The 57,671-nt window shown below is 63.1% G+C and carries 48 protein-coding genes and 3 pseudogenes (1 of these 51 running past the window's edge); 41 read left to right on the top strand and 10 right to left on the bottom strand.

Going from position 1 to position 57,671, the window contains the following annotated elements; genetic code table 11:
* The 3 genes from pflA to A9Z00_RS13775 form a co-directional block, all read right to left on the bottom strand.
* On the bottom strand, positions 1–732 hold the 5' portion of the coding sequence (gene pflA, locus A9Z00_RS13785) for a pyruvate formate-lyase-activating protein (RefSeq protein WP_296978869.1). 75 nt of this gene lie to the left of the window's left edge; only the first 732 of its 807 coding nucleotides appear in the window; it begins with the start codon at positions 730–732; its stop codon lies beyond the left edge, outside the window.
* A gap of 229 nt (positions 733–961) precedes the next feature.
* Entirely contained in the window at positions 962–3,229 is a 2,268-nt protein-coding gene (gene pflB / locus A9Z00_RS13780) for a formate C-acetyltransferase (RefSeq protein ID WP_296978591.1), read from the bottom strand.
* Positions 3,230–3,452: 223 nt separating this feature from the next.
* On the bottom strand, positions 3,453–4,220 hold the full coding sequence (locus tag A9Z00_RS13775; protein ID WP_296978589.1) for a Crp/Fnr family transcriptional regulator: 768 nt from the start codon (positions 4,218–4,220) through the stop codon (positions 3,453–3,455).
* 291 nt (positions 4,221–4,511) lie between these two features.
* Here A9Z00_RS13775 and A9Z00_RS13770 point away from each other — a divergent pair, with 291 nt between their 5' ends.
* From A9Z00_RS13770 to A9Z00_RS13760, 3 genes are all read left to right on the top strand, one after another.
* Positions 4,512–4,988: a GAF domain-containing protein gene (locus A9Z00_RS13770; RefSeq protein WP_296978586.1), complete on the top strand. Its 477-nt coding sequence runs from the start codon at positions 4,512–4,514 to the stop codon at positions 4,986–4,988.
* 81 nt (positions 4,989–5,069) lie between these two features.
* Complete coding sequence (locus A9Z00_RS13765; protein ID WP_296978583.1) at positions 5,070–5,726, top strand: response regulator; 657 nt, start codon at positions 5,070–5,072, stop codon at positions 5,724–5,726.
* On the top strand, positions 5,719–6,843 hold the full coding sequence (locus A9Z00_RS13760) for a PAS domain-containing sensor histidine kinase (protein WP_296978581.1): 1,125 nt from the start codon (positions 5,719–5,721) through the stop codon (positions 6,841–6,843). Before A9Z00_RS13765 ends, A9Z00_RS13760 begins: the two co-directional genes overlap by 8 nt.
* Before the next feature lie 165 nt (positions 6,844–7,008).
* Here the strand turns inward: A9Z00_RS13760 and A9Z00_RS13755 are convergent, their stop codons facing one another.
* Positions 7,009–7,479: a Dps family protein gene (locus A9Z00_RS13755; protein ID WP_296978579.1), complete on the bottom strand. Its 471-nt coding sequence runs from the start codon at positions 7,477–7,479 to the stop codon at positions 7,009–7,011.
* A 384-nt stretch (positions 7,480–7,863) separates the two neighbouring features.
* Between A9Z00_RS13755 and A9Z00_RS13750 the strand changes: the two genes are divergently transcribed.
* Positions 7,864–8,451, top strand: a complete 588-nt coding sequence (locus A9Z00_RS13750) for a guanylate kinase (RefSeq protein WP_296978577.1) — start codon at positions 7,864–7,866, stop codon at positions 8,449–8,451.
* A 159-nt stretch (positions 8,452–8,610) separates the two neighbouring features.
* Here the strand turns inward: A9Z00_RS13750 and A9Z00_RS13745 are convergent, their stop codons facing one another.
* Entirely contained in the window at positions 8,611–9,012 is a 402-nt protein-coding gene (locus A9Z00_RS13745) for a secondary thiamine-phosphate synthase enzyme YjbQ (RefSeq protein WP_296978576.1), read from the bottom strand.
* 132 nt (positions 9,013–9,144) lie between these two features.
* Between A9Z00_RS13745 and galU the strand changes: the two genes are divergently transcribed.
* Complete coding sequence (galU, locus tag A9Z00_RS13740) at positions 9,145–10,023, top strand: UTP--glucose-1-phosphate uridylyltransferase GalU (RefSeq protein WP_296978575.1); 879 nt, start codon at positions 9,145–9,147, stop codon at positions 10,021–10,023.
* A 157-nt stretch (positions 10,024–10,180) separates the two neighbouring features.
* On the opposite strand, the gene A9Z00_RS13735 is transcribed toward galU, so the two are convergent.
* Positions 10,181–10,468 (bottom strand): hypothetical protein, encoded by a 288-nt coding sequence (locus tag A9Z00_RS13735; RefSeq protein WP_296978574.1) that lies wholly within the window; start codon positions 10,466–10,468, stop codon positions 10,181–10,183.
* Positions 10,469–10,923: 455 nt separating this feature from the next.
* Here A9Z00_RS13735 and A9Z00_RS13730 point away from each other — a divergent pair, with 455 nt between their 5' ends.
* The 26 genes and pseudogenes from A9Z00_RS13730 (at position 10,924) to A9Z00_RS13610 (ending at position 42,102) form a co-directional block, all read left to right on the top strand.
* Positions 10,924–11,559 (top strand): bifunctional 4-hydroxy-2-oxoglutarate aldolase/2-dehydro-3-deoxy-phosphogluconate aldolase, encoded by a 636-nt coding sequence (locus A9Z00_RS13730; RefSeq protein ID WP_296978573.1) that lies wholly within the window; start codon positions 10,924–10,926, stop codon positions 11,557–11,559.
* A 22-nt stretch (positions 11,560–11,581) separates the two neighbouring features.
* Positions 11,582–12,523: an alpha/beta hydrolase gene (locus A9Z00_RS13725; RefSeq protein WP_296978572.1), complete on the top strand. Its 942-nt coding sequence runs from the start codon at positions 11,582–11,584 to the stop codon at positions 12,521–12,523.
* A 514-nt stretch (positions 12,524–13,037) separates the two neighbouring features.
* Positions 13,038–13,847, top strand: a complete 810-nt coding sequence (locus A9Z00_RS13720) for an HAD-IIA family hydrolase (protein ID WP_296978570.1) — start codon at positions 13,038–13,040, stop codon at positions 13,845–13,847.
* Entirely contained in the window at positions 13,844–15,094 is a 1,251-nt protein-coding gene (locus A9Z00_RS13715) for a sn-glycerol-1-phosphate dehydrogenase (protein ID WP_296978569.1), read from the top strand. The genes A9Z00_RS13720 and A9Z00_RS13715 overlap by 4 nt, the downstream gene beginning before the upstream one ends.
* A gap of 332 nt (positions 15,095–15,426) precedes the next feature.
* Positions 15,427–15,789, top strand: a pseudogene (locus A9Z00_RS13710) (ATP-binding cassette domain-containing protein); the annotation flags it as partial.
* 71 nt (positions 15,790–15,860) lie between these two features.
* Positions 15,861–16,343 (top strand): ABC transporter permease family protein, encoded by a 483-nt coding sequence (locus A9Z00_RS13705; RefSeq protein ID WP_296978875.1) that lies wholly within the window; start codon positions 15,861–15,863, stop codon positions 16,341–16,343.
* Between the two features lie 5 nt (positions 16,344–16,348).
* Positions 16,349–17,356 carry an FtsX-like permease family protein gene (locus A9Z00_RS13700; RefSeq protein ID WP_367189630.1) on the top strand — a complete coding sequence of 336 codons (1,008 nt, stop codon included), beginning with the start codon at positions 16,349–16,351 and terminating at the stop codon, positions 17,354–17,356.
* A gap of 246 nt (positions 17,357–17,602) precedes the next feature.
* Positions 17,603–17,914, top strand: coding sequence for a PadR family transcriptional regulator (locus A9Z00_RS13695; RefSeq protein ID WP_296978565.1), 312 nt, complete (start codon positions 17,603–17,605; stop codon positions 17,912–17,914).
* A gap of 4 nt (positions 17,915–17,918) precedes the next feature.
* Positions 17,919–18,029 (top strand): annotated as a pseudogene (locus tag A9Z00_RS15900) (HAAS signaling domain-containing protein); the annotation flags it as partial.
* Positions 18,030–18,076: 47 nt separating this feature from the next.
* Positions 18,077–18,463: a DUF1700 domain-containing protein gene (locus tag A9Z00_RS13690; RefSeq protein ID WP_483316325.1), complete on the top strand. Its 387-nt coding sequence runs from the start codon at positions 18,077–18,079 to the stop codon at positions 18,461–18,463.
* Positions 18,460–18,891, top strand: a complete 432-nt coding sequence (locus A9Z00_RS13685; protein WP_296978561.1) for a hypothetical protein — start codon at positions 18,460–18,462, stop codon at positions 18,889–18,891. Before A9Z00_RS13690 ends, A9Z00_RS13685 begins: the two co-directional genes overlap by 4 nt.
* A gap of 4 nt (positions 18,892–18,895) precedes the next feature.
* Positions 18,896–19,225 (top strand): DUF4097 family beta strand repeat-containing protein, encoded by a 330-nt coding sequence (locus A9Z00_RS13680; RefSeq protein WP_296978558.1) that lies wholly within the window; start codon positions 18,896–18,898, stop codon positions 19,223–19,225.
* 115 nt (positions 19,226–19,340) lie between these two features.
* Complete coding sequence (locus A9Z00_RS13675; protein WP_296978555.1) at positions 19,341–21,086, top strand: response regulator; 1,746 nt, start codon at positions 19,341–19,343, stop codon at positions 21,084–21,086.
* Entirely contained in the window at positions 21,086–23,017 is a 1,932-nt protein-coding gene (locus tag A9Z00_RS13670) for a sensor histidine kinase (RefSeq protein WP_296978551.1), read from the top strand. The genes A9Z00_RS13675 and A9Z00_RS13670 overlap by 1 nt, the downstream gene beginning before the upstream one ends.
* Positions 23,014–24,372: an ABC transporter substrate-binding protein gene (locus A9Z00_RS13665; RefSeq protein WP_296978863.1), complete on the top strand. Its 1,359-nt coding sequence runs from the start codon at positions 23,014–23,016 to the stop codon at positions 24,370–24,372. Before A9Z00_RS13670 ends, A9Z00_RS13665 begins: the two co-directional genes overlap by 4 nt.
* A 175-nt stretch (positions 24,373–24,547) precedes the next feature.
* Positions 24,548–26,185 (top strand): extracellular solute-binding protein, encoded by a 1,638-nt coding sequence (locus tag A9Z00_RS13660; protein ID WP_296978548.1) that lies wholly within the window; start codon positions 24,548–24,550, stop codon positions 26,183–26,185.
* 180 nt (positions 26,186–26,365) lie between these two features.
* Positions 26,366–27,220, top strand: coding sequence for an ABC transporter permease (locus A9Z00_RS13655; RefSeq protein ID WP_296978861.1), 855 nt, complete (start codon positions 26,366–26,368; stop codon positions 27,218–27,220).
* Between the two features lie 28 nt (positions 27,221–27,248).
* Positions 27,249–28,139, top strand: a complete 891-nt coding sequence (locus tag A9Z00_RS13650; RefSeq protein WP_296978858.1) for a carbohydrate ABC transporter permease — start codon at positions 27,249–27,251, stop codon at positions 28,137–28,139.
* Positions 28,140–28,814: 675 nt separating this feature from the next.
* Positions 28,815–30,515, top strand: a complete 1,701-nt coding sequence (locus A9Z00_RS13645) for a sugar-binding protein (protein ID WP_296978546.1) — start codon at positions 28,815–28,817, stop codon at positions 30,513–30,515.
* A gap of 203 nt (positions 30,516–30,718) precedes the next feature.
* The gene (locus A9Z00_RS13640) at positions 30,719–32,299 is read left to right on the top strand and encodes a response regulator transcription factor (protein WP_296978543.1); all 1,581 of its coding nucleotides are present in this window, start codon (positions 30,719–30,721) and stop codon (positions 32,297–32,299) included.
* A 2-nt stretch (positions 32,300–32,301) separates the two neighbouring features.
* Positions 32,302–34,065, top strand: coding sequence for a sensor histidine kinase (locus A9Z00_RS13635; protein ID WP_296978540.1), 1,764 nt, complete (start codon positions 32,302–32,304; stop codon positions 34,063–34,065).
* A gap of 107 nt (positions 34,066–34,172) precedes the next feature.
* Entirely contained in the window at positions 34,173–35,870 is a 1,698-nt protein-coding gene (locus A9Z00_RS13630) for an ABC transporter substrate-binding protein (protein ID WP_296978537.1), read from the top strand.
* An 88-nt stretch (positions 35,871–35,958) separates the two neighbouring features.
* Positions 35,959–36,915: an ABC transporter permease gene (locus A9Z00_RS13625; RefSeq protein ID WP_483316320.1), complete on the top strand. Its 957-nt coding sequence runs from the start codon at positions 35,959–35,961 to the stop codon at positions 36,913–36,915.
* Positions 36,916–36,930: 15 nt separating this feature from the next.
* Positions 36,931–37,848: a carbohydrate ABC transporter permease gene (locus A9Z00_RS13620; protein ID WP_483316319.1), complete on the top strand. Its 918-nt coding sequence runs from the start codon at positions 36,931–36,933 to the stop codon at positions 37,846–37,848.
* Between the two features lie 120 nt (positions 37,849–37,968).
* A complete protein-coding gene (locus A9Z00_RS13615; protein WP_296978850.1) occupies positions 37,969–40,269 on the top strand; it encodes a glycoside hydrolase family 95 protein in 2,301 nt (766 codons plus the stop codon).
* Positions 40,270–40,686: 417 nt separating this feature from the next.
* Positions 40,687–42,102, top strand: a complete 1,416-nt coding sequence (locus A9Z00_RS13610) for a family 43 glycosylhydrolase (RefSeq protein ID WP_296978532.1) — start codon at positions 40,687–40,689, stop codon at positions 42,100–42,102.
* A gap of 194 nt (positions 42,103–42,296) precedes the next feature.
* On the opposite strand, the gene A9Z00_RS13605 is transcribed toward A9Z00_RS13610, so the two are convergent.
* From A9Z00_RS13605 to A9Z00_RS13595, 3 genes are read right to left on the bottom strand one after another with little or no spacing between them, the layout of a single operon-like run.
* Positions 42,297–43,316 (bottom strand): zinc-binding alcohol dehydrogenase family protein, encoded by a 1,020-nt coding sequence (locus A9Z00_RS13605; protein WP_296978530.1) that lies wholly within the window; start codon positions 43,314–43,316, stop codon positions 42,297–42,299.
* A gap of 25 nt (positions 43,317–43,341) precedes the next feature.
* Positions 43,342–44,286, bottom strand: a complete 945-nt coding sequence (locus tag A9Z00_RS13600; protein ID WP_296978527.1) for an aldo/keto reductase — start codon at positions 44,284–44,286, stop codon at positions 43,342–43,344.
* Positions 44,287–44,320: 34 nt separating this feature from the next.
* Positions 44,321–45,151 carry an amidohydrolase family protein gene (locus A9Z00_RS13595; protein ID WP_296978524.1) on the bottom strand — a complete coding sequence of 277 codons (831 nt, stop codon included), beginning with the start codon at positions 45,149–45,151 and terminating at the stop codon, positions 44,321–44,323.
* Positions 45,152–45,659: 508 nt separating this feature from the next.
* Here A9Z00_RS13595 and A9Z00_RS13590 point away from each other — a divergent pair.
* Positions 45,660–45,893 (top strand): Rossmann-fold NAD(P)-binding domain-containing protein, encoded by a 234-nt coding sequence (locus tag A9Z00_RS13590; RefSeq protein ID WP_296978522.1) that lies wholly within the window; start codon positions 45,660–45,662, stop codon positions 45,891–45,893.
* A gap of 59 nt (positions 45,894–45,952) precedes the next feature.
* Here A9Z00_RS13590 and A9Z00_RS13585 read toward each other — a convergent pair whose 3' ends face one another.
* Positions 45,953–46,900 carry an ArsR/SmtB family transcription factor gene (locus tag A9Z00_RS13585; RefSeq protein ID WP_296978518.1) on the bottom strand — a complete coding sequence of 316 codons (948 nt, stop codon included), beginning with the start codon at positions 46,898–46,900 and terminating at the stop codon, positions 45,953–45,955.
* Between the two features lie 392 nt (positions 46,901–47,292).
* Here A9Z00_RS13585 and A9Z00_RS13580 point away from each other — a divergent pair, with 392 nt between their 5' ends.
* From A9Z00_RS13580 to A9Z00_RS13540, 9 genes and pseudogenes are all read left to right on the top strand, one after another.
* The gene (locus A9Z00_RS13580) at positions 47,293–48,672 is read left to right on the top strand and encodes an ABC transporter substrate-binding protein (RefSeq protein WP_296978515.1); all 1,380 of its coding nucleotides are present in this window, start codon (positions 47,293–47,295) and stop codon (positions 48,670–48,672) included.
* 76 nt (positions 48,673–48,748) lie between these two features.
* On the top strand, positions 48,749–49,705 hold the full coding sequence (locus A9Z00_RS13575) for a carbohydrate ABC transporter permease (RefSeq protein ID WP_296978511.1): 957 nt from the start codon (positions 48,749–48,751) through the stop codon (positions 49,703–49,705).
* Positions 49,706–49,718: 13 nt separating this feature from the next.
* Positions 49,719–50,579, top strand: a complete 861-nt coding sequence (locus tag A9Z00_RS13570; protein WP_296978508.1) for a carbohydrate ABC transporter permease — start codon at positions 49,719–49,721, stop codon at positions 50,577–50,579.
* A 57-nt stretch (positions 50,580–50,636) separates the two neighbouring features.
* Complete coding sequence (locus tag A9Z00_RS13565) at positions 50,637–52,127, top strand: alpha-N-arabinofuranosidase (RefSeq protein ID WP_483316318.1); 1,491 nt, start codon at positions 50,637–50,639, stop codon at positions 52,125–52,127.
* Between the two features lie 16 nt (positions 52,128–52,143).
* Positions 52,144–53,739 carry an arabinan endo-1,5-alpha-L-arabinosidase AbnB gene (gene abnB / locus A9Z00_RS13560; RefSeq protein WP_296978503.1) on the top strand — a complete coding sequence of 532 codons (1,596 nt, stop codon included), beginning with the start codon at positions 52,144–52,146 and terminating at the stop codon, positions 53,737–53,739.
* Positions 53,740–53,833: 94 nt separating this feature from the next.
* Positions 53,834–54,793, top strand: a complete 960-nt coding sequence (locus tag A9Z00_RS13555; RefSeq protein WP_296978500.1) for a glycoside hydrolase family 43 protein — start codon at positions 53,834–53,836, stop codon at positions 54,791–54,793.
* Between the two features lie 272 nt (positions 54,794–55,065).
* Positions 55,066–55,482, top strand: a complete 417-nt coding sequence (ndk, locus tag A9Z00_RS13550) for a nucleoside-diphosphate kinase (protein WP_296978497.1) — start codon at positions 55,066–55,068, stop codon at positions 55,480–55,482.
* A 101-nt stretch (positions 55,483–55,583) separates the two neighbouring features.
* Positions 55,584–56,693, top strand: coding sequence for a transglutaminase domain-containing protein (locus tag A9Z00_RS13545; RefSeq protein WP_296978493.1), 1,110 nt, complete (start codon positions 55,584–55,586; stop codon positions 56,691–56,693).
* Between the two features lie 725 nt (positions 56,694–57,418).
* Positions 57,419–57,671, top strand: a pseudogene (locus A9Z00_RS13540) (IS1380 family transposase); the annotation flags it as partial.

The raw sequence follows: 57,671 nt of genomic DNA, 5'->3' as shown, positions 1-57,671 counted from the left end.
CGTCGGCTCCGGCACGTCCGCGAGCGGGTAGGGAAGACCGAGCTGCTGCCACTTGTACACGCCCATCCGGTGGTAGGGCAGCAGCTCGAACTTTTCGACGCCGCGCAGCGAGCCGATGAACCGGCCGAGCGCCAGCAGATCCTCGCGGCTGTCGGTGATGCCGGGAACGAGCACGTGGCGGATCCACATCTTCCGGCCGGTGTCGGACAGGTGCCGGGCGAACCGGAGGATGCGGTCGTTCGGCTGCGACGTGAGATCGACGTGCCGCGCGGCGTCCATCAGCTTGAGGTCGAGCAGCACGAGGTCGGCCGCGTCCAGCAGGCCGCCGGCTTCCGCGTGCACCGGCTCGCAGAAGCCCGAGGTGTCGATCGCGGTGTGCAGATGGAACCGCCTCTTCGCCTCGCGCAGCAGCGCGGCGACGAACGGCGCCTGCTGTACCGGCTCGCCGCCCGATACCGTGAGGCCGCCGCCGGAATGCCAGTAATAGTCCAGATAAGGCTCGAGCTCGGCCAGCACCTGTTCGACGGTCATGATCCGGCCGGCCGAGGCGCTCCAGGTGTCGGGGTTGTGGCAATACCGGCAGCGCAGGGCGCAGCCCTGAAGGAAGAGGACGAACCGGATGCCCGGTCCGTCCATCGTACCGAACGTCTCGATCGAATGGATCCGTCCCCTGACGGACGCGTCGGAACGGTATCGCCGCGGAGTGTCGCATGGCAGCGTGCCCGGATGCATGGCGTTCGTCGTGTCCTGCAGGTCGTCCGATGGCTGCGTGTCCGGATGCATGATGCGCGAATGCGTTGCGGTGTCCGTTCGCGTCGTGTCCGTTCGCGGTGCCGTGTCCGGCGTTGGGGTGTCCGATGGCGGTGTGCCCGGGTGCGATGCGTTCGTCTGCCGTGTGTCCGGGTGCCGCATGCCGATCCCTCCGTTCGCGCAAATCCTGTTCCGCTTCGCAATGCCCGCATCACATCCGCTCGTGGAACGTCCGGCTGATCACCTCGAGCTGCTGTTCCCGCGTCAGCTTGATGAAGTTGACGGCGTAGCCCGAAACGCGGATGGTGAGCTGCGGATACTTCTCGGGATGCTCCATCGCGTCGAGCAGCGTCGACCGGTCGAACACGTTCACGTTCAGGTGATGGCCGCCCTGCGTCATGTAACCGTCAAGCATGGCGACCAGGTTCGCGACCCGGCTCCCGGGATCGCGGCCGAGCGCCTTCCCGACGATCGAGAACGTGTTCGAAATGCCGTCCAGCGCATCGCAGTAGGGCAGCTTCGCCACGCTCGCGAGCGACGCCAGCGCGCCCTTCCGGTCGCGGCCGTGCATCGGGTTCGCGCCCGGCGCGAACGGTTGGCCCGCCTTGCGGCCGTCGGGGGTCGAGCCGGTCTTCTTGCCGTAGACGACGTTCGACGTGATCGTCAGCACCGACTGCGTCGGGATCGCGTCGCGGTAGGCCTTGTGTTTGCGCAGCTTCTCCATGAAGGTCCGGACGATATCGGCCGCGATCTCGTCGACCCGCGGGTCGTTGTTGCCGTACTGCGGATAATCGCCTTCGATGCGGAAGTCGACCGCGATGCCGCGCTCGTCGCGGATCGGGTGCACCTTCGCGTGCTTGATCGCGCTCAGGCTGTCGGCGACGACCGACAGGCCGGCGATGCCGCAGGCCATCGTGCGGATGATGTCGCGGTCGTGAAGCGCGAACTGGAGCCGCTCGTAGCAGTATTTGTCATGCATGTAGTGGATGACGTTCAGCGTGTTGATGTAGAGCTCGGCGAGCCATTCGAGCACGCGGTCGAAACGCTCGCGCACTTCATCGTAGTCCAGCGGGTCCGTAAGGATCGGCTCTTCCTTCGGCCCGACCTGGATGCCCAGCTTCTCGTCGACGCCGCCGTTGATCGCGTAGAGCAGCGCCTTTGCGAGGTTCGCCCGGGCGCCGAAGAACTGCATCTGCTTGCCGATCCGCATCGCCGAGACGCAGCAGGCGATGCCGTAGTCGTCGCCGTAAATCGGGCGCATCAGATCGTCGTTTTCGTACTGCACCGAGCTCGTCTCGATCGACACCTTCGCGCAGTATTTTTTGAACGCTTCGGGCAAATCCTTCGACCAGAGCACGGTCAGGTTCGGCTCGGGCGCCGGGCCGAGGTTGTACAGCGTGTGCAGGATGCGGAAGCTGTTCTTCGTCACGAGCGTGCGGCCGTCCTCGGCCATGCCGCCGACCGACTCGGTCACCCAGGTCGGGTCGCCGCTGAACAGCTCGTTGTACTCCGGCGTGCGGAGGAACTTGACGATCCGGAGCTTCATGACGAAGTGGTCCATCAGCTCCTGCGCCTCGGTCTCCGTCAGCGTCCCTTCGGCGAGGTCGCGCTCGAAGTAGATGTCGAGGAACGTCGAGACGCGGCCCAGGCTCATCGCGGCGCCGTTCTGTTCCTTGATCGCGGCGAGATACGCGAAGTAGAGCCATTGCACCGCTTCGCGGGCGTTCGCCGCGGGCCGCGAGATGTCGAACCCGTACATCCGCGCCATCTTCTTCAGTTCTTCCAGCGCGCGGATCTGCTCGGTGTGCTCCTCGCGGGCGCGGATGACGTCGTCCGTCATCGGCCCCTTCTCCATCGTCGCCAGGTCCGCCTTCTTCGCTTCGATCAGGCGGTCGACGCCGTACAGCGGCACGCGCCGGTAGTCGCCGATGATGCGGCCGCGCCCGTAGGCGTCCGGCAGGCCGGTGATGATGCCCGCCTTGCGCGCGAGGCGCATTTCGGGGGTATAGGCGTCGAACACGCCCTGGTTGTGCGTCTTGCGGTACTCCGTGAAGATGCGCACGATCTCCTCCGGCAGCTCGTAGCCGTAGGCCCTGCAGGCCTCCTGCACCATGCGGATGCCGCCGAACGGCAAGATCGCGCGGCGGAACGGCGCGTCCGTCTGCACGCCGACGACCTTCTCGAGCTCGCGGTCGAGGTAGCCCGGCCCGTGCGAGGTGATCGTGGACGGGGTGTTCACATCGACGTCCCAGACGCCTCCGCGCTCCCGCTCCTCCCGCGAGAGCCGCATGATGATCTCCCACAGCCGGGTCGTCGCTTCGGTCGGCCCCGCGAGGAACGACTCGTCTCCCTCGTAGGGCGTCACGTTGCGCAGGATGAAGTCGCGGACGTCGATCGTCTCCATCCACCGGCCAGGCCTGAATCCGCGCCAGCAGTCCGGCACGCCTTCGATGCGGGATTGTTCGATCGCAATGGCCATGGCGCATGTCCCTCCCATGTCGCTTTGCGCGAACCGTCCCGGACGGCCGCGCTTCCTTGACAGTTACCATGTTACCATCCGTTGGACGCACAGTAAGTGAAAAAAATCACAAACCTGCGTGCAAGCTATGACATGCGCGACACGGCGGTGGAACGCACCGAAAAGCCGAACCGCGAAGATCCGAATGCCGGAACGCGAAAATCCGACAGCCTCGACGCGGGCGTCAGATGCTGCAGATTTCCTTCGGACAGGCCGGGCATTCGGGGCAGCCGGCCATCTCCCGCAGTTTCTCGAGCTTCAGCACGCGCAGCCTGCCGCCGGGCGCCGTGTCGATGATGCCTTCGCTCTTCAGCGCGTTCAGCATCCGGTTGATGCTTTCACGCGTCGTGCCGACGAGCTCGGCCAGCTCCGTGTTCGTCAGCTTCAGCCGGATCAGGATGCCGTCCGGCTGCAGGACGCCGAAGCTGTTCGTCAGGCGGATCAGCGTCGACGCGAGGGCTCCCGGTTTGCCCAGCATGATGAGGTCGCACAGCTTCGACTCGATCCGGCGGCGCAGAAGGCTCATCCACATCGCGAACCGGTACGCAAGCTCGCCGTCCTTGCTGAGCAGAACCTCGAGCTCGGGCAGCGGAATGACGCCGGCTTCCACTTCGTCCAACGCCTGGCCGCTGTTGCGGTGATTCGGATCCCAGTGATCGAAATCGACGAGGAAATCTCCCGGCTTCAGGATCGTCAGCAGCAGGTCGCGTCCGTCGTCCGTCGTGCGGCGCAGCTTGACGTGGCCCTTGCGGATGTAATAGACGGCTTCGGCCGGATCGCCTTCCCAGAACAGGTAGGCGCCCGCTTCATATCGCCTGAAGTGCATGATCGATTCCAGCGCCTTGATCTGACGCTCCGTGAACGGACTGTCGGGCTGCGGACGCCGGCAGTCGAAGCGGCAGACGGGGGTCTCCACGGATTCCTCCCGGCCCGTCAACGTTCTCACCGTCATGGCGGCTCGCCTCCTTCCGTCTCTCCCCTGCCTTTAGCATACACGTTCCGCGGCGGGGATTTAATCGGGGAATTGACGGAGATTTCGCGGGGAAGAATCCGGATTTGGATGATGATGAAAATCACAGATCCGGGCCGCAAAATCGCGTATTCTGGCTGTATCGGCAGCGTATGCGGTACAACCACGCCGGACGGCATCGGGGAATTCCCCGATGCGGACTCCGATCGGGGATGCCCGTCCGCCGAACGCGCGGGAACGGACCTTCCATGCGGCAGGAAAGGTGGGAGAACGATGGAGAGGGCCAAGGAAGCGATTTTGCGCGAAGTGAAGAAGCTGCGCCGCGAGACCGAGAGCGACTTCGCCGGTCTCGGACTGCTGGACCCGGCCAGCCGGCGCGTGACATGGCGGATCGTGGTCGGCAGCGTCAGCAGCCGGACGCCGAACATGACGCAGCGCCCGAGCGTCGGGCTGCTCGGCATGGCGATCCGTTCCGGAACGCCGGTCTGCTTCGATCCGAGCCGCCCGGGCGCAGAGCGGGCGCGGACCGAGGATCCGATTCTGCTCGCGGAAGGCCTGGCCGCCGCCGTTTTCCTCCCCGTCCGGACGGGTTCGGACACCGCCGGTGTCCTGCTGCTCGGCCGGCGGCTGACGAAGGATTACACGGACGCGGAGATCGCCCGCGCGGTGCGCGGCACCAGGGCGCTCGGCGCCCAGGAGGAATGGTGGCGGGAACTGTCGGCGGAGGCGGCGGGCTGGCCGAAGCGATAGACGATCGCGGTCGTTGCCGTTCGTTCGTCCCCTTTGTTACAATGTCGGATAACAGGCGGCGTTGGGACGGAGGAATCGGAGATGATCAAGCTGCTCCTGTGCGACGATCACGCGGTGGTTCGCTCGGGATTGCGCATGCTGCTCGACGGCAGGCACGGCATCGAGGTGGTCGGCGAGGCTTCGGAGGGCGCCGAGGCGATCCGTCTGGCGCTGGAGACGAAGCCCGATGTCGTCCTGATGGACATCAGCATGCCGCACGGCATGGACGGACTGGCCGCGACCCGGGAGCTCAAGCATCGGCTGCCGGAGACGAACATCCTCATTCTGACGATGCATGACGACGAAGAATATCTGTTCCGGGCGATCCAGAACGGCGCTTCGGGTTACATCCTGAAGAACGCGCCGCACGAGGAGCTCGTGTCCGCCATCCGGTCCGTGGCGGCGGGAGACGCCTATCTGTATCCGACGGCCACGAAGCGGCTGATGAGCGAGTATCTGAACCGCCTGAAATCCGGCGACGAGCCGAGGGACGCCTACGACACGCTGTCGGAGCGGGAAAAGGAGATCCTCGGCTGGATCGCGAAGGGGTACTCGAACAAGGAAATCGCCGACCGTCTCGTGATCAGCGTCAAGACGGTCGAGACGCACAAGGCGAACCTGATGGAAAAGCTGGGCTTAAGGTCGCGGCCCGAACTGATCAAATTCGCGCTGAAGAAAGGATTGTTGAACTTTGAGTGACGTGAGCGGCGCGAAGCCGGGCAAGCAGGAAGCCGAGCTCGCCGCGCGCCTGCTGCGCGAGATCGATGCGCACATCGCGGACGCGGAGGTGCGCCGGCAGCTCAAGACCGCGCTCAAGCAGCTCGCGGACGTGAAGTTCGCGCTGGACGAGTCCGCGATCGTCGCGATCACGGATGCGCGGGGCATCATCCAGTATGTGAACGACAAGTTCGTCGAAATCTCGAAATACAGCCGCGAGGAGCTGATCGGCCAGGATCACCGGATCGTCAATTCCGGCTATCACAGCAAGGAATTCATGCGGGATCTGTGGCGGACGATCCAGCGCGGGGAGGTGTGGCGCGGCGAAATCCGCAACCGCGCGAAGGACGGCACCTACTACTGGGTCAACACGACGATCGTGCCGTTCCTCGACGAGAACGGGAAACCGTACCAGTACCTGTCCATCCGCAACGAAGTGACGAAGCTGAAGCAGGTGGAGCAGGAACTGAAGGAAATGATGACCCGCGTCATCGAAGTGCAGGAGGAGGAGCGGAAGCGGATCTCGCGCGAACTGCACGACGGGGTCGGGCAGAGCCTGTTCTCGTTGCTCATCCGTCTCGACCGGCTGATCGACGAACATCCGGAGCTGGAGGAGCTTCGCGGCCTGCGCCGGGATGTGGCGGACATCATGGAGGACATCCGCAGCATGGCCCGGGATCTTCGGCCGTCGGTGCTGGACGATCTCGGCGTCGGTCCGGCCGTCCGCACCTACATCGAGAATTACTCGGATCATTACGGCATCGAGGTGCGCCTCACGATGGATCTGCACAGCCGGCTCGATCACGCCGCGGAGACGACGATCTACCGCGTCGTGCAGGAAGCGCTTACGAATATCGCGAAACACGCCGACGTGGCGGAATGCGAGGTGACGATCCGGGAGACGGACGACCGGGTCGAGACCGTCATTCGGGACGAAGGCGTGGGCTTCGATCCGGCCGCGAGCCGGAACGGCGTCGGCCTGTTCTCGATGGAGGAGCGGGCGCGGGCGGTCGGCGGGTCGCTGACGATCCGGTCGGCGCCGGACCGGGGGACCGAGGTCCGGCTCGTCGTGCCGAAGGACCAGGCGGCCGTGCGGTGACGGCGGAAGGCGCGGCGGTTCCGGGGGGCGATACGGCCGGGGCCGGCGCGGAACTTTGACGGAACCGGGCGCGGTTCCGCCCCTTACGTCCATTGGAACGCAAACGGCCTTCCCGGCCCGCCTCTCGGGCGGGCGGGAGGGCCGTTTGCCGCTTCTTCCGGCGGTTCAGACGGTGCGGACGCCGGCGGCCGGGACGCCGGTCTGACCGGCGAAGGCGCGCAGCATCCACGCGTGCTTGTCCAGGCTCTTCCGGATGCCGGTCAGGAGATCGGCCGTCGCGCTGTCGCCTTCGCTTTCCGCGGCGCGGATGCCTTCGTCCAGCTCGGCGGCGATCCTGCGGAAATCGTCCGCGATCGCGAGCACCATCGCGTCCGCGTCCTCCTCGCCGGAGGCTTCCTTCACCGTGGCGAGCTTCAGGAAGTCGGCCATGCGCGAGACGGGCCGGCCGCCCAGGGCCAGCTGCCGCTCGGCCAGCTCGTCGACATATCCCGCCGCTTCGTCGTACAATTCCTCGAACTTGGCGTGCAGCGTATAGAACGACGGGCCTTTCACATACCAATGATAATGGTGAAGCTTGACGTAGAGCACGCTGAAATTGGCGATCTGACGGTTCAACACTTCATGCAGGGACGCCATGTCGCATTTCCTCCTCGCTTGTCGTATGGGATGGATCGCATCCCGCCGCGGACGGCTTCGCTCCGGTTAGGTTGCGCCGATCCGGCGGGTTTATGCCGAACTTTTAATTAAACTTATTTTAATTTTATAATTATTATAATTTAGCTCGGACGCCTTGTCAAACCGTTCCTTCACACGGATCGGAAAGGCCAGCAATTGCAAGCTTTCGGAAGCATTCGCGGGCACGGACGAGGTGCCGTCCCGTTATTGACCGTGGAGGAGCAAATTCGTTACAATAGGGAAACACAAATGGTTGGGAGCAACGGTTTTGTCCGTATTTTGTCCCATCCTGGAGAGGATGTCACGGTTTTTCACGAAAATTTCAAGAAGGAGGAGGAGATCGGGATGTATGTCATGAAGGACTCGGAATACATGTTCGTCTTCACGGGTCCGGACGGGTCGGGACGGAAGACCGTGGCCGACGCGGTCGGGCAGACGCTCGGCATCACGAAGGTGCCCGGCTACGCGACCCGCAAGCCGCGCCCGGGCGAAGTGGACGGCGTCGATTATCATTTCATCTCGCGGGCGCTGTACGACCAGATGGAAGAAGACGGCGAGTTTCTCGAAAGCATCGAGCTCCGCGGGAACAAGTACGGCATCCGCGACCGGGATGTCGCCCGGGCGTTCGAAAAAAGCGGATCGGTCTACCTGATCCTGAACCGGGAAGGCGCGGACATTCTGAAGGAAAAGTACGGCGATCACTGCATCCGGCTGTTCATTTATGCGGACCGCCGCACGGTGGAGGAACGGCAGCGCGCGCTCGGGTTGCCCGAAGATGTGATCCAGGCGCATCTGAGCCGTTACGATTACGACATGGAATATATGTCGCAGTGCGAGCACGCGTTCGAGAACTACGATCTTGCGCACACGGTGTTCGATATCACGAATACGCTCGAGAAATACCTGAACCGGGGACTCGTGGACAAAGACTGACGCCCCTGTCCGATACGGGACCGCCGACCGCCTGCCGGGCGGATGCGGCGGTCTTGCCGCAATCGCGGGGCGGGAGGGAACGCCGGACGCGACGGAGCGGCCCGGCCGCCGGAAAGGCCGGAATGCCCGTCCCGGCACGCCGCCCCGGAACGGCCGCCTTCAGCCGGCGATGATCTTGATCATGAACGTGCGGGTCCTCGGGCCGTCGAATTCGCAGAAATAGATGCCTTGCCACCGGCCCAGCAGGAGCTGCCCGCCGGAAATGATCACGGTCTGCGAGGCGCCGGCGGTGATCGCCTTCAGGTGCGCGGCGGTGTTGCCCTCCACGTGCCGGTATCCCGGATGCTGCCAGGGATACACTTCGCCCAGCCGGAGCAGCACATCGTGCCGGACGTCGGGGTCGGCGTTCTCCTGGATCGTGATGCCGGCCGTCGTGTGGGGCGAATAGACGACGGCGATGCCGTCCCGGACGCCGGAGCGCTGGACCGCTGCTCGCACCTGGCGGGTGATGTCGATCATTTCCTCGCGTCGCGATGTGTGGAGCGTTTCGGTCGTCAGCATCGTCCTCTACTCCTTCTTCCTCTTCGTCAGCCCCATTGTGCAGGGAAGGCGGGCGTTTTGTCAATTTGCGGCAGGCGTCGGTCGACAGTCGCGGTTTCGATTTTCCGGTTGGAAATGAAAGGGGATTCACCGTTGAACAGAACCCGTATCCGCAAGGCCGTGCTTCCGGCGGGAGGCCTCGGCACGCGATTCCTGCCGGCGACGAAGGCGCAACCGAAGGAGATGCTGCCGCTGATCGACAAGCCGGCGATCCAGTACATCGTCGAAGAAGCGGTGAAGTCCGGCATCGAAAGCATCATGATCGTCACGGGACGGAACAAGCGGGCGATCGAGGATCATTTCGACAAATCCGTCGAGCTGGAGATGGCGCTGGCAGCGAAGGGCGACGGGGAAATGCTCGATATCGTCCGCGGCATATCGAACATGGCGGACATCTACTACATACGCCAGAAGGAGCCGCTCGGGCTCGGGCACGCCGTCTACAGCGCGCGGCATTTCATCGGGGACGAGCCGTTCGCGGTGCTGCTCGGCGACGACATCCTCATCTCGGATCCGCCGTGCCTCCGGGCGATGATCGACGTGTACGAGCAGACGGGCTCGTCCGTCGTCGCCGTCATGCAGGTGCCCTGGGAGGAAACCGAGAAATACGGCATCGCCGATTTCGACGCGGAGTCCGGCGACCGCCGGATCCGCGGCCTCGTCGAGAAGCCGCCGCGCGGCGAGGCGCCCTCCAACTGGGCGGTCGTCGGGAGATACATCTTCACGCCGGACATTTTCCGGTATCTCGAGAAGGCCGCGCCCGGCCGCGGAGGCGAGATCCAGCTCACGGACAGCATGCAGCAGATGAACGCCGAGCAGCCGATGGTCGCCTATCCGTTCCACGGCAGGCGGTACGACATCGGCGACAAGTTCGGCTTCGTGCAGGCGACCGTCGATCTGGCGCTCGAACGGCCGGATCTGGCGGACCGGGTGAGGGCGTTCCTGCGGCAACGGCTGCTCGGGGACGAATAGCGGGGCGATGCGGGACGGTCCGTCCCGCGTTCCGGGCGGGCAGCGTCAATCGGCGGATCCGGCCGCGCGGGTTCGAAGCGGACGACCGGCGCGGCGCGGACATCCGCCGGCGGGCGCGGCCGTCCCGGCATGCGCCCGGACCGCCGCGCCTCCGGCATCAGGTGAAGAACCGGCTCAGTTCCAGCGAGATGAAGCTTCCCGGCGTCACCGGCGCGTTCAGGAAGCCGGGCTGCAGCTCGCGGCCGTTCAGCCGGACGGTTGTCCGGATGTTGCTGCCGGGGCCCGTGTAGACGCCGCCGACCGACACGATCTGGCCGCTGAGCCCGAACTGCACGACCTCCGTCGCGGCGAGCGCCTGGCGCACCGTGAGCCCGAACCGGTGCGGGATGCTGTAGGACCGCGTCAGCCAGGGGAACTGTCGACCGCCGTTGATGAACACGGTCACGGGCCGCTGGCCCGGGAACGGCGGAAACGGCCCGGGTCCGGGAGACGGCGGGAACGGTCCGGGTCCGGGAAACGGCGGGAACGGGCCCGGACCGGGGAACGGCGGGAACGGACCCGGACCGGGGAAGGGCGGGAACGGTCCGGGACCGAAGCCGGGGCCGAATTGCTGGCCGGGCGCCTGACCCGGACCCTGCTGCATGGGAGTCTGGGGAGCCGGGAACGCGCGCGACGCATCGCAGCCGCATCCGGCGTCGACGGTCGGATAGGCTTGCTGAACTTCCATCGCTCGATTGCTCCTTCGCGCAAGATTTGGTTTCGGGATATCGTATGCGGCTTGCGCCTACCGGGTGTATGCCCGGCTCTTGCGCGTCGACGCGGATGGGGTACAATGGAAGAAACGACGGATGACAGGCGGCGACCGGAAGGCCGCCCTTGTCGCTGAAAGGGGGAGCGCACGTGAGCGGCATGCTGGATCTGCTCCTTCGGGAGCGCATCGTGGCGATCGTCCGGGGGCTCGGGGGCGAAGCGGCGGACCGGGCCGCCGAAGCGCTGGTCGCGGGCGGCATCCGGCTGATCGAGGTGACGATGAACACGCCGGACGCGACGAGGACGATCGCCGCCTGGCGGGAGAAGTTCGACGGCCGGGCGGCGGTCGGCGCGGGCACCGTGCTCGACCTGAAGATGGCGAGGGAAGCGGCGGCGGCCGGCGCCCTGTATCTGATCTCGCCGAATCTCGACGAAGAGGTGATCGCCTTCGGCGCGGAGCGGGGCATCTCCGTCTGGCCGGGAGCCATGACGCCGACCGAGATCGTGCGCGCCTGGAAGGCGGGCGCCGAGGCGGTCAAGGTGTTCCCGATGGCGTCGCTCGGCGTGAACTATCTGGCGGAGATCCGCGCGCCGCTGAACCATATCCCGATGATCGCGACGGGGGGCGTCGATCTCGCGACGATCCGGTCGTATTTCGAGGCGGGGGCGGCCGCGGTCGGCATCGGAAGCCGTCTGCTGAATCGGGAATGGATCGAGGCGGGCGAATACGGCAAGCTGGAGGAGAACGCCCGCCGTTATGTCGAAATCGTCCGGTCGCTGGCCTGAGCCGGAAGGAGGGAACGGCATCATGTGGGGCTGGGCAGTCGGCGCGGCCGCCGTCATCGCGGCGGCGGGCGGCGGGGCGTATGCGGTGAGCGCGAAGATGCAGCAGCCGAAGCGGCGCCCGATCGAGGCGGTGCCGCAGGCGCCGTACGAGACGGTGCGGTTCGAGAGCGAGGGCGTTCCGATGGCGGGCTGGCTCATCCGCCCTCCGTCGGCGGGGGCGGATGCGGCGGCGCCGCGGCCGACCGTCGTCGTCGCGCACGGCTGGGGCTCGAACCGGTCGCGCGTGCTGCGCTATGCGCATCCGCTCGTCAACGCCGGGTACAACGTGTTCGTGTATGACGCGCGATGCCACGGCGAAAGCGGCTCGATCAAGGCGCCGACCGGACTCATGTTCAAGGCGGACATCCGGGCGGCCGTCGAGACGGCGGCGAAGCTGCCCGGCGTCGACGCGTCGCGCATCGCGGTGCTCGGCCATTCGATGGGCGGACTCGGCGCGCTGCTCGCCTGCGCCGACGGGCTCGGGGTGCGCGCCGTCGTCACGGACAATGCGCCGCTCACGCTCGAGACGATCATCCGCTCGGAGCTCCGGCGGCGGAAGCTGCCGGCGTTTCCGCTCGACCGGATCATGCCGCGCGTCTGGCTGTTCAGGGCGGGCATTCCGTATTCGGCGGTGGCGGGCATCGACATGCCCGCCTGGGTGATGGCCAACGCCAAAGCGGTCCGCGAGGGACGGGGAACGCCGGTGCTCATGATCCACGCAACCGGCGATCCGATCGTTCCGGCGGACGAGCTGCGCCGCGTGGCGGCCCGCGCGCCGGTCGAGCACCGGTTCGTCGAGGTCGACGGGCACAGCAGCTCCGAGCGCGATCCCGCGTTCTGGGAGACCGTGCTGCCGTTTCTCGAGCGGCACCTGGGCGGAGGCGGATCGCCCCGGACGACGGATGACGGCGTAATCGGCGCGTGACGGTCCGGGATCGGCGTGCGAAGGTCTTGAGTGGTGCAGGCGATGCGGGAGCGATGCGTATCGGTCATGCGCGGATGATCGCGAGTGCGGAGCGTGACGGTTCGGACGCGGCGGACGTTTTGTTCGGATGTGTGCCGTGCCGCCATCCCGGACGGCGGGCCGACAGGCAGGGGCGGGCCGCGGCGGGGGTGGCGCGCTGCAGGAACACGCCCTGCCGGAAGCGAAATAAAAAAAGAAAAAAAGTCCGCGGCAGGTCCAACCGTGCCGCGGAATCAAGGAAAGGGTCTATGAAAATGGGGGGTTTCGGTTATCATCATAACCGCCCAACATGAATGAAATCTGAAAGATATATTACAGTTTTATTACAAGTTTCGGGCGGCCGGGATGGCGGCGCTTCCGCAGCCCCGGCCGTTCCGCATACGCGGGGCGCATTCGCATGGCGGCCTTGCGGGCAGGGCGGCACGGATCGCGGCGGTTGCCGCAACAACCACACGGATTGGCGGGGCGGTGACGCATGGCGGGAAGCTGGACGCCGGACGGGTTCATCCTGGACCTGGACGGCACGGTATACGCGGGCAGCCGGCCGATCGACGGCGCGGCGGAGACGATCGGCTATCTGCGATCGCGGGGCAAGCGCGTCGTCTTCCTGAGCAACCGGGGGAACATCTCGCGGCGCATGTGCCGGGAGCGCCTGGCGGCGATGGGCATTCCGTGCGAGGCGGAGGACATCATCCTGACCTCTTCGGTCGTCGCGCGGTATCTGAGGGAGCATGAACCGGATGCGCGCGTCTGGGTGCTCGGCGAGCAGGGGCTGAGGGACGAGCTGGCCCTGCACGGCGTCCGGTTCGCCGTGAGGCCGCAGGACGCGGACCGGCTCGTCGTGACGCTGCACGAGACGCTGACCTACGCGGAGCTGAATGACGCGTTCCGCGCGGTGCGGGCCGGCGCCCGGATCATTGCGACGAACAGGGACAAGACGTTTCCCGGCGAGGACGGGGAATCGATCGATGTCGGCGCGGTGCTCGCGGCGCTCGAACATGCGACCGGCGTGGCGGCGGACGTGGTCGTGGGCAAGCCGTCGCCCGCGATGGCGCGCGCCGCGCTGGACCGGCTCGGCCTGCCGCCGGAGCGGTGCCTGATCGTGGGCGACAGCCCGGGGTCGGACATCGCGCTGGGCAAGCGGGCCGGCATCCGGACGGCGCTCGTGCTGAGCGGCTCGGTGACGCGGGAAGAGGCGGAGGCGATGGCTCCCGCGGAGCGGCCGGATTGGATGCTCGATTCGCTGGCGGATCTTCGCCGGCTGCTGGAGGAGATGGAACGATGAACGAAGCGGCGGATATGCGCGGTGGCGAGAAAATGGACATCGGCTCAAAGGCCGACGGCGGCAAAACGGCCCAAGGCGGCACGATGAACAACGCCGGAGCCGGTGCGGGCGCCGGCGGCCGGGCGGCGGATTCCGCGCTGCCGGGGCCGATCCGGCTCGCGCGGGGCGCCGCGGACGAGGCGGCGGTCTATCTGATCGAAGCCGGCTTCGGAACGGCGCTCTTCGTTGCGGACGGGACGACGGCGGAGGTGATCGGCCGCCGGCTGGCGGAGCGATACGGCGCGGCGGGCGGCCGGGCGGGCCTCGAGATCATCCGGCCGAACGCGGCGGGCGACGTCGTTGCCGACGAGGCGTCGGTGCTGCAGGCGATCATCGCGGCGCAGCGGCACGGGGCGGACGTGCTCGTCGCGGCGGGAAGCGGCACGATCCACGACATCGTCCGCTATGCCGCCTATACGCTCGGCGTGCCGTTCGTGTCGGTGCCGACGGCGCCGTCGGTCGACGGCTTCACGTCGAAGGGAGCGCCGCTGATCCTGCGCGGCGAGAAGATCACGCTGCCGGCGTCCGCACCGGTCGCCCTGTTCGCTGACCTGGACGTGCTTCTCGAGGCGCCGCGTCCGCTGATCGCGGCCGGATTCGGCGACATGCTCGGCAAGTACACGTCATTGTTCGACTGGATGTACGGCCGCGAGACGGCGGGCGAGCCGTACGACGAGGAGGTGGCGGCGGTCACGCGGGGCGCGCTCGAGCGCTGCGCGGCCCACGCCGAAGCGATCGGCCGGGGCTCGGAGGAGGGCGTGCGCGTCCTGATGCAGTCGCTCATCGAATCCGGCATCGCGATGCTCCGGTTCGGGCAGTCGCATCCCGCGTCCGGCGCGGAGCATCACATTTCCCACTACTGGGAGATGCATTTCCTCCGCACCGGACGCCGGCAGGTGCTGCACGGCGCGAAGGTGGGCGTCGCCTGCGCGGTGATCGCGGACCTGTACAAGCGGCGCGTGGCGGAAGGCTTCCCGCTGCCCGAAGCGTGCCGCGTGATGCTGGCGGAATTGCCGGACGGCGCGGAGCTGCGCCGCCTGCTCCGCGTCGCGGGCGGCCCCGCCGATCCGGCCGAGCTCGGCATCGGTCCGGAGCTGCTCGACGAGGCGCTGCGTCGGGCGCATACGGTGCGGCCGAACCGGCACACGCTGCTCCGCGCGCTCAACGCCGCGCTCGACGGCGATGCGCGCGCGGACACAAACCGGTAACAGCACATCACCCGTGAACGCACGGCCCGGCACCCCCCGCGGTGCCGGGCTTGCCGCGTTTCAGGGACGCCCTTCCTGTTGCCTTCCGACCTTTCGCATTCGGGCGACCGGGGCACGGCGGCGGGTGCCGGCGAAATCGGCATTGACGTGGAGCGGATCGATCCGGACATTGCCGCCGGCCGCAGCCTGTTCACGCCCGGCGGAAGCGGCCCTTCCCGGCCCTTGTCAGGGCATACGCGGCGGAATGTCCCGCAGGGGACCGGGCGTACGGAACCGGAAGCATCGCATGATCATGGAAAAAAGCCTTGAAATATGCTGCGAAATCTGACATTATGTTATCAGGTATCTTGTTATGTATAGTACTGGTTCATGTTTGGGTCCTGAATGAACAGGGGGGCGCCTTGGCCGTGACCACGACCGGAGCGACGGGAACGGCGACGCCGTCTTCCGGATCCGGAGGAACCGGCGTCATTCTGAAGGCCGTCAACCTCGTGAAGGTTTACCGGAACGGCGGTGAAGCGTATCCGGCCGTGCGCGGCGTCGACCTGGAATGCCGCGAGGGTGACTTTACCGTCATCATGGGCGCCTCCGGCTCCGGCAAGTCGACGTTGCTCGGTCTGCTCGGCGGACTCGAAGGGCCCACGTCGGGCGAAGTCCTGTTCCGCGGCCGCAGGCTGAACGACATGACGCCCCGCGAGCTTCTCCGGTCGACCGGCTCCTCTTCGCGGAGCGGAGCGGCTCGTCTCCCGCACCGGAACCGGGAACGGTGTGGATTCCGACGTCGCTGGCCCGCTCGAAATCGATCCGCCTCGGCGACCGGATCGGCTTCCAATGGGGAGATGAAACGTTCAGCTACCGCGTGGCCGGCATCGTCGTCGACCTTCCGTTCAGCCAGCCGTTCACCGTGACGGCGAGAATCTGGATGAATGCGTCGGATTACGCGCGTCTTGCGGCCGCCGGCGATGCGCGGGAGAAGGCGATGATGGGGATCCGGTTCGCGGATGCGGCCGATGAACCCGCACATTGGGCGCATTTTGCGGCGCATTTCGGCACTCCGTTCCTCGAGACGGTCACGGATTTCGCCGGGCTGACCTCGTTCTATTACATGATCGGAACGGTGCTGAGCCTGCTGATGACCGCCATGTCGCTCGTCATGCTGGCGATCGCGCTCCATGCCGTCGGCTTCACGATCTCCGACACGATCCTGTCCCGCTACCGGACGATCGGCATCTGCCGGTCGCTAGCGTGAAAGGCATGCATCCGCCGCAATGGGGCTACGACAACGCGGACGTCAGCGTGCAGCTCGTGAATGAATCCGCGGACGGGGCGGAAGCGATTGGCCGGGCGCTGCGGGCGCATCCGGCGGCGGATCATGTCGCGAGGACCGGCGGCGTATATGCCGTGCCGGCGGAGCTGCCGAGGGGCGCCGGCGTTACCGGCCTTCACGTCACGTTCCTGGACGGCGACATGGACCGCATCGGGTACGAGACGATCGAGGGGCGGAATCCGGCCGCCGGAACCGAGATCGCGCTCGGCGTCCGCGCGGCGGAGCTGCTCGGCAAGCGGGTCGGGGATGTGGTCGGGCTCTATATCCAGGGGCGGAAGGCCGATTACACGGTCACGGGCATCTATCAGTCGATCGCGAACCGGTCGCTGACGGCCCGCCTGACGTCGGACGGCATCGCGCGGCTTGGACTCGACGAGGAGCCGTCCGCTCCGCTGTTCTTCGTCCGGCTCGGGGAGAACGCGGATCCGGAGGCGTTCATCGCGGAGCTGCGCGGCCGGTTCGGGGACGCGATCTACGCGGCGTCGCAGGAGACGCTGGTCCGGGAAGCGTTCGGCCAGGCGCTGGGCTTGCTGGTCTGGCCGCTCGGCGCGATGGGACTGTTCATCCTCGGCGTCGCCTGCGGCATCACATACAGCGTCAGCCGCCTGCAAGTCAGGCGGGACGGATGGATGCTGGCGATGTACCGGGCGCTCGGCATGACGGCCGGGCGGCTGCGGCTCGCGATCCTGTCGGGCACGGCGCCGCCTGCGATCGCCGGCGCGGCGGCAGGGCTGACGATCGGCGCGATCTTCACGCCTCATCTGCTGGACGCCGCGCTTCGCAGCTACGGGCTTGCCGATTTCCCGGCAGTCCGGGATGCGGGCGCCCTGGCGGCCGCGGCCGCGGCGTGTTGCGCCGCGATGCTCCTCGGCACCTGGCTCGCGTCGGGCGCCATCACGCGTCAGCCGGTGCGGCCGCTGCCGGAGGAGGCGTGACCCGGCGGGCGAAGGAGTCGCCGGCGGGGCGGCGCGCCGGGCTTTCCGGGCGCGCGATCGAATCGATGGCATGACCATATCGACGAGGCGAAGGAACATGACGCGCGGTTCGAGCCGACGCGGACCGGGGACCGGGACAGGGTCCTGCATCCCGTCATCGCGCGGTCAAGCAAGGGAGCCGGTACGGCGGTCCGGAAGCGCAGGCTCCACCCATGAGCAGTCGGTGAACAAGGCGGGGAACGAAGGATGAACGTGCAATTCAAGAAGGGTGTGCTCGAGCTGTGCGTCCTCAGCCTGATTGCCCGGAAGGACCGCTACGGCTACGAGCTCGTGGAGCTCATTTCCCGGAACATCGAGATCGCCGAAGGGACGATCTATCCGCTGCTGCGGAGGCTGACGAAGGAAGGCCTCTGCACCACCTATCTGGCGGAGTCGATGGAAGGCCCGCCGCGGAAATATTACCGGCTGACGCCGGCCGGCCGCGAGGTCCAGCAGCGGCTTCTCCGGGAATGGGAGGCATTCGTTCAGGGCGTGCAGAACGTGTTGGAGGGGAAATGAACCGATGACCCAGGCGGAATATCTCGCGGAACTCAGGAAGCGGCTCGGCGCTCTGGGCGAGGAGGAGCGCGAGGAGCTGCTGGCCGATTACGAGGCGCATTTCGCGCACGGCCGGGCGGGCGGACGGACGAGGAGATCGCGCGGCGGCTCGGACCGCCGCACATGGTGGCGCGGGAAATCCTGTACCAGCTCAGCGTCGACCGGGCGCAGGCCCGACCGACGCTGGGCCGGATATCCCGCGCAGTGTTCGCCGGCGTCGGGCTCGGGCTCGCAAACGCGCTGGCGCTGCTGGTTCCTTTTCTGGTCGGGATGTTGCTCACGGCGGCGCTGTTCCTCGTTGCGATCTTCCTGATCGCGTCGCCGTTGCTGGCGTTCGTGCAGGACGGACCGACGACAACCTATTTCCTGGAGTTGCCGCTTCTTGCGGGGCTGTTCGGCTTGGGGTTGATCGTCTGGACGGCGGCGGCGAAATTCGCGTCCTTTTTCGTCAGGCTGATGCTCGACAGGCTGCAGCACAATGTCAAATTGAGAACGGAGGACAAGGCATGACAGGAAGATTCGGCAAAATGGTCGTGATCGGACTGCTGTTGATTGGGGCGGCCATCGCGATCAACGGAGTGCTGTACGCGTCCGGCGTGTCGCCGTTCAACATGACGGAAATCCGGGAATCCCGGTCGGTTGCGGCAGACGGGAGCCGGATCGAAATCCGCTCCGAAGACGGCGATGTCCGCGTCGTCGTCGGCGGGGGAGAAGCGATTACGGCGACGGTCGAAGGCAGAACCGGTCGCCTGCATAAGGACGAGATCAGGCTGGAGGTCAGCGAGCGCGACGGCAAGGTGGTCATCGAGGCGTCGCGCGAGGCAAAGCGCAGGCTGATTTCGCTCAACCCCGGCGAGTACAGGTTGCTGGTGGAGCTCCCGGATCGGCGGTACGAGCAGGTGGAGATCGTCACGGTGGCCGCGGATAATCACGGTTGAGGCCGTGCGGGCCAACCGGTTCGGGATGGAGAGCGTCAGCGGCGAAATCAAGACGTCCGGGCTGTCCGGCAGCATCGACGCCCGGACCGAAGCGGGCGACATCGAGCTGGGCGTAACCGCCATCGAGGGGGACATCTTCGCCGAAACCGGGTTGGGCGACATCGAGGTCGTCACGGAGGAGGCGCCGGAGCAGGTGGCGCTCGACCTGAGGACGCTCCTCGGCGAACAAAAGATCGGGCTGCCCGGCACGGAGGTCGTCTCCCCCGGCCCGGAGATGCCGCTTGTTCGCCTCGTCTCGAAAACGGGGGATATCGGGGTGTCGGCGGGAAGATAAAATCCAATTCATGTACCCTTTTTCCAATGAAATTGCCCGGTATGTCCGTTTCACGGAATACCGGGCTTTTCGTACAATTATGGGTACAGCTTGATCCAGATGGGGGTTACGGGGAATGCTGGCAGAACCGATCGGCGTACTGGTGGCGGACGACGAGCCGCGGCAACGGCGCGGGCTGGCTGCGCTCATTCGCTCGCTCCGACCCGCTTACCGCGTATATGAGGCGAGGAACGGGAAGGAGGCGCTCAAGCTGGTACGGGAATCCGCCCCGGAGTTCGTGTTCACGGATATCCAGATGCCGCTGGCCAGCGGCCTCGAGTTTCTCGAAGCGGTCGGCCGCCTGCCGCAGGGACGGCCGAAGGTCGTTCTTGTAAGCGTATACAGTGAATTCAGCTACGCCCAGCAAGCGCTGCGGCTCGGCGCGAAGGACTATTTGCTGAAGCCGGTAAGGCCGGAACAATTGGCGGACGTGCTGGAGAAGCTGGAGGAGCAGCTCGTGCGGGAGCGGGAGCGAAGCCCGGCGGAACAGAAATGGCGGGTTCCTGGAACGGCGGCGGGAAGGGAAGCCGTCCAGGGTTCCGCGGAAGACGCGCGGCATGAAGCCGATCATGCGCGGCGGCCGGCCGCGCCGGACACGGTGGCATCGCGGTTGTACGCCGAACATCTGCTCCACAAGTGGATGGCCTCCGGCGAACTGACCGCCGGCGAGCGGGAGGAGTGGGAGAGCCGCTTCGGCCTGGCCGGACCGGGTCGCGTGATCCTGTTGGAGACGTCCGGTCCGGGCGGCGGGACGCCGGAACCGTCGGACGGGGGGTTCGTCCGGGAGGAGGAATGGCGCGGGATGCTCAGGCAAACGGCGCTCCGGGCGCTGGCTTCTTATGCGGATGCGGCCGCATCGGCTCCGGATCACGAACCCGGACGGCTGTACATCGCGGCGGCCTGGAAGACCGGATGCAGTCCGGCCGAAGCGCTCGGCAGGCTGCGGGATGCGGTGCAGCGGCTTGCCCGGGTGTACGGCCGCACCGTCGGCGCGGCGATCGGCCGCGAGGTGCCCCGGATCGAGCGGGATGCGCACGAATCGTATCGAAACGCGATCGAAGCACTGGACCGGCTGTTCTATGCGCGGCCGGGGACATGGCTGGACGCCGGCGTCCCGGGCGATGCGAAGCAGCACGCAGATGTCGGACCGCTGCCGTCCGCCCGGGACATCGACGCGCTGGAAGAGGCGGCGGCTTCTTGCGACGAGGCGAAGGCTGCCGGGCTGCTCGCGGAGGCACTCGATCGGATTGCCCGTTCCGGCCCGCCGCCGATGCGGGCGAAGCTGGCTGCGATGCAGCTTCTGCTCGGCTGCATGCAGCGGACGGAATTCGTGCTGGACGAAGCCGACAGCCGCGAATTGTCCGAGCGGATCGAACGGCAGATCCTGGCTTCCCCGTCATGGGCGGACGTGAAGGCTGCCGCCGAACGATTGCTGTGTGATCTGATCTGCCGGCTCAAGGTATCCAGGCAATCCCGAATCGAGCTGATCATGCGAAAATGCCGTGAGTATATCGACGCGCATTTGCACGAGAACCTCGGCCTGGAGGCGGTGGCGCAGCGGTTTTACTACAATCCGTCCTATTTCAGCATCCTGTTCAAGCAGCACGCCGGCATGCCGTTCTCGGAATACCTCGCGCAGGCGCGGATGCGGAAGGCGCGGGAACTGCTCCTCAACACCAATCTGCGGGTGGCGGAGATCGCGTGCCGGGTGGGGTACAAGGACACGAAATATTTCAACAAAGTGTTCCGCAAAATGTTTCTCTGTTCGCCCGACGAGTTCCGACGGATGTTCGCGGCTCGCCATGAAGCGGGGGGTATTTGATGCGATCCGCCGTTCGGGCCGCCCGCCGGCTCGCTCGCGGCATGCGGGAAGCGGCCGCGGGTGCCGGCTTCCGGATGAAACTGTTCGCGTCCTATTTCGCGCTGGTCAGCTTCATCATTCTGCTGCTCGGGTTCGTCTATTACGAGATCAGCGCGCGCAACATGCTCGCGAACGTCAGCGAAAGTCTGGGAGATGTCGTCCTGAACCAGAATCTGCAGCTGGACGCGGCCCTGTTTGACATTGCGGACAAGAGCGAAGTGCTGCCGATCGACGCGGAACTGTATGAAACGTTCGCGGCCATCGAACCGGAGGACAACGAATCGCTGCTGAAGGCCGACCGGCGCATCACCCAGATTTTGTTCCGCTATTTCGGCGGCAACGACGGCATCTATTCGGTGTTCATCATGACGCCGAATTACGCCTTCGGCAGCGCGGCGCGCATGTTCGTGCCGCCCGGCGGCTTTTTTTCATCCGAACTGCGCGCGGCCGCGGAAGCGGCGGGCGGGGATCTCGTCTGGATTCCGACCTACCGGTTCGCGGACGTCATGAACGAGCCCCGCCTCGAGGGATTTCGCTTCGAGTATGACCGGCTTGTGTCGGCGGTGAAGCAGCTCAACCTGACCTACATCGACGAGCGGGGCATTTTTCACACGTTGCCGGACGACCGGGAAAAGCCGGTGCTGATGGTGAATCTGACCGTCGACTATTTCAGCCGGCTGTTCGAGGAGTTCGCGGGAAGCAACGGTTACCGGCGTCTCTCCTACGGCATCGCGGCGCCGGACGGCACCATCATCGCGGCGTCGGAACCGGAGCGGGCCGGAACCGCCGGGTCGCCGCCATGGCTTGCGGAAGCGCTCGAGCGGAAGCGCGGCATGCTGCGTTTCGAGCGCGAAGGTCGGGACCTGTTGGTCCGTTACGACACGATGGCGAGCACCGGATGGCTGTCCTGGATCGAAATTCCCGTCCGGGATGCGCTGCACGGGATCGGCGCGCTGAAGGGCTACACGATCCTGTTTCTTGCCGTCATGCTGTCGGTCTCCGCGCTGATTGCCTATCTGATGTCGTTCGTCGTCACGAAGCCGCTCATCAGGATCAAACAGGCGATCCTGATGGTGGAGCGGGGAAGGTTCGGCGTGCGCATACCGGAAGGCGGCCGGGACGAATTCGGACACGTCATCCGGCTGTTCAACCAGATGAACAGCCGGATCGCGGCGCTGATCGAGGAGAATTATGCCGTCCGGCTGCGGGAGAAGGAGGCGGAGCTGATGGCGCTCAATCTGCAGCTGAACCCGCACTTCCTGTACAACACGCTGACGACGTTGTACTGGATTGCGATCGAGAACGGCCAGCAGGAGATGGCCCGCGTCATGCTCAATCTGTCGGACATGCTTCAGATGACGGCGCGCCACAAGCGTGAAATGTGGCCGCTCCGCACCGATCTGGACTGGCTCGAAAAATACGCATACGTCATGTCAACCCGGTTTGAAGAATTGTTCACGATGGAGGTCGACGTTGCGGAGGAACTGCTCGACATGGACGTGCCCAAGCTGTTCCTTCAGCCTTTCGTCGAAAACGCGATCATTCACGGTTTTGCGGAAATGACGGGCGGCGGCGTCATCCGGATCCGCGGCCGGCGCGAAGGCGACGCGGCGGTGTTCACGGTCGAGGACAACGGGCGGGGGTTCTCCACGGAACGGCTGTCGCGCATGATGAACGGCGAAGCCCAGTCGACGGGCATCGCGAACGTCGGGAAGCGGATCCGGATTCTCTACGGACCGGAGTACGGCGTGCACGTCGAAAGCCGCGAAGGGTGCGGCACGAAGGTGGTGATCCGGCTGGCGGTCTCCCGCGACGCCCGCAGGGCGCCCTTCGCTTCGGAGGAGTCGGAAGCGTCGCGGGCAGGCGAACGGAGGGAAGCGCCGTGCGGATGAAAGGGGAGCGCCGGCGGACGGCGCTGATTCTTCTGTTGCTGGCCTCGTTCCTTGCGGGCGGTTGCGGTCGGATGGCGTTGGACCTCCGGGCGTCCGCAGGCGGGGAGCGCGTCACCATCACCTACGCGACCTGGGGGTCGCCGAACGAACGGGCGGCGCATGAGCGAATCGTGCGCAAGTTCATGGAGCGGTACCCGCATATCGAAGTCGTCTACCGGCACATTCCGGAAGATTACGTCAAAGTGCTGACCACGCTCTATGCGGGCAACAAGGCGCCGGACGTGTACATGCTCTACAAGCATACCGCCGTTCAATGGGCGGAGCAGGGCAAACTGTACGATCTGCGTCCGCTGCTGGAAGCCGATCCGGCCATCGGCGAATCGTCGTTCATTCCGAACGCCGTCATGCACGGGGACGGCGGCAGCGTGATCGGCATCAAGGCGACGGAGGAATCGTTCGCGCTCTATTACAATGTCGAATTGTTCCGCAAGGCCGGTCTCGATCCGCCCCCGACGCGGGCGGAGGAGGCCTGGGATTGGGATGAGTTCGTCCGTGTCGCGAAGCGGTTGACGATTGACAGCGCCGGGCGCGACGCGTTCCATCCCGCGTTTGATCCGGACGGGATCGTCCAGTACGGCGTCCGGTTCAACACCTGGATGTGGCACCTGATGGTGCCATCCAACGGCACGTCGGTCGTCAAGCCGGACGGCAGCGGCATGAATCTGGAAGATCCGGACGTCATGGACGCCGTGCAGCGGCTGGCCGATCTGATGTACGTCCACCATGTCGCGCCGAATCCGCTTCAGGAGAAACATTTGCCGCAGCCGGCGCTGGCGCTCGAAAGCGGCATGGTCGCCATGAACCTGGACGGTCAGTGGATTCAGCTCGATCTCGGCGCAGCGGGGGCCGATTACGGCGTGGGCGTGCTTCCCAAACTCAAGAAGAGCCACACGATCCAATTCGGCGAACCGCTGGTCATGTCGGCTACGACCCGCCATCCGCAGGAGGCCTGGCTGTTCTTCAAATGGCTGCTGGACCCCGAAAACGCGATCGAGCTGTATGCCGACGGGCTGTGGATGCCGATCATGCTCGACTATTATACGGAACCCGAACTGATCGCCCGATGGGCGACCGTCAAGCCCGGACATCCGGCCGGGTATGAGGACGCCGTCATGCGCCAGACGATCGAGAACGGTGTCAACTCCTTCGACTATTACCTCCGCAATAACGAAAAGATTGCCGCGATCATGAATCCGGTGCTCGATCAGGTGTGGCTCGGCCGCATGTCGGTCCGCGAAGCGTTCAGCTCCGTGTCGGCGGAAGTGCAGGCCGAGTTCCGCGGGCTCTACCGCTGAAGGATTCCCGGTTTTTCCGACCGCGCCATCATCCAATCGTTGTCCCCCGTTTCCAATCATTGTGCGCGTTGTAATCGTCCGGCATCGCCTGTTAGGCTGGGACTGCAGGACATCCGGCAGCAAGCGCCGGCGATTGTAAACGATATCATGAGACGGAAACGGAGGAAGCGACGGGATGAAAAGGGCGTGGTCTTTGTTTCTCGCGATCCTGCTCGCCGCATCTGCGCTTGCGGCCTGCAGCGGCGGCAAAAACGACAACGGAGGGGACGGGTCATCCGGCGGAAGCGCGGAGGGAGATGCGGGCCGGCGGGTGAAATTGACCGCCATTATGATCAAGCACGCGCTGACGAAGCCGTTGTCGGAGATGGAATGGCTGCAGGCGGCGGAAGAGCGCGCGGGCGTCGACATCGAATGGGAGGAAGTGACCGCGGACTGGGATCAGAAGAAGGGTGCGCTGCTCTCCGCAGGCGATATCCCGGATCTGATCATCGGACCCAACGCGATCACCGACGCGGACATCGCGATGTTTCCCGGGCTGTTCCAGGATCTCCGCGACCTGATCGAAAGCCACGGGCCCAACGTCAGGCGGATGTTCGAAGAAAAGCCGGAGACGCGGGTGCTGGCGACGCAGACGGACGGTTCCATCTACGGCCTGCCGAAGTACCAACGGTATTGGCCGGCGACCGCCACGCGGCAATACATCAACAAAGAGTGGCTTGACCGGCTCGGCCTGGAAATGCCGACGACCTGGGACGAATTGTACGACGTGCTGGTGGCTTTCAAGGAGCAGGACGCAAACGGCAACGGCGATCCGAACGACGAAATTCCGATGGACTTCGCCCCGGTCGGGACGGGCGGATTCGGGTTCTTCCATCCGACGGTGCTGCTCGGCAGCACGGGCATTACACTCACGAACGGAAGCGGTCAGGGTTATTTCATGGAAGACGGCGTGGTGAAAAACTTCTTCGTCGACGAGCGTTACAAGCGGGTCGTACAGTTTCTCGCGAAATGCTTTGCGGCCGGGCTCATCAACCCGGAGGTGTTCACCCAGGACTACACGAAGTTCCAGGCGGTCGCCCGCGGAGAAGGCGACATCGCAAAGGTCGGTTTCACCTGGGGCTGGGAGGTAACGGACCGGTTCGGCAACACGCTCGCGCCCCAGTATGTGTCCATGCCTCCGCTGAAGGAGACGGCCGATTCGGATGTGCAGGTGTCGTGGGATTACTCGTATGAAGCGCTCAATTACGGCGTCAACATGGTGGTCATGTCGGCCAAGTCGAAGAACAAGGAAGCGGCGATGCGGTTCATCAACGAGCTGTATGATCCGATCGTCAGCATGCAGGTGCTGTTCGGATCGATCGGCCCGAACATCAAGGATAACGGGGACGGCACGTACGAAGTGCTCCCGCCGGCCGACCCGAACATGGACCCCGGCACCTGGAAATGGACGTCCACCTGGGCGGACAACGGCCCGATGTACATATCCGACGATCTCCAGCTGACGCTCGGCACCGACATGCAGTCGGTGGGTGCCCAAACGGAGCCGCTCATGCCGGCGCTGAACGCGATCGACAAGGAGAACGACGTGCTGCCGACCATGTTCATCAAGTTCACGCCGGAGGACAACAGCACGATGGCGCTGAACAACACGAACCTGATGAATCTGGCCATGGCGAAATTTTCGCAATGGATCACGTCCGGCGGCATCGAGAAGGAATGGGACGGTTACGTCAAAGAAGCGGAGCGGACCGGTTTGCCGCAAAATCTGGAAATCCTCCAGCGGTATGTGGACGAGTACAAGCGGAACCGATGATGCATCCTGGCACGGGCGACCGCGCTCGGCAATCCCGGGCGCGGCCCCGTCATTCACGGGAGATGATGGATCATGGCGCAAGCCACCCGGACAGCGGCCGGCGTCGTCCGGAAGGCCGCCGGAACGGGCGGACGAAGGACGATATGGCAGACGGTCTGGCGCGACCGGCAGCTCTGGATCATGATATTGCCGGCGATCGTCGTCATTTTTCTGTTCAATTACGTCCCGATGTACGGGATCCAGCTCGCTTTCCGCGATTACGATTTCACGAAGGGACTGACGGGGGGCGAATGGCGGGGGCTGCACTATTTCCGGCAGTTCATCGACAGCTACCTTTTCTGGGACATCATGCGCAATACGGTGACGATCAGCCTCGCAACGATTTTGCTCGGCTTCCCGGCCCCGATCATCCTGGCGCTCATCCTGAACCAGGTGCGATGGAAGCGGGGAAAGAAGGTGCTGCAGACGGTCGTTTACATGCCGCATTTCATCTCGATCGTCGTGCTGGTGGGCCTTCTGAACGTGCTGCTCTCGCCGAATACGGGCATCGTCGGCTATCTGCTCCGATCCATGGGTTACGAGGTCAATCTGCTTGCCTCGACGACCGCATTCGTGCCGGTCTATGTCCTCTCGGACATCTGGCAGCATTGCGGATGGAACAGCATCATCTATCTCGCGGCGCTGTCCACCGTGGATCCGCAGCTTTATGATTCGGCCAAAATCGACGGAGCGGGCAAATGGCAGATGATCCGCCATATTGACCTGCCCGCCATCGCGCCGACGATCGTCATTCTGTTCATCCTGAGCATGGGCGGCGTGCTGACGACCGGGTTCGAGAAAATTTTCCTGATGCAGAATACGCTCAACCTGCCCGTATCGGAAGTGATCTCGACCTACGTGTACAAGGTCGGCATCCTGTCGAACCAGTTCAGCTATTCGGCGGCGATCGGGCTGTTCAACACGGTGATCAATTTCTTCTTCCTGGTCGCCACGAACTATATCGCCCGGCGCGTTTCGAACATCAGCCTGTGGTAGGCCGGGGAGGGACGCGACCATGGGATGGATGTTGCGAAAACGGTCGGCCGGCGATGCGTTGTTTGACCTGTTGATCGCGGTTGCCTGCGTGTTCGTGTTTCTGATCGTCGCCTACCCGCTCTATTTCGTCGTCATCGCTTCGGTCAGCGATTCGACCATGGTGGCGACGGGCAAGGTGTGGGTCTGGCCCCGGGGATTCAGTCTGTTCGGCTACAGCGAGATTTTCGGGGATACGCGCATTTGGCGGGGATACAGAAACACCGTACTGTACACGACGCTGGGCACGTTCGTCAATCTGCTGTTCACGCTGCCGGCGGCGTATGCGCTGTCCCGGCCGGAGTTCAGGGCCAGGCGCTGGCTGATGTTCCTGTTCGTCGTGACGATGTTCTTCAACGGCGGGCTCATTCCGACGTACCTGCTGATCAAGGGGCTCGGCATGACGAATACGATCTGGGTGTTCATTTTTCCGTTCTGCGTGAATGTCTACAACCTCATCATCGTGCGCACGTTCTTCGAGACGTCGCTGCCGCGCGAGCTCTACGAAGCGGCCGCGATGGACGGATGCGGACATTTCCGCTTCTTCTGGAGCGTGGCGCTGCCGCTGTCGAAGGCGGTCGTGTCCGTCATCGGCCTGTATTACGCGGTGGGGCACTGGAACGATTTCTTCACCGCGCTGATCTACGTGCGGAACAACGACCTTCAGCCGCTTCAAATCGTGCTGCGCGACATTCTGCTCTCGAACCAGGTATTCCAGAGCGGAGCGGGGACCGGAGGCGATGCCGGCGGCTACGCGCAGCGATATGCGGATCAGGTCAAGTACGGCGTCATCATCGTCTCGACGCTGCCGATCCTGCTCGTATATCCCTTCATTCAGAAATATTTTGAGAAGGGCGTCATGATCGGCTCGATCAAGGGATGAGCCGGAGTTTCGGCACGGTTGCCGGAGCCGGTCGTCCGCAGGAATCGTGGAAGGTAACGGAGAAGAAGGCATCCCCCATGGATCTGCGGAGGAATCGCGGCGAAATGGCGGTGTGGATGCGGTATCGATTCGGCATGTTGGAAGGCCCTGTCAGCTTGCGCCCGGAGGGCCTTCCGCTTTTTCGATAAGGCATGTCGTCATGCGAGGGTGCGCGCAGCATTGCCGTTATCCGCCATGGAAGCCGACGGGGACAAGCCGATGTACAGCAGATGCGCGGCGCCCGGACACCCGCGGCGACGCCGGCAACCCCCATCCTGCTTCCCGTGCGGTTCACCTGCTTTGCAGTCATATCGCGCAAGTTCGAAAGTATCATATCTGTGGAGCATCTTCCGGTATTATCCATTTGCAATTGGCCGCGGCCGGCAAACCGAAACCGATCGTCGCGCCGCGGGGATCATCACGCAAGAAAGCGCTTGCTAAAACGAATAAGCCCCTGCAATAATAATAGTTAAAAAACACTCTGCAAGGAGGGAAAGCCAATTGCGAGGACGAAGAGCTAAAACGTTTTTATCCGCGTTGGCGGCGTCAGCGCTTCTGTGCGCGCTGCCGTTCCAAGCGCAGGCCGGGAATGCGGCCGGCGTGCCCGCAGTGAATGAAACGACCCGGGAGGCAGCCATGACACCGATATCGACAACGGCAGGAAACGATGCGATCGCGCCCAAAAGGATTGCCGCCTATTTCGGTTCACCGGTCGTCGACGGCAAAATCGATCCGGTGTGGGAGAAAGTGCCGGCGTACCAGGCGCCGCACCGATCCGGCGACACCCGGGTTTCCGCCACGTTCAGGGTGTTGTGGGACGATCGCGCGCTCTACGTGCTGGCGGAGGTGAAGGACGGCCATCTGTCCGTTCAATCCGGGACGCCCTACATGCAGGATTCGCTTGAAATCTTCCTTGACGAGGACAACAACAAATCGCAGGAGTACGGCGTGGACGACCTGCAATTCCGCGTGAACGTCGAGAACGTCCAAACCGTGGACAAGGGAGACGCATCGCGATTCTACACCGCCGTGAGCAAGACGGAGGACGGGTATATCGTCGAAGCCCGGGTCGCCCTCCGGAAACGGCCGGTGAACGGCACCGTCATGGGCCTCGAGCTGCAGATCAACGACGCGGTCGGGGAGGAACGGGTCGGTACGCTCAATCTGTTCGATTCGACGGGCATGGCGTGGAACGATACGGGCCTGTTCGGCGAAGTGCTGCTGTCCGGGAAAAAATTCAATGAACAGAGCGGCATCAACCCGTACGACCTGCTCATTTTGATCCGCGAGGCGCAGTCGATGGATTTCACGCTGTACAAAAATCCGGAGGTCGTAAAGAACGCCATTCCGGACGTCACGGCGGAGGACCTGCTGGGCGGCCAGGAAGTGACGCAGGAGTGGATCGACGAACGGTATGCCGCGCTGAAAGCGGCGATCGAATCGCTGGAGATGACGGAAGAAGCCGCGAACGAGAAATATTTCCGCGCAATGCCGACCGATTATCTGGCCGACAGCGACCGGCCGGGTACCATCGAAACGCTGTGGTACGAGGCCGACAACACGGAAGGCGGCAAGGACCGCAAAAAGCTGCATGTGTACCTCCCGTACGGCTACGACGCGTCCGACAAGAGCGTGAGGTACAACGTGCTGTATCTGATGCACGGCGGCGGCGAGAACGAAGATCTGCTGTTCGGCGGTCCGGGGGAAAACCGGGCGCTGAAGCGGATCATTGACAACATGATCGCCCGCGGCGACATCGAGCCGCTCATCGTCGTGACGCCGTCCTTCTACGGCGGGAAGAACGACGTCGCCCTGTTCCACGAGGAGCTCATCGGGACGATTCTGCCGCTGGTGGAGACGAAGTACAACACGTACGCGAAATCGGCCGCGCCGGCCGATCTGAAGGCGTCCCGGGCCCATCGCGCGTTCGGCGGATTTTCCATGGGTTCCGTAACGACCTGGCACCTGTTCGCGAAGGGCGGCCTGGACTACTTCAAATACTACATCCCGCTCAGCGGCGACAGCTGGGCGCTCGGCGACAGGAGCGGCGGCCTCAAGCCGGAGGAAACGGCGGCGTTCCTCGCCCGGGTGGTCCGCGAGTCGGGCTACAAGGCACAGGATTTCTACATCTTCAGCGCCACGGGCAAGCAGGACATCGCCTATCCGAACCTGAAGCCGCAGATTGAAGCGATGAAGAAGCATGACGATGTATTCCGGTATTCGTCCAAACCGGAGAAGGGCAACTTCTACTTCATGGAAGCCGAGGACGGATCGCACACCTGGTACTGGCAGAACCAATACCTGTACAACATCCTGCCCGATTTGTTCAAGGGCTGATGAGGACGGAATCCTTCCGGCGCCGGCGCAAACGGCGGCGGAAGGATTCTTTTTTTTCGGTCTTGACAATCCGCTTCCCAATTTGTTGTATTTTACTTTACAAGTTACAAGTTCCAATCGTCGCGTACGCCGTCGGGGCGCCTGGCAACAGCAGCAAGAACGGCCGGATCCGGCAGCGGTTCGGCACGACGGGAGGATGGCCGATGTACAAGGTGCTGATCGTGGATGATGAGGTCTTCGTTCGGAAGGGACTCATCAGTCTGTTGGACTGGGCCTCGCTTCAGTTTGAAGTTTGCGGTGAAGCAGAGAACGGATTGCAAGCGCTGACAATGATCCGGGAGCTGGCACCCGATCTCGTCATCGTCGATATCCGGATGCCCGCGCTTGACGGTCTGGAATTGATTCGGCGGATCCACGGGGAGGACGCGCATCAGCCGAAATTTATCATCCTGAGCGGGTACTCCGATTTCGCCTACGCGCAACAAGCCCTTCGGTATCACGTGTCGGACTACATCCTGAAGCCGGTCAACAAACAGGAACTTGAAACGACGCTGAAAAGAGTCGTCACGGCGTTGAATCGGCAAAAATTGTTATCGATAACAAGAGAAAAACCGCTTATCGAGATCGTCATCGAAAGCCTGGTCCAGAGCGAACCCGACGAACAGGTATTGTCGCAAATCGTGCGCACGCTGGAGCTTCCCCTTGCCGCTCCCTACGCCTATGTCATTGCGGAAATCCAGGATTTGCTGCCGCATGACACCGTCGATTATTTGCCGCCGCTGAAGACGTTCCTCCGGCGGTACTTTGGCATGGACGAACGCCAACTGCTCCTTCATGCGCGCGGCTGCAATCAATACGGCTTCATCGTTCCCCCGTGGTGGCTGAAGGGGCGTCTCAAGGCGGAGCGAGCGGGATATACGGAGCTGCTCGGATATCTGGAAAACCGCCTGTCGACGAAGCTCGCCTTGTTCGTCGGACACCGGACGGATCACCTGAAACAGATCGCCGCTTCCCGCGCCAGCGCGGAAAATTGCCTGAATTACCGCTTCGCTTCGGACGGCGGCGGAGTGTATCTGGCATCGGAATTGAACGGAATGCCGCTTTACCACTTCGATGTGGAAGAAGATTTGCACGGCAAACTGTTGTTCGAGGTCGAGGCCAATCGCAAGGAAGGCATCTGCGCCGTAGTGGACGCCTTTTTCGCAGCCTTCGGGGAACGGCGCTTCGCGCCCGGCGCGGTTGCGAACACCATCCGGCGATGCGTCATCGCCGTGATCAACGGCATCCGGCAAATCGACGGCAGCGAAGAAATGCATGAGTGGATGGAAGACATGCTGAATTGGCAAACCCGATACCGCAATCCGGAACAACTGAAGCGGGCCTTCGCCGGATTCCTGGAGAAGGCCGCGGACCACATGGAGCGGAAGCGCGGAGACAAAGGCGAGGCGATCATCGAGAAGGTCAAAAAATACATCGACGCCAACTTCAGGGAAAACATCTACCTCAAGGGGATCGCGATGGAATTCGGCATGAACCCCATTTACCTGGGTCAGCTATTCCGCAAGCATTACGGCATGTATTTTAACGAATACCTGCTGTCCCTTCGCATCGAGGAAGCCAAGCGGCTGCTGAGGACAACCAGGAAGCGGGTATACGAAATCGCGGAGATGGTCGGCATCCAGAATGCGGATTATTTCGCCGTCCAATTTGAAAAACGGGAGAAGATGACGCCGACGGAATACCGCAACAAGATGCTTGCGCAATCATCGGGTGGTCAGCCGTGAAAATGTTCCGGTTGCACGATTGGAACTTGCTCAGCAAGATGATCGCCATCTACATGGTGTGCGTGTTTCTGCCCACCGTCTTAACGAACGTCATCTTCTATCAGCTGACGATCCGGAACATCAAGGAACAGAAAACGTCCGATTCGGATCAGGCCATCACCCTGCTGCAATCCGAACTGGGGGCGCTGATCGACGAAGCCGCCGGCATTTCTTACTTGTATTCCATTGACAATCAATTGAAAAAACTGCTCAATACCCCTCATCCTTCATACGATCACTACATCGAATTGCTGCTCGGCGTGTCGCATCTGTTCAATCGTTCCGACAAGGAATACAAAACCATCAGTTCCGTCACGATCATGAGCGACAATCCGACCATTCTGACCTCGAAGCAAATTGTCAGGCTTGAGGACGACGTGCGCGGGGCGGAGTGGTATCGTCTGCTCAAGGAAACGAACGATACGTACCCGCATTTGTACGTGACCAACGACGGCATCAGCGTGGTGCAGAATCTGTGGGATCGCCGGCTTACGGGATACGACAATGTGATCAAGATCGATCTGAACCGGAACCATGTCGAGCAGATGTTCCAATTGTCCGGTTTCGAAGGAGACATCTACCTGCTGGACCCTTCCGATCAAGCGCGGTTCGGCCGTCTCGCGGGCGGCGGGCGAAGCCCGCTCATCGAAGCGCACGGTGCCGTCGATCTTCGCGAGATTCCCCGACCGGACAAGGCGATCGTCCTCATGAAGCCGTACCAGTCGGGCCGCTATCTCGGGAACTGGAAGCTTTACGGCATCCTCGATGAAGAAAAAATCCTGTACGATGTCAGAAAATCCGGCCGGTTCATCCTGTGGTTCGCGGGGATCAACTTCCTCGTTCCCACGATCGTCATCCTGTTCTTCCATCGTTCGATCCACAGGCGCATTCAAGTGATTCTGAAACACATGAAATCGATGCGAGGCAACCATTTCGAACCGATCCCCCATCTCCGCGAACGGGATGAAGTGGGCGAGCTCGCGCTGGAATTCAACCGGATGAGCGAGCGGATCAAAAATCTGATCAATGACGTCTACGTCGCCGAAATCCAGAAAAAAGAAATCCTGCTGCGCGAAAGGCAAGCCCAGTTGAACGCGCTGCACAGCCAGATCAATCCCCACTTTCTGTTCAACGCGCTGGAAACAATCCGGATGAGAAGTCTGATGAAGGGCGAATCGCAGACCGCCCAGACGATCCAGAACATGGCCACCATTTTCCGGAAATCGATTCTGTGGAACAAAAGCTTCGTCACCATTCGGGAAGAGTTGGAGTTGATCGAGTGTTTCCTGGAAATCCAGAAATACCGGTTCGACAAAAAGCTGGAGTATCACATCGAAGTCGATCATGCCGTGCTGGACATGGAAATTCCGAAAATGGCTTTTCTGCCTTTCGTGGAGAATGCGAGCATTCACGGGATCGAGAATGTGCCGGGCATCGGCTATATCTCGATCCAGATCGGGCGGGAGAACGAACGGATCGTGTTCATCGTTTCGGACAACGGGGCGGGGATGGATCAGGAGAAAATCGACGAGCTTTACCGGTATTTCCGGGAAGAAACGCCCATGGACAATTCGATCGGCATGAAAAATGTCATCACGCGCCTGAAAATCTGTTACGGAGAATCGTTCGATTTCAGCATCGCCAGCAGCCGAAACAAGGGCACGCGGATCATGCTTCGCCTGCCCGTCACGCACACGGGGCGCGGATTGGAAAAACCGGGCGCTTAAATTATTCAAAGCCGGATCTAAGTTTTGCAATGTACAATTCGTTTTGCATCCCCTTCTATACTGAAAGTGCTTACAACACACTGTTCAGCATGGAAAGGGGACAGAAGATGAGACGGAGACACTGGCTGCGCATCGGTTTGATCGCGATGCTGACCGCTTCGCTGATCTTCGCCGGTTGTTCGCGCGGCGCCAAGGAAAACGGGGCCGGAACCGGCAACGGCACAGGAACGACCGGTACCGCAAGCGGAGACGACAAAAGCCCGGTCACGTTCACGTATTTCGCCTTCGGATCGAACATCGACAAGTTGGCGAGCGAAACCAGGATCGGCCAGATTCTCAAGGAACAGACGGGCGTCGACTGGAAGATGGAGTTCGTCGTGGGCGATCCGGCCATCAAGGCGGGCGTCATGATCTCCGGCGGAGAATACCCCGACGTCATATCTCCGGTCAGCGAGTACGCCAAGTTGGTGGACGCCGGCGCGTTCATCCCGCTCAACGATCTGATCGAACAGCACGGACCCAACATCATGCGCGTGTACGGTCCGTACCTGGACAAGATGAAGCATGAAGACGGCAACATCTACATCCTGCCGTTTACGGCCAATGTCGGCGGTTACATTTCGGACCCGAATCCCGTGACGAACTTCTGGATTCAGCGCAGGGTGCTGAAGGAATTCGGTTATCCGAAAATCAAGACGCTCGACCAGTATTTCGAACTCATCGAAAAGTTTCATGAGAAATATCCCGTCATCGACGGCAAAGAAACGATCGGCTTCGGCATTTACGCGGGCGACGCCGCCCAGTATTACACGATCACGAACCCGCCGATGCACCTGGCCGGGTATCCGAACGACGGCAACGTCCTCGTGGACCTGGAAACCCACGAAGCCAAGCTGTATCAGGGAACCGAACTCGAGAAGCGTTGGTTGAAAGCGCTGCATGACCTGTACAACAAAGGACTGCTGGATCCGGAAAGCTTTACCGCCAACGGCGACCAGTTCATGGCCAAAATCACCTCCGGCCGCATGCTCGGGTTTGCCGCCTATATCTGGCAGATCGGCGACGCCATCAACAACCTGAAGACGGCCGGCAATGACGACCTGCAATATGTATCGCTGCCGATCGTGTTCGACGAGGACATCACGGACGCCTATGTGGATCCGCCGTCCTTCGTCAACAACCGCGGTCTCGGCATTTCCGTCAGCGCCAAGGATCCGGTCCGGATCATCAAATACTGGGACAACCTGCTCAAGGAAGAGAACCAGAAGCTCACCACATGGGGAGAACCGGGCGTTACGTACGAGGTGGACGAAAACGGCCGCTTCTATATGACGGAAGAGCAGCTTCGCAAACGGAACGACAATGACTTCCGGCGCGAATACGGTTTCGCCTATTTCGAGTACGAATGGCCGCGTTACGGCAACAACTCGGTCTATGAGGACGGCAACGCGCACTGGCCGTTCTATCAGCCGGAAGTCGCGAGGGTCAATTATACGGAAGGCGACAAAGAGCTGCTGAAGGCCTGGGGCGTCGAGACGTTTGCGGATCTCTACGCCACGCCCGTCGAAAGACCGTGGTACCCGGCGTGGAGCATCGAGAAACCCCAGGGCTCTCCGGAGGCGATGTTCAGCCAGCAGGCAAACGACCTCATGATGCTGTACTATCCGAAAATGGTGCTTGCTCCGGAGGGACAGTTCGAAGCCGTCTGGGAAGAGTACATGCGGGAGTTCGGCAAGCTGAATGCCGCGGGTTACGAAGAGTTCATGACCCGGAAAGTACGCGATCGCGTCGCGGGGAAATGGTAATCAACAGTGCCGATTTCCACGATGCCATAAGGGAGGGAAAAGCGGGCCCGGCTCGCTTTTCCCATCCCATTTTTTCCGAAATTGGCGCATGTTGCGGCCTGAAGGGAGTCTGACCTTGGTGGTTGAAAAGTCGCGCATCAGGCAGTTTTTCAAGTCGTTGTCCAATCAGAAAACGTTGATGCTGATGTCGCTGCCGTTTCTCGTGTGGGTCATTGTCTTCAAATATCTCCCGCTTTGGGGCTGGTTGATTGCCTTTCAGCGATACCGGCTGGGAAAAGGTCTGTTCGACCAGACGTGGGTGGGCCTCGAAAATTTCAGGATGCTGTTTCAGGACCATCATTTTTACCGCGTCTTGCGCAACACGCTCGTCATGAGCAGCCTCAACCTCGTGCTGGGCTTCGTAACCGCTATCACGCTGGCGTTGCTCCTGAATGAGCTTCGCCGGGTGTATTTCAAGCGGACCGTGCAGACGATCAGCTATTTGCCGCACTTCGTCTCGTGGGTCGTGGCCGCCAACATCGTCCAGGAGACGCTGGCGCCGGAGGGCATCATCAATAACCTGCTCCTCAAGCTGAACATCATCGAACGGCCCATCTTGTGGCTCGGCGTCGGCGAGTACTTCTGGGGCATTCTGGCTGTCGCAGAGGTGTGGAAGAACGTCGGTTGGAACACGATCATTTATCTGGCCGCCATCACCACCATTGATCCCACGCAGTACGAAGCGGCCCAAATCGACGGCGCGTCGCGCTTTCGCCGGATGTGGCACATCACGCTTCCGGGCATTCGGCCCGTCATCGTTCTTTTGCTCATCATGAACCTCGGACATATTCTCGAATCCGGTTTTGAGCCGCAATACCTGCTCGGCAACAGCATGAATATCGAATACTCGGAAAACCTTGACATCTTCGTGCTGAAGTACGGGATTCAGCTGAACAACTACGGTCTGGCGACCGCCGCCGGCATCTTCAAGACCGTGGTCAGCTTCATTTTCATCATCTCGGCCAACCACATCGCCAAGCGTCTCGGCCAGAGCAGATTGTACTAGAAGAAAGGAGGCGGTATGATGTCGCGGACCCGTTCCTCCGTTGCGTCTTCATTCGGAGACAAAGTGTTTGATTTCTGCAATTACATTTTCATGATTTTTCTGATCGTCGTAACCCTGTATCCTTTCATTAATATGCTGGCCCTGTCGCTCAACGACGCGAACGACTCCATCCGGGGCGGCATTTATCTGTGGCCAAGGGTTTGGACGCTGCGAAATTACGAATACGTGTTCAGCGAAACCAACGTGTACTTCGCGACCTTCATTTCCGCGGCCAGGACGATCATCGGGACGCTCGTCTCCGTGTTCTGCACGGCGATGCTGGCCTATGCCGTGAGCCGTCCCGAATACAAGCTGAGAAAATTCGTTTCCATTGTCTTCATCTTTACGATGTATTTCAGCGGCGGCCTCATTCCCGAGTACCTGCTGATCAAAAATCTCGATTTGCTGAACACCTTCTGGGTGTACATCGTCCCGGGCATCATCGGCGTGTTCAATATGATCGTCATTCGCTCCTTTATCGACGGTCTGCCGGAAGGCATCCTGGAATCGGCCAGGATCGACGGTGCCGGGGATTTCACCGTGTTCATCCGGATCGTCCTTCCGCTGATTGTGCCGGCTCTCGCCACCGTTTCGTTGTTCGTGGCCGTCTACCAATGGAACTCCTGGTTCGACGTGTTCCTGTACAACTCTTCGAGAGCCGATCTCAGCACCCTGCAATATGAATTGGTGAAAATCCTGGCCAGCACGAACACCTCGCATCTGAGTCCGGCCGACCAGTATGCCGATGCGATGGGGGGCAGAACGCGGACGGTGACGCCGACATCGATCCGCGCGACGATGACGATCGTCGCGAGTTTGCCGATCATCATGGTTTATCCATTCCTGCAGCGGTATTTCGTCAAGGGCCTGGTCATCGGCGGGGTAAAGGGCTGATCCGGCCCCGTCCAAATTGGCCATTGTCTTCCGGATCCTGAAAAAATACAATGGGACCAGGATACTGAAACGAAATAGCCGCCATGGCCAGGAAGGTGAAAGGGTTTGCGCAATCTGGCGATGAAGTATGACCGGCCGGCCGGTGAATGGAACGAGGCGCTGCCGATCGGCAACGGCCGCATGGGCGCGATGGTCTTCGGCCATCCGGCGAACGAACGGCTGCAGCTCAACGAAGACTCGCTCTGGTACGGCGGCCCGCGGGACCGGAACAATCCGGACGCGGCGAAGGTGCTGCCGGAGATCCGGCGGCTCATTTTCGAGGGGAAGCCGCGGGAAGCCGAGCGCCTGGCGGTGGCGGGCCTCTCGGGCCTGCCCGAGACGCAGCGGCATTACGTGCCGCTCGGGAATCTGCTGCTGACCTTCGGGGGGATCGATCCCGAAGCGGTGGAGCGGTACGAGCGGACGCTGGATCTGGAGCGGGCCGTCGTGACGGTGGAATTCACGCATCGGGGCGTTCGGCATCGGCGGGAATATTTCGCGAGCTTCCCGGATCAGGCCATCGTGGTGCGCCTCACCGCCGACCGTCCGGGGCAGATCACGCTGACGGCGCGGCTGGAGCGGGCGATGTGGCGGTATGTGGACCGGACGGGAAGAAGCGGGACGGACGCGATCTTCATGGCGGGCGCAAGCGGCGGCGAGGGCGGCGTGGCGTTCGCGGCGGCGGTGGCGGCGAAGGCCGACGGCGGCAGGCCGGACGCGATCGGCGAGCACCTGATCGTGGAAGGGGCGGACGGTGTCACGCTGGTCATCGCGGCCGCGACCAGCTTCCGCGAGAAAGAGCCGCTCGCGCACAGTCTGGCGCACGCCCGCTCGGTATGCGCCGCGTCCGTCGACGAACTGCTGGAACGGCATGTGCGGGACTATCGGGAGCTGTTCGGGCGCGTGACGCTCACCCTGGCCGGGCATGAAGAGAAAAGCGGGCTGCCGGTTCCGGAGCGGCTTAAGCGGCTGCGACGCGGAGAGGACGACCCGGGGCTCATGGCGCTCTATTTCCAATACGGCCGGTATCTGCTCATCGCCTCCAGCCGTCCGGGATCGCTGCCCGCGAACCTGCAGGGCGTCTGGAACGACCAATTCCTGCCGCCCTGGGACAGCAAGTATACGATCAACATCAACACGCAGATGAACTACTGGCCGGCGGAACCTTGCGCGCTGCCGGAATGCCACGAACCGCTGTTCGAGCTGATCGAGCGGATGCGGGAGCCGGGCCGCAGGACGGCGCGGGTCATGTACGGCTGCCGGGGTTTTACCGCGCATCACAATACCGACATCTGGGCGGACACGGCGCCGCAGGACACCTGGCTCCCCGCGTCGTACTGGCCGCTCGGCGCCGCCTGGCTCTGCCTGCATCTGTGGGAGCATTACCGGTTCACGCAGGACGTCGCGTTCCTCGGGCGGGCGCTCGAGACGATGAAGGAAGCGGCGCTGTTCGTGATGGATTACCTGGTGGAAAGCCCGGGCGGCGAGCTCGTCACCTGTCCGTCGGTGTCGCCGGAGAATACCTACGTGCTGCCGAACGGCGAGACGGGCGTGCTGTGCGCCGGCCCGGCGATGGACGCGCAGATCATCCGCGCGCTGCTGGGCGCTTGCCTGGAGGCGGAGCGGGTGCTCGCGGAGCGGGCGGGCAAGGCGGTCGACGAGCCGTTCGTCCGCGAGGCGGAGCGGGTGCTGGAGCGGCTTCCGAAGGACAAAATCGGCCGGCTCGGCACGCTTCAGGAATGGTACGAGGATTACGGGGAGGCGGAGCCGGGACACCGGCACATCTCGCACCTGTTCGCCCTGCATCCGGGCGACCAGATCACGCCGCGGCGGACGCCGGAGCTGGCGCAGGCCGCGCGCCGCACGCTGGAACGGAGGCTGGCGCACGGCGGCGGGCACACCGGCTGGAGCCGGGCGTGGATCGTCAATTTCTGGGCGCGCCTGGAGGACGGCGAACGGGCGCACGAGAATTTGATCGCCCTGCTCGCCAAGTCGACGCTGCCGAATCTGCTGGACGACCATCCGCCGTTCCAGATCGACGGCAATTTCGGCGGCACGGCCGGCATCGCCGAGATGCTGCTGCAGAGCCATGACGGCGTCGTCCATCTGCTGCCCGCGCTGCCCAAGGCTTGGCCCGCGGGCGAGGTCAGGGGGCTCCGGGCGCGCGGGGGATACGAGATCGACATCCGGTGGGCGGACGGCGTTCTGGTTGAAGCGTGGATCACGCCGCGTCTCGACGGCACGTGCACGGTCCGGGTTGCCCGGGATGCGGAGGTGCTGCTGGACGGCCGCGCGGTGGCGGTCCGTCGGGACGCGCGGTATGCCGATGTTTTGTCGTTTGAAGCGAGGGCGGGCTGCCGTTATCTTCTGCGAGCCCGATAGCACGCCGGCTTCATCCCGGGCCGGCGTGAAGCGGGCGGCGTCAGGATGAAAGGAAAAGCCCTGCTCCCTTGTTCGGGATACAGGGCCTTTGTCGTACCAGGAAAGGCACTCAGGGACGTCAGGGACGCTCTTCCCGTTTCCGGTTTTCCAGCAGATGAATGGACGACCACGGTCAGCGCCGCGTTGCCGCCGTCCTCCCCGAAGCCGGGCGCGGACAAGCCGGTGTACAGCAGCCAGGCGGCTCCCAGGCAGCCCGCGAGGACGCCGAGCGAAACGGCCGTTCTGCCCATGTCGTTCACCTTCCCGCATGAGTTTGTATTCTATCTCCGTTTTCCTTGATTTTGACTGCAAAGCTATTGCCTGCGGGCGGGTTTGGATATATGCTCCAATTGAAACCGAAAGGAGTGAGACCGGATCGTGAAAAAGCAAGCATTCAATCCGTATCTGCCGTCCTGGGAGTACATTCCCGACGGCGAACCTTATGTGTTCGGCGACCGCGTCTACGTTTACGGTTCCCATGACCGGTTCAACGGCCACGCGTTCTGCCTGAACGACTACGTGTGCTGGTCGGCGCCCGTCGACAATCTCGGAGACTGGCGCTACGAGGGCGTCATTTACCGGAAGACCGACGATCCGCTCAACCCGGACGGCAGCATGTGCCTGTACGCGCCGGATGTGACCAGAGGGCCGGACGGACGGTATTATCTGTATTACGTGCTGGACAAGGTGTCCGTCGTCTCGGTCGCGGTGAGCGACACGCCGGCCGGCAAGTTCGAGTTCTACGGCTATGTCCGGTATCCGGACGGCACGCGGCTCGGGGAGCGGGAAGGGGACCAGCACCAGTTCGACCCCGGCGTCCTGACCGAAGGGGACCGGACCTATCTGTACACGGGCTTCTGCCCGAAGGGCGACAAGTCGCGGAAAGGCTGCATGGCCACCGTGCTCGGGCCGGACATGCTGACGATCGTCGAGGAACCGGTCTTCGTCCTGCCGAGCGAGCCGTACAGCGCGGGCACCGGGTTCGAGGGGCACGAGTATTTCGAGGCGCCGTCGATCCGCAAGCGCGGGGACACGTACTATCTGATCTATTCCTCGATCCACCTGCATGAGCTGTGCTATGCGACGAGCAAGCATCCGACGAAGGGGTTCCGGTACGGGGGCGTCATCGTCAGCAACGCCGACATGCACATCGACTCCTACAAGCCCGCGGACAAGCCCATGTATTACGGCGGCAACAACCACGGCAGCATCGTGGAGATCGGCGGACAGTGGTACATCTTCTACCACCGGCAGACGAACGGCCACCACTACTCCCGGCAAGGCTGCGCGGAGCCGATCCGGTTCCGCGAGGACGGGAGCATCGTGCAGGCGGAGATGACGTCCTGCGGCCTGAACGGCGGCCCGCTGATCGGGCGCGGCGAATATCCGGCGTACATCGCCTGCAATCTGTTCTGCAAGGACGAGGAACTGTACGTCGGCACCTACGGCGCCTGGATGGACGGCCGGTTCCCGAAGATTACGCAGGACGGCAAGGACGGGGACGAGGAGCCCGGCTACATCGCGAACATGCGGGATTCGGCCACGGCCGGCTTCAAATATTTCGACTGCCGCGGCGTGAAGCGGGTCAAGATCCAGGTTCGCGGCTATTGCAGGGGCGTCTTCGAGGTGAAGACGGCTTGGAACGGTCCGGCGCTCGGCTCGATTCCGGTGGATTTCACGAACATCTGGAAGGAATATTCGGCGGACATCGCGATTCCGGACGGCGTGCACGCGCTGTATTTCACGTTCCGGGGCGAGGGGAACGCGCAGCTCAAGTCATTTGCGCTGGAATAACGGGGAAAGGGAGGACGTGCGTCCTCCCTTTTGTCATGCGCATCGTCCGCCCGGTTGACCGCCGGAACGCCGGGCGGATCAGGCGGTTTCATCCGGACGTTCAAATTCCGTCGTCAGATGGATCCCGGCAAAGCGCCGCTGCCCTAACCGGCCCGATTCCTCGAGTGCCGGCAGGAACGATTCTGCGCACCGCATCACGGCCACTCCGTCATCGCCTTGATGACCCCGCTCTCCGGGTTCAGCCAGTCGCCGAAGACGCCGATCATATCGTCGAACTTCGCGCGGTGCGTAATGAGGCGTTCCGCGTCGACTGCGCCGCTCCGCACGGCCTCGAGCACGCGGGCGAAATCTTCGCGGGTGGCGTTGCGGCTGCCCATCAGCGTCGTCTCGCGCTTGTGGAACTCCGGATGCGGGAACCTGATGTCGCTTTTGACCAGGCCGACGTAGACCAGCGTGCCGCCGTGGGCGAGGTAGCCCAGGGCATCCGCCATCGACCGGGCGCTGCCGGTCGCGTCGAAGACGACGGTCGCGTATTCGCCGTCCGTCAGTTCCGCGATCCGCTCCGCCGGCCGATCCCCGGCATCCACGGCGTCATCCGCGCCCGCCCAGCTCCGGCAGAACGCCAGCCGGCCGCCGTTCAGGTCCATCGCGATCACCCGCGCGCCGGCGAGCTTCGCGAAGGCGGCGACGCCGAGCCCGATCGGACCGGCGCCGATCACGAGTGCCGTGTCGCCCGGGCCGACGCCCGATCGGCGCACCGCGTGCGCCCCGATCGCGAGCGGCTCCAGCAGGGCGGTCTCGTCGAGCGTAAGCCCGTCGGTCCGGATCAGATGGGTGACCGGCACGGCGATGCGCTCGCGCATCCCGCCGTCGGCGTGGACGCCGAGCACCCGCAATCCCGCGCAGCAGTTCGTCCTGCCCCGCCGGCAGGCGACGCAGGTTCCGCAGTGCAGATAAGGGATGACCGCGACCTGGTCGCCTTCCCGCAGGCCCGCGTCGTTCGCGCCGATTCTCTCGATCACGCCCGCCAGCTCATGGCCGAGGATGCGGGGGTATTCGAAGAAGGGCTGGTTGCCCCGGAAGGCGTGCATGTCCGTCCCGCAGATGCCGACCCGGCGGATCCGCACGACGGCCTCGCCCGGACCGGGCTCCGGCTCGGGCAGATCGTCCCGCAGCCTGAAGCGGCCGATTTCCTCGCACACAATCCCTCTCATGTTTCCGGCACCTCCCCGCCCGAACCTATACTTGGATGTTCTCGTTGTACTCCGGCCGTCCGCTGACCCACGTGACGTTATGAACGGGCTCGAGCAGCTTCAGCACGTCCCGGAGCAGCTCTTCGTCGATCGGCTCTTCCACCCACCGGGCGTTCTTCGCGATGTTGTCCGGATTCGCCGTGCTGACCAGCGTCGTCGGAATCCGCTCGTTCGCGGTCGAGAACTGGACGGCCAGCTTCGCGATGTCGGTTCCCCTGGCCGCGCAGAATTCGGCGGCTTTCCGGCAGACGGCCTTCAGCTCCGGCGAGGCCGGATGCCAGTCGGGCGCGCCGCGCAGGCTGAGCAGCCCCATCGAGAGCGGCGATGCATTGACGAGACCGATGCCGCGCGCCTCCAACTCGGGCAGCAGCCCGAGCAGCGACGTGTCGTTCAGCGAGTAGTGGCAGTAGGAGAGGACGACGTCCGGTTCGGTTTTTTGCAGCAGTTTTTCGAACATCTGAAGCGGCAGGCCGGAGAAGCCCCAGAACCGGATTTTGCCCTGCTCCTTCAGGCGAAGCGCGGCCGGGACGGCTTCCTCGAGAATGATGTCGGCCGGCACGAACTCGATGTCGTGGAGGAAGAACAGATCGACGTAATCGGTATGGAGGCGGGCGAGACTTTCGTCGATGCTCGTCAGGATCCGATTGTAGGAAAAATCAAATTCGTCCGCTCCGTAGCGGCCCGCCTTGGTGGAAAGCAGAAACCGGTCGCGCGGAATTTCCCGGATCGCCTTGCCGAGCACCGTCTCCGCCTTCGTGAGCCCGTAATACGGGGAGACGTCGATATAGTTGATGCCCGCGTCGAGGGCGGCATGCACCGCGCGGATGCTCTCGCGCTCGTCCGTCTCGCGGAACACGGAGCCGAGCGAGGAAGCGCCGAAACTCAAGATGGAGACGTCAAGGCCGGTGTTGCCGAGTTTCCGGTATCGCATGGGATTCGTGCCCCTTCCCCTGGAATGGTTCTGATCAAACCCGGTAGACTTTCCGGGCGTTCAGGCCGAACAGCGCCGCCCGCTCCCGTTCGCCCCAATCCTCCGGCAACGCCTGGAGCAGCACGCCGACCACGTCGTCATAGCCTGCCGCGAGCAGGCAGACCGGCCAGTCGCTGCCGAACAGGACCCGGTCCGGGCCGAACAGGCTGATCACATGGCGGACGTAGGGCGTAAAGTCCTCCGGCTTCCAGCGGCGGTGGTCCGCCTCCGTCACCATGCCGGACAGCTTGCAGTACAGGTTCGGGAAGCCGGCGAGCGTCCGCATGTACCCGAGCCAGGGCTCGATTTCCCCGTCGCGGATGCGGGGCTTGGCGATGTGATCGATAACACCGCGGAGATGGGGAATCCGTTCGATCAGCTTGACGAGCGGTTCCAGCTGGCTGCTGCGCACGAGCAGATCGACGGTCGTTCCGTCGTCGGCATAGCCCCGGAGCGCTTCGACGAACGCGGGTTCGAGGATGCGGCTTGCGTCCGGCATGTCCTGGATCATGATGCGGAAGCCGACGAACTTCGGGTGCCGGCGGAATCGCTCGTAGTGCCTGCGGTGATCGGGATCGAACAGGTCCAGCCATCCGACGACGCCGAGGATCGTGTCATCCTGTTCCGCGAGGGAGAGGATGAATTCCGTCTCCTCGATCGTCGGGGCCGCCTGGACGAGGATGGTGCCGTCCAGTTGATGCGCTTTCAGGTGCGGAGCCAGGTCGGCCGGCAGAAAGTCCCGGTACAGGACGGGATATTCGGGCGTGATCCAGCCGTAGTCGCCCCGCTCGATCTTCCAGTAATGCTGGTGGGCGTCGATGCGCACCGTCGTGCCTCCTTCCGCGCGGATGGGGGGGTTCGTTGACTTCTATTATACGAGTGCGCGGGAGGAATAAAAGGGTCGCGGTTTGCGGAAATGTACCCGATTTTGATGCGCGGGGCCCTCCCGTCTCGTTCGTGTCCGGCCTTCGGCATGTTTCTGTTTATTTGTTAAAATGGAAACAAAACGGGAGGTGCGCCATGATGCACGCGCTTGTCATCGGCGGTTCCGGCATGCTGGCCGGCGTGTGCCTGTGGCTGGCCCGCGAGGGCCATCGCGTCACGGTCATCGGACGGGATCGCCGGAAACTGGACCGGCTCAGCGGGCAAAATTCCCGCATAAGCGGGGTGTCGGCGGATTATTCGCAGAGCGCGGCGTTTTCGGAGACGCTCAACGAGCTGATGAAACAGCGGGGCCCGGCCGGCCTCGTCGTCGCGTGGATGCATCACAGCGAGGAGCGCGTCATTGCCCAGACGGCCGATGCGATCCGGCTCGCGGGCGGAGCCGATTTCAAGTGCATCTGTACCATGTCCTCGGCAGCAGTTCCAATCTGGATGAAATCCTTCGTTCGGTTCCGGTGCCGGAGAGCTGCTGCTACCATCAGGTCCAGCTCGGATTCGTCATCGAGGGAGACCGGTCCCGGTGGCTGACCCACGAGGAAATCAGCGGCGGCGTGATCGAATGCATCCGTCACCATCACCGGCGCCATGTGGTCGGCACGCTGGAACCCTGGGACAGGAGGCCTTGACGGGGCGTCGCGGATGGAATTCCTTCCTTGCGGATCAAATGCGAAAGGCCTTGGCGGCTCTAGCCGTCAAGGCCTTTCTTGTCGGTTTCCTTCTTCTTCGGTTCGACATAGGTCAGCTTGCAGACGATGTCCTGGTAATAGTTTCCGAATCCGGAGCCGTAGATCGTCAGGCCGCCGACATGCTTCGCGTCTTCCTTCACTTCCAGCTTCAAATCCCATTGCAGCCGCCGGATGTCGACGTCATGGATCGTATAGTCCGACACCTTCGTCCCTTCGATGAACGTGCCGTCGCTGTTGATCCGGATGTGGACGAGGATGCCGTACTGGTTCATCTCGATGTTCCACCACTCGGGCGTGTATTTGCCGCGGGTGCCCCCGAAATCGCCGGGACTCGTCCACTTGCCGATCGGGCGCCCGTTGAATTCGAACGAGATGTCGGACGGCCAGTGGACGTTCGACAGCGGCGCTTCCGACGCGATCTCCATCGTGATCTCCAGTTCCTCCGGCTCCTCTTCCGGCTTCAGATAGTTCGGAATCTTGTACGTAATGTACCCCTTCGAGAACCAGAGAATCTTCGCGTCGACCCGCTCGGGATGGAGGAAGTACCGCGGGTCGTCGAACCCGTCGCCGATGATCTTGTATTTCGTCGCCAGGCCGCATGTCGGTTTGACATCGAAATCGGTGTAGTGCCCGATCGGAATGTTGACAATGTGGAAATTGCGTGGGATGCGCCCCTTGCTCGGGAACACGAGCTCGATCCGGTCGGCGACCAGCGTGCACAGCTTCTGCGACGCGCCCTTGCCGGGAATCATCTCGGTGCGCACGAGGTTGGCGCGTTCGAGCTTCTTCACGTGCATCGTGATGATCGAGTTGCTGAGGCCGAGCGCGGACGCCAGATCCTTCATGATCATCGGCTCCTGCGCGAGCAGTTCGATGATCTTGATCCGTACGTTGCTGGCAAGTGCTTCGAACAGGGGGAGATTGCTTTCCGATACGATGGTTTCCATGCGACCTCATCCAATATTTCAGTTTTGCATTAAATATACCGTACCTAATTCAATTTTGACAAGAGGATGAGAAAATGTTCCGAAATTTTGTCGAGTAAAAATAATAATTTAATTAAAATATAAAATGTTTTATAAAAAACGATTGACATCCGGCTTATCCCTCGTTATCATCCCAAGTAAATTAAACATAAGCGAAATATTTAACATCAATGTAAACTATATGGCGGCAGCGCTGCGCATGGCGGGCAGGCCCGTGCAACGGCATCGCTGCCGGCCGAATGCGGGGTGGTGATCGAATTCCGGATGAACACGAAACATTTTCCGAAAATGTAAGCGCTATTATGGGGTCTTCGATATTCCGAATTCCAGGTTCCGGGAGGTTGTCCATTGTCATGCGTTTCAAAGGGTTGTTCTTGCTGATGCTGGCCGTCTGTCTGCTGATGACGGCTTGCGGCGGAGGAGGAAGCGGCAATGCCGGTGAAGGCGGCGGGAACGCCGGAACGGGCGGCTCTTCCGGCGCGGAGGGCGGTGGAGGCGGTTCGTCCGGCGGCAAGATCGAGATCTCGATCTCGTCCTGGGGCGCGCCGGACGAGAGGGCCGTGTTCGAGGCGGTGCTCAAGGAGTTCGAGAAGGCGAATCCCGACATCAAGGTCCGGTTCATCCACATCCCGAACGACTACACGACGAAGATGAACACGATGATCGCGGGCGGCACCGCTCCCGACGTCATCTTCACGAGCGACGGCGATTTTCCGCGCTGGGTGAAGCAGGGCGCGTTCCTCGACATCACGGACCGGGTGATGGCGAGCACGAAGCTCGATTTGGACGACATGTGGGAGCAGGGGCTGAACCGCTACCGCTACGACGGCAAGAAGACCGGCACCGGCGCCTTCTACGCGCTGCCGAAGGACATCGGCCCGACGGTCATGTACTACAACAAGGAAATCTTCGACAGGCTGGGCGTGCCGTATCCGAGCCCCGACAAGCCGATGACCTGGGATGAGGCGCTCGACATGTGGAAGAAGCTGACCGTGGACGAAAACGGCGACGGCAAGATCGACATCTACGGCGCCGGCCCGATCTGGTGGGAAGGGTTCGTCTGGTCGAACGGCGGCAAAATCCTGAGCGACGACCGGAAGACGTTCATGCTGAACGAGCCGGAGGCCGCCGAGGCGATGCAGTTCATTCACGACCTGACGCACGTGCACAAGGTCGTCCCCGATTCCCGCGCGCTGCAGTCGATGAACGACGGGCAGATGTTCGAAGCCGGCAGACTCGCGACGATCACGGGCGGCCGGTGGATGGTCCCGACCTACCGCAAGCTGAAGTTCGATTGGGACGTCGCGCCGATACCGTCGGCGGACGGCGGCTGGCTCAGCGGCTGGTCCGGATCGGTCGGGCTCGGCGTGAATGCGAAGACGAAATATCCGGACGAGGCGTTCCGGCTGGTCGAGTTCATTACCGGCATCGAAGGCCAGACGAAGATGACCGAGCTCGGTTTCCAGATTCCGAACTTCAAGTCGATGGCCGATGACGAGGTATACACGCAGCCGGGACAGAAGCCGGCGCATCCCGAGGTGTTCATCAAGGCGGGCGAAGCCCAGCAGCCGGGTCCGTGGACGTATCTGTCAAACGGCAAATGGCTGGACACGCTGAACCAGTACCTCGGCGAATTCTGGAACGGCAACGAACCCGCGGCCGAGTTCTTCACCCGGATCAAGCCGGAGATCGAGAAGGCGCTGCGGGAAGGCAATCCGGAATTGTTCGAGTAAGCGCTTCACACACGGCGGGACGCTGCGGCGCGGGCCGGGTCGCCGCAGCCTCCCCGACCGCACGGGGTTTGACATCTTGACCGAAACGGAGGGAACGATCCGGATGGAAGCGGAAGTGGCAGCCGACGTGAAGACGCGGACGGCGAAGCGGAAGCGGAGTGCGCTGTTCCGCAGCGAGATGCGCTGGGGGTATCTCTTCATCGCGCCGCCGTTCATCGGCGTCGCCGTGTTCACGCTCTATCCGCTGCTGAACTCGCTCTACATGAGCCTGACGAACTTCAACTTCGGCCAGCCCGCGGCATTCATCGGTCTCGACAACTACAAGCGGGCGCTGGCGGACGATCCGCTCGTCTGGAAGACGCTCTGGAACACGTTCTACGCCGCGCTGGGCGTGCCGCTGGGCATGATCGTCGCCCTGGGAGCCGCGCTGCTGCTCGACCGGAAGCTGCGCGGGCGCAATTTCTTCCGCATGCTGTTCTTCCTGCCGACGATCTGTTCGGTCGTGGCGCTGGCGATGGTCTGGCGGTGGATTTTCAACGCGGACTACGGCCTGCTCAACTACTATCTCGGCGTCATCGGCATCGACGCGCCCGCGTGGCTGATCGACCAGACGTGGGCGATGCCCGCGATGATCATCCAGGGGATATGGGGCGGCATCGGCGTCAGCATCATCATGTACCTGGCGGCGCTCGGCAACGTGCCAACCTCGCTGTACGAAGCGGCGACGGTCGACGGCGCGAACGCCTGGCAGAAGTTCATCCACATCACGGTGCCCGGCATTTCTCCGGTCACGTTCTTCATCCTGATCACGTCGCTGATCGGCGCGCTGCAGGATTTCCCGCGGTTCCAGCTCCTGACCGGCGGCGGACCGAACTATTCGACGACGACGATCGTGTATTACCTGTACACCGTCGCGTTCCAGTACAGCGAGATGGGATACGCGTCCGCGCTCGCCTGGTTCCTCGGCGTCATCATCATGACGATCATCGTGCTCAATTTCGCGTTCTCGAAACGCTGGGTCCATTACAACTGAGGGGGAATGGACGATGTCTACGATCGCGGCGGGGCTCGGGAAGCGCAAGGCCGCGCAGCGGCTGGTCGATCTTGCCGCCTATGTCCTGCTCGGCATCGGCGGAATCATCATGGCGGTGCCGTTCCTCTGGATGCTCGCAACTTCGCTGAAGCCGGACGGCGAGCTGTATTCGTATCCGCCGGAGTGGATCGGGTCGCGGCTGGCCTGGGAGAATTACCGGATCATTTTCGAGGAGGCGCATCTGATCCGGGGCTTCTTCAACACGATGATCGTCGTCGTGCCGACGCTGGTCATCGGCCTGTTCGTCTGCGCGATGGCGGCCTACGCCTTTGCGAAGCTGCGCTTTCCCGGGCGCGACAAGCTGTTCCTCGTGCTGATCGGCACGATGGTCGTGCCGGGGGCGGTCATGATGATTCCGGCGTTCATCATGTTCAAGACGTTCGGCTGGACGGACAGCTGGAAGCCGCTCATGATCCCCGGCATGTTCGGCGCGCCGATCGTCATATTCTTCCTGCGGCAGTTCATCAAGACGCTGCCGGATGAACTGGAGGACGCGGCGAAGATCGACGGCATGAGCCCTCCCGGCATCTTCCTGCGCATCGTCATCCCGCTGACGAAGCCGGCGCTGATCACGCAGGGCATCCTGTCGTTCAACGCGGGCTACAACGATTACCTGGGACCGCTCATTTACCTGAACTCGCCGGAGCGCTACACGCTGCAACTCGAGCTCGCGTCGTTCTCCTCGTATTACGTGACGGAATGGACGCTGGTCATGGCCGGCGCGGTCGTCGCGCTCATTCCGACGCTCGTGCTGTTCGCGTTTGCGCAGCGGTTCTTCATCGAGGGCATCGCGCTGACAGGGATCAAGGCCTGACGGCGAATCGGCATATCGGCATGCCGGCACATCATGCGGAAGAAGGGAAGAAGCAGGATGACTCCATTGAAGATAGTCGTGCACGCGGATTGGCCGGTCGGCACGATCAACCGCCGCATTTACGGGCATTTTGCGGAGCATCTGGGCCGGGGCATCTACGAGGGGCTGTGGGTCGGCGAGCATTCGCCGATTCCGAACGTTGAAGGCCTCCGGCTGGACGTGCTCGAGGCGCTGCGCAGGCTGAAGGTGCCGGTGTTGCGCTGGCCGGGAGGCTGCTTCGCGGACGAATATCACTGGAAGGACGGCGTTGGCCCGAGGGACAGGCGGAAGCGGATGATCAACACGCATTGGGGCGGCGTCACGGAGAACAACCATTTTGGCACGCACGAGTTCTTCCGGTTGTGCGAACTGCTGGGGGCGGAGGCCTATGTCTGCGGCAACGTCGGCAGCGGCACGGTGCAGGAGATGGCGGAATGGATCGAATACATCACGTTCGGCGGCGAGTCGCCGATGGCGGACTGGCGCCGCGCGAACGGGCGCGAAGCACCGTGGACACTGCATTTCTTCGGCGTCGGCAACGAGAACTGGGGCTGCGGCGGGAACATGCATCCGGAATATTACGCCGATCTGTACCGCCGCTATCAGACGTACGTGCGGCAGTACGGCCGTCACCGCATTTACAAGATTGCGGGCGGCGCGAACGTCGACGATTACCGCTGGACGGAGGTTCTGATGCGCCGGGCGGCGCCGCTGATGGACGGGCTCAGCCTGCATTATTACACGATTCCCGGGAGCTGGGAGGACAAGAGGCCGGCGCTTCATTTCGACGAAGCTGACTGGTTCGAGACGATGGAGAAGGCGCTCCGCATGGATGAGCTGATCACGCGTCATGGCACGATCATGGATCAATACGATCCGGAGCGGCGCATCGGCCTGATCGTCGACGAGTGGGGCACCTGGTATCTTCCGGAGCCGGAGACGAATCCGGGCTTCCTGTACCAGCAGAACACGATGCGCGACGCGCTTGTCGCGGCGCTCCATCTGCACATCTTCCACAAGCATTGCCGCCGGGTCCAAATGGCGAATCTGGCGCAAATGGTGAACGTGCTGCAGGCCGTCATCCTGACGGAGGGCGAGCGGATGCTGCTCACGCCGACCTACCACGTGTTCGAGATGTTCCGGACGCATCAGGACGCGCAGGCTCTCGCGACGCACGGCGATTTCGGGACTTGTGGCGCGGGCGGGCGGAAGCTGCCGCGGGTATCCGTCTCCGCTTCGCGCAAGGACGGCGCCCTGACGATCAGCATGGCAAACCTCGATCCCGCGCGACCGGCGGAACTTCGCATCGAGCTGCGCGGTACGGCGGAGACGTTCGCGCTCTCCGGCACGCTGCTCGCGGCGGACGACATCCGCGCCCACAACACGTTCGACCGCCCGGAGCGCGTGAAGCCGCAGCCGCTCGGGGACGCCGTCCTGCGGGACGGCGTGCTGGCGGTGAAGCTGCCGCCGGCGTCGGTCGCCGCGGCGCGTCTGGAGCCCGGGAATTGATCGGGGTGGGAGCGGAATGAAGCGCGGATGGCGTTGCGGATTTGCCGGGCGGAACGCTCTGCCGATGGGCGCGACGGGGCGGGATGCGGGTCATCTCGAGCGGGGCGCGCGGTCCCGGGCGGCGGATGCGGCGGCGGGCGGAACGGCGCGGTTGAAGGTCCGCCGGCTGCGGCGGGTGGCCGCCGCGTGGGCGACTGCGGGGATCCTGCTCACGGGGTGCGGCGCGTTCGGCGGAAATGAAGGGACGGAGGAGGCGGTTCCGGTGTTCCTGGAAGCGTCCGTTCACGATCCCTCCGTTGTGCGGGACGAGGACGGCATGTTCTATGTGTTCGGCTCGCACCTCGCGGCGGCGAAATCGCCCGATCTCATGCGCTGGGAGCTGATCGCGGCCGGCGTCGCCGACGGCAATCCGCTCATCCCGAACGTGACGGAGGAATTGCGCGAGACGTTGGAATGGGCGGAGACGGACACGCTCTGGGCGGCGGACGTCATCCGGCTGCCGGACGGCAGATATTACATGTACTACAATGCGTGCCGGGGCGATTCGCCGCGGTCCGCCATGGGGGTCGCCGTCGCCGATTCGATCGAAGGACCGTACCGGGATCTCGGCATCATTTTGAAGTCGGGGATGTGGGACGAGCCGAGCGAAGACGGGACGATCTATGACGCGCGGATCCATCCGAACGTCGTCGACCCGCACGTGTTCTTCGACAAGGAAGGCAAGCTGTGGATGGTGTACGGTTCGTACTCGGGCGGCATTTTCATCCTGGAGATGGACGGGAAGACGGGCAAGCCGCTGCCGGGACAGGGGTACGGCAAGCGGCTCACCGGCGGCAACCACAGCCGGATCGAGGGGCCGTACATGCTGTACAGTCCGGATACGGACTACTACTATCTGTTCCTGTCGTTCGGCGGGCTGGACTCGTCCGGCGGCTACAACATCCGCGTCGCGCGGTCGCGGAACCCCGACGGTCCGTTCGTCGACGCCGAAGGGAACGACATGGCAGGGGTGAAGGCCGATCCGGCGAAGCCTTTGTTCGATGATGCTTCGATCGAGCCGTTCGGCGTGAAGCTGATGGGCAATCACCGGTGGCGCGACCCGCACGGGGCGTTCCGCGAGTTCGGCTACGTGTCGCCCGGGCACAACTCGGCCTATTACGATGAAGAAAGCGGCCGGTACTTCCTGATCTTCCATACGCGCTTTCCGTACGCCGGCGAGCGGCATGAAATCCGGGTGCACCAGATGTTCTTCAACGCGGAAGGCTGGCCGGTCGTCGTGCCGTTCCGGTACGCCGGGGAAAGGGTGGAGGAAGCGGGTCCGGAAGAAATTGCCGGCGATTACGAACTGGTGAACCACGGCAAGGACATTTCGGCCGAGGTGAAGGAATCGGTGCCGATCCGGCTGGAGGCGGACGGCACGATCACCGGAGCCGTATCCGGCCGGTGGACCGCCGGGGAGGACGGACGCATCCGCCTCACGGTGGACGGGGAGGAATACGACGGCATCCGGCTGCGCGCCTGGGATCCGAAGGCCGAAGCACACACGGAGACGTTCAGCGCGCTGTCCGGGAAGGGCATCGCCCTGTGGGGCGCGCGGCGTCCGGCGCCCTGAACCGCGGGAGCAGGCGTGACGACGGAAGCCGCAAGATCCGGAGATATTCCGGATACACGCGGAACGATTTTGCATGCGGGAGAGGGAGAGAACGATGGATCATACAGTCGGAACGGGTACGGCGGATCCCGCGGGCATTCGGCCCCTGATTTTGCAGCGGGCCGACCCGTGGGTGTACCGGCATGATGACGGCTGGTACTATTTCACGGCATCGGTGCCCGAGTATGACCGGATCGAGCTGCGCCGGTCGCGCACGATTGCCGGGCTGGCTTCGGCCGAGCCCGTCGTCGTCTGGCGCCGGCACCCGTCCGGGCCGATGAGCGCCAACATCTGGGCGCCGGAGATTCACCATATCGACGGCCGGTGGTACATCTATTTCGCGGCGGCGCGGATGGGCGAGGCGAAGGACGGGCTGTTCGACCACCGGATCTATGTGCTGGAGAACGCGTCGGCGAATCCGCTCGAAGGCGAATGGATCGAGCGTGGGCAGATCCGCACGATGTGGGAGACGTTCTCGCTCGACGCGACGACATTCGGGCATCGGGGGACCCGCTATCTCGTCTGGGCGCAAAAGGATCCCGCGATCGAGGGCAACTCCAATCTGTACATCGCGCCGATGGCGAATCCGTGGACGCTCGCCGCGCCCGGCGTCATGCTGACGAAGCCGGAATACGAGTGGGAGCGGATCGGGTTTTATGTGAACGAGGGGCCGGCGGTGCTGATCCGGAACGGGCGCGTGTATCTGACCTATTCGGCCAGCGCGACGGATCACCACTATTGCATGGGGCTGCTCGAGGCGCCGGAGGACGCGGATCTCCTAGACCCCACGGTCTGGTCGAAGTCACCCGTGCCGGTGCTTGCGACCGACGAGGCGCGCGGCCTGTACGGGCCGGGACACAACAGCTTCACGGTCGCGGAGGACGGCGGCGATCTCCTCGTGTTCCACGCGCGGACGTACAAGGAGATCGCCGGTGATCCGCTGTACGATCCGAACCGGCACACGTTCGTGCGTAAAATCAGGTGGGACCCGGACGGCCGGCCGGTGTTCGGCTGAGCGGGTCCGGATGCGCGGCAGAGCCGCGGTGTGAGGCCGGTGCGGCCGAACGCCGCGGCTTTTTCGGCTGCGCGTTTCCCGACGCGCGGAAAAGCCGAGTTGTCCGGTGGGCTTCACGCCGAGGCTGTTTGACCGCGCCGCCTTTCGTATTGAAAGGGCTTTCTGTTACAATAACGGTAGTTGCGTGCGGATGCCGTGAGCCGAATCACATCCCGCCGCGGGGGGAATCAGCCTATAATGGTAAGACAAAACGACGAAGGAGTGCATGCAGCATGGAAAAAGGCAAACGGACTTTTGTCATGATCAAACCGGACGGCGTGGCGAGGGGGCTGGTCGGCGAAATCGTGGCGCGCTTCGAACGCCGCGGGTTCAGGCTGGCGGAAGCCCGGCTCATGCGCATCAGCCGGGAGACGGCGGAGGAGCATTACGCGCAGCACAAGGGCAAGCCGTTCTTCGGAGAGCTGATCGACTATATCACGTCCGGTCCGGTGTTCGCGATGATCCTCGAAGCGGACAACGCCGTGGAACTGGCGAGACAGATGATCGGCGCGACGAATCCGCTCAACGCCGCGCCCGGCACGATCCGCGCCGACTACGCGCAATCGGTGGAAGCGAACGTCATCCACGGCGCCGATTCCGACGAGAGCGCCGAGCGCGAGATCCGGCGGTTCTTCGGACCGCAGGCGTAAGGAGAAGCGGGAATCGGCGCTGCGAAAAGATTCGAGGCTTAAGGCGGGGCGTTTCCGGGAAAACTTGGGGAAAATCCCCATATCGGGAGGAGGCCGCCCCCTTGCGTCCGAACCGCATGTTATCCTGCGGAATCATCGTCTGCATCGTCGGCATGTTCGCATCGCAGCCGTCCTACGCGGCCGATTATGCCGCGGCGGCGGATCTCGCCCAGCTGGAGTCCGCCGTGGCCGACGCGCTGCTCGAGCGGCGGGAGGCCGTGCGGATCGAATACACCGGCGACGGCCGGGAGCTGGCCGGCCGCATCCGGGACGTCATCATGCGCGCGCTGCGGCGCGACGATTATACCTATTACATCATGGATTCCTATTTCTATTCGATCCGCCCGCTGGACGGCCGGTCGCACGTCCGGTTGACGCTGAACTGGCGGGAGACGCCGGAGCAGACGGCGGAGGTCGACCGGCAGGTGCGCGACGTGCTGGAGCGGCTCATCACGCCCGGGATGAACGACCATCAGCGGGTGAAGGCGATCCACGATTGGATCGTGCTGCGCCTGGCCTACGATGCCGGTCTGAGCCGTTATACCGCGTACGAGGCGCTGCGGACCGGAAAGGGCGTCTGCCAGGCATACGCGCTGCTCGCGTACAAAATGCTCACCGCCGCCGGAATTCCGGCCCGGATCGTGGAAGGCACGGTCTCCGAAGGCGACCACGCCTGGAACCTCGTGCGCGTGGACGGCCGGTGGTACCATCTCGATGTGACCTGGGACGATCCGGTGCCGGACCGGGCCGGCGTCGTATCGTACGAGTATTATTTGAAGACGGACGACGAGATGCGCCGGGATCACGCCTGGACGAGGGATTATCCGCGCGCGGACACCCCGTACCGGGCGGCCGTCGCGGCGGCGGAGAAGTCCGATCCGGAGCGGGCGGGCTTCTACGAATCGCTGAAGGCGTCGCTCGGCTGGAAATGGCTGCAGCCGGAGCATACGGCGGCGACGGCGGACGACCCCAGGCGCAGGATCGGGGAGGCGCTCGCCTCCGGAGCGGACGGATTCAAGGTGCGCTATCTGCGCGGCGACGCCGTCCGCGGCGATCTGCGACGGGCGATGGAGGAGGCGGAGGCGGCCGGCGTGCGCGAATTCGAGGCGTCGATCGCGCCATTCGGGGATGACGGCTCGGTGCTGCCCGAGGTCACATGGATCAGACGGTAGCGGTGCTGCCGTCTTCTTTTTTTGTCGGCGGTCCGCGCCTTCATCCGCCGCACTACGACATCGTTTGGCTGCAGGACGCGATCGGCCACGCGGCGGAGCTGAGGATTTTTCGAACGTCTGGAAGGGGTATTCGGTGGATATTGCGATTCCGGACGTCGTGCACGCGCTGTACTTTACATACCGGGGATTGGGCAATACCAGTCGGTTGTCGTTCACTTTGGAATAACAAGGGACGCTGGAATACGGGAACAGCAAGGAGAGGGAGGACGGCGGTCCTCCCTCGTGCTTTTTGGTCTCCGGGTGAATCTGGTGTATTTTTGCATCATATTTGCATGGATACCCATGGATATGGGCATATGCGGCGTAAATTTTCCGGCTTCACGATCGGCTCCGCCGGACGCTCCCCGGTGTTCATCTTGTGATCCGCGCCCGAACCGACCGGAAAGGAAAAGGAATCTGTCGGCTGAAACGCTGTTCATGCATGAAATGTTCACCGCACTAGGCTTCTCGATTGGGAAGGCGCTTTTATGGCCACGCCGTTTGGAGATGACGCATCAGTATTACCTGCAACCACATGGATTAGGCGGTTGTGTTGCGATCGTTTTTTAAAATAAACCTGAATTTCGAAAGTAAAACTCTTTTAAAAACATAAAAAGGGCTCCTATTCTTTGGTAGAATGGTGTTTGACGAAAAAAACTCCAGCCAAAGAAAGGAGCACCTTTAAGGTGAAGTCTACCACACCCGTCAGCAAAATCAAGACAGAATTTTCCCTGCGACATGCGACCAGTTTCGGAGGCGCCAAAATCTTTCTGGAATACCTCGAGAAAATCAAGCTCGCCAAGGCGCTGCAGGGGCTATCGTTTGCGAAGGCAAACAACTCGTTGTTTCCCCTCTACCGCATCCTGCTGTATCTCATTGTCGGCTGGGTGCTCGGCTGCCAGCGGCTCTTTCATTTTCGCAAGTTGCAATATGATCCGC

The sequence above is a fragment of the Thermobacillus sp. ZCTH02-B1 genome (assembly GCF_002159085.1).
In the GTDB taxonomy this organism is placed as follows: Bacteria; Bacillota; Bacilli; order Paenibacillales; family Paenibacillaceae; genus Thermobacillus.
This window is presented reverse-complemented; position numbering and strand designations above follow the sequence as displayed.

Excerpts from the sequence above, each read along its gene's own strand:
- pflB (WP_296978591.1), bottom strand. The coding sequence starts at position 3,229 with ATGGCCATTGCGATCGAACAATCCCGCATCGAAGGCGTGCCGGACTGC.
- A9Z00_RS13775 (WP_296978589.1), bottom strand. The coding sequence starts at position 4,220 with ATGACGGTGAGAACGTTGACGGGCCGGGAGGAATCCGTGGAGACCCCC.
- A9Z00_RS13770 (WP_296978586.1), top strand. The coding sequence starts at position 4,512 with ATGGAGAGGGCCAAGGAAGCGATTTTGCGCGAAGTGAAGAAGCTGCGC.
- A9Z00_RS13765 (WP_296978583.1), top strand. The coding sequence starts at position 5,070 with ATGATCAAGCTGCTCCTGTGCGACGATCACGCGGTGGTTCGCTCGGGA.
- A9Z00_RS13755 (WP_296978579.1), bottom strand. The coding sequence starts at position 7,479 with ATGGCGTCCCTGCATGAAGTGTTGAACCGTCAGATCGCCAATTTCAGC.
- A9Z00_RS13750 (WP_296978577.1), top strand. The coding sequence starts at position 7,864 with ATGTATGTCATGAAGGACTCGGAATACATGTTCGTCTTCACGGGTCCG.
- A9Z00_RS13745 (WP_296978576.1), bottom strand. The coding sequence starts at position 9,012 with ATGCTGACGACCGAAACGCTCCACACATCGCGACGCGAGGAAATGATC.
- A9Z00_RS13725 (WP_296978572.1), top strand. The coding sequence starts at position 11,582 with ATGTGGGGCTGGGCAGTCGGCGCGGCCGCCGTCATCGCGGCGGCGGGC.
- A9Z00_RS13720 (WP_296978570.1), top strand. The coding sequence starts at position 13,038 with ATGGCGGGAAGCTGGACGCCGGACGGGTTCATCCTGGACCTGGACGGC.
- A9Z00_RS13715 (WP_296978569.1), top strand. The coding sequence starts at position 13,844 with ATGAACGAAGCGGCGGATATGCGCGGTGGCGAGAAAATGGACATCGGC.
- A9Z00_RS13700 (WP_367189630.1), top strand. The coding sequence starts at position 16,349 with ATGCATCCGCCGCAATGGGGCTACGACAACGCGGACGTCAGCGTGCAG.
- A9Z00_RS13695 (WP_296978565.1), top strand. The coding sequence starts at position 17,603 with ATGAACGTGCAATTCAAGAAGGGTGTGCTCGAGCTGTGCGTCCTCAGC.
- A9Z00_RS13690 (WP_483316325.1), top strand. The coding sequence starts at position 18,077 with ATGGTGGCGCGGGAAATCCTGTACCAGCTCAGCGTCGACCGGGCGCAG.
- A9Z00_RS13685 (WP_296978561.1), top strand. The coding sequence starts at position 18,460 with ATGACAGGAAGATTCGGCAAAATGGTCGTGATCGGACTGCTGTTGATT.
- A9Z00_RS13675 (WP_296978555.1), top strand. The coding sequence starts at position 19,341 with ATGCTGGCAGAACCGATCGGCGTACTGGTGGCGGACGACGAGCCGCGG.
- A9Z00_RS13670 (WP_296978551.1), top strand. The coding sequence starts at position 21,086 with ATGCGATCCGCCGTTCGGGCCGCCCGCCGGCTCGCTCGCGGCATGCGG.
- A9Z00_RS13665 (WP_296978863.1), top strand. The coding sequence starts at position 23,014 with ATGAAAGGGGAGCGCCGGCGGACGGCGCTGATTCTTCTGTTGCTGGCC.
- A9Z00_RS13660 (WP_296978548.1), top strand. The coding sequence starts at position 24,548 with ATGAAAAGGGCGTGGTCTTTGTTTCTCGCGATCCTGCTCGCCGCATCT.
- A9Z00_RS13655 (WP_296978861.1), top strand. The coding sequence starts at position 26,366 with ATGATATTGCCGGCGATCGTCGTCATTTTTCTGTTCAATTACGTCCCG.
- A9Z00_RS13650 (WP_296978858.1), top strand. The coding sequence starts at position 27,249 with ATGTTGCGAAAACGGTCGGCCGGCGATGCGTTGTTTGACCTGTTGATC.
- A9Z00_RS13645 (WP_296978546.1), top strand. The coding sequence starts at position 28,815 with ATGACACCGATATCGACAACGGCAGGAAACGATGCGATCGCGCCCAAA.
- A9Z00_RS13640 (WP_296978543.1), top strand. The coding sequence starts at position 30,719 with ATGTACAAGGTGCTGATCGTGGATGATGAGGTCTTCGTTCGGAAGGGA.
- A9Z00_RS13635 (WP_296978540.1), top strand. The coding sequence starts at position 32,302 with ATGTTCCGGTTGCACGATTGGAACTTGCTCAGCAAGATGATCGCCATC.
- A9Z00_RS13630 (WP_296978537.1), top strand. The coding sequence starts at position 34,173 with ATGAGACGGAGACACTGGCTGCGCATCGGTTTGATCGCGATGCTGACC.
- A9Z00_RS13625 (WP_483316320.1), top strand. The coding sequence starts at position 35,959 with ATGTTGCGGCCTGAAGGGAGTCTGACCTTGGTGGTTGAAAAGTCGCGC.
- A9Z00_RS13620 (WP_483316319.1), top strand. The coding sequence starts at position 36,931 with ATGATGTCGCGGACCCGTTCCTCCGTTGCGTCTTCATTCGGAGACAAA.
- A9Z00_RS13615 (WP_296978850.1), top strand. The coding sequence starts at position 37,969 with ATGAAGTATGACCGGCCGGCCGGTGAATGGAACGAGGCGCTGCCGATC.
- A9Z00_RS13605 (WP_296978530.1), bottom strand. The coding sequence starts at position 43,316 with ATGAGAGGGATTGTGTGCGAGGAAATCGGCCGCTTCAGGCTGCGGGAC.
- A9Z00_RS13600 (WP_296978527.1), bottom strand. The coding sequence starts at position 44,286 with ATGCGATACCGGAAACTCGGCAACACCGGCCTTGACGTCTCCATCTTG.
- A9Z00_RS13585 (WP_296978518.1), bottom strand. The coding sequence starts at position 46,900 with ATGGAAACCATCGTATCGGAAAGCAATCTCCCCCTGTTCGAAGCACTT.
- A9Z00_RS13580 (WP_296978515.1), top strand. The coding sequence starts at position 47,293 with ATGCGTTTCAAAGGGTTGTTCTTGCTGATGCTGGCCGTCTGTCTGCTG.
- A9Z00_RS13570 (WP_296978508.1), top strand. The coding sequence starts at position 49,719 with ATGTCTACGATCGCGGCGGGGCTCGGGAAGCGCAAGGCCGCGCAGCGG.
- A9Z00_RS13565 (WP_483316318.1), top strand. The coding sequence starts at position 50,637 with ATGACTCCATTGAAGATAGTCGTGCACGCGGATTGGCCGGTCGGCACG.
- abnB (WP_296978503.1), top strand. The coding sequence starts at position 52,144 with ATGAAGCGCGGATGGCGTTGCGGATTTGCCGGGCGGAACGCTCTGCCG.
- A9Z00_RS13555 (WP_296978500.1), top strand. The coding sequence starts at position 53,834 with ATGGATCATACAGTCGGAACGGGTACGGCGGATCCCGCGGGCATTCGG.
- ndk (WP_296978497.1), top strand. The coding sequence starts at position 55,066 with ATGGAAAAAGGCAAACGGACTTTTGTCATGATCAAACCGGACGGCGTG.